Annotated in this window: 56 protein-coding genes and 4 tRNA genes (1 of these 60 running past the window's edge); 23 read left to right on the top strand and 37 right to left on the bottom strand. The window is 65.8% G+C overall.

The features are described from left to right. Window positions 1–2: 2 nt before the first annotated feature. On the bottom strand, window positions 3–458 hold the full coding sequence (locus tag ACQP1G_RS03185) for an Rv0361 family membrane protein (RefSeq protein ID WP_433198160.1): 456 nt from the start codon (window positions 456–458) through the stop codon (window positions 3–5). 471 nt (window positions 459–929) lie between these two features. Here ACQP1G_RS03185 and ACQP1G_RS03180 point away from each other — a divergent pair, with 471 nt between their 5' ends. From ACQP1G_RS03180 to ACQP1G_RS03165, 4 genes are all read left to right on the top strand, one after another. After that, window positions 930–2,282, top strand: a complete 1,353-nt coding sequence (locus ACQP1G_RS03180) for an FAD-dependent oxidoreductase (RefSeq protein ID WP_433208098.1) — start codon at window positions 930–932, stop codon at window positions 2,280–2,282. A gap of 125 nt (window positions 2,283–2,407) precedes the next feature. Further along, window positions 2,408–3,280 carry an amidohydrolase family protein gene (locus ACQP1G_RS03175; protein ID WP_433198158.1) on the top strand — a complete coding sequence of 291 codons (873 nt, stop codon included), beginning with the start codon at window positions 2,408–2,410 and terminating at the stop codon, window positions 3,278–3,280. A gap of 254 nt (window positions 3,281–3,534) precedes the next feature. Continuing rightward, window positions 3,535–4,473: an NADP-dependent oxidoreductase gene (locus ACQP1G_RS03170; protein WP_433208095.1), complete on the top strand. Its 939-nt coding sequence runs from the start codon at window positions 3,535–3,537 to the stop codon at window positions 4,471–4,473. Window positions 4,474–4,850: 377 nt separating this feature from the next. After that, window positions 4,851–5,870: a hypothetical protein gene (locus ACQP1G_RS03165; RefSeq protein ID WP_433198156.1), complete on the top strand. Its 1,020-nt coding sequence runs from the start codon at window positions 4,851–4,853 to the stop codon at window positions 5,868–5,870. A 7-nt stretch (window positions 5,871–5,877) separates the two neighbouring features. On the opposite strand, the gene ACQP1G_RS03160 is transcribed toward ACQP1G_RS03165, so the two are convergent. From ACQP1G_RS03160 to ACQP1G_RS03150, 3 genes are all read right to left on the bottom strand, one after another. Then, a protein-coding gene (locus tag ACQP1G_RS03160; protein WP_433208092.1) for an IS5 family transposase occupies window positions 5,878–6,776 on the bottom strand; the annotation gives its coding sequence in 2 pieces (ribosomal slippage) (window positions 5,878–6,369 and window positions 6,372–6,776; 897 coding nt in all). A 390-nt stretch (window positions 6,777–7,166) separates the two neighbouring features. Then, window positions 7,167–8,474 (bottom strand): IS630 family transposase, encoded by a 1,308-nt coding sequence (locus ACQP1G_RS03155; protein WP_433191736.1) that lies wholly within the window; start codon window positions 8,472–8,474, stop codon window positions 7,167–7,169. 161 nt (window positions 8,475–8,635) lie between these two features. Beyond that, window positions 8,636–9,118 carry a DUF456 domain-containing protein gene (locus tag ACQP1G_RS03150; RefSeq protein ID WP_433198154.1) on the bottom strand — a complete coding sequence of 161 codons (483 nt, stop codon included), beginning with the start codon at window positions 9,116–9,118 and terminating at the stop codon, window positions 8,636–8,638. A gap of 354 nt (window positions 9,119–9,472) precedes the next feature. Here ACQP1G_RS03150 and ACQP1G_RS03145 point away from each other — a divergent pair, with 354 nt between their 5' ends. Beyond that, entirely contained in the window at window positions 9,473–10,528 is a 1,056-nt protein-coding gene (locus ACQP1G_RS03145; RefSeq protein ID WP_433208089.1) for a CaiB/BaiF CoA transferase family protein, read from the top strand. A gap of 23 nt (window positions 10,529–10,551) precedes the next feature. On the opposite strand, the gene ACQP1G_RS03140 is transcribed toward ACQP1G_RS03145, so the two are convergent. Together ACQP1G_RS03140 and ACQP1G_RS03135 are read right to left on the bottom strand one after the other, a co-directional pair. Next, window positions 10,552–11,256: an NUDIX hydrolase gene (locus ACQP1G_RS03140; RefSeq protein WP_433198152.1), complete on the bottom strand. Its 705-nt coding sequence runs from the start codon at window positions 11,254–11,256 to the stop codon at window positions 10,552–10,554. 111 nt (window positions 11,257–11,367) lie between these two features. Then, the gene (locus ACQP1G_RS03135) at window positions 11,368–12,198 is read right to left on the bottom strand and encodes an SDR family NAD(P)-dependent oxidoreductase (protein ID WP_433198150.1); all 831 of its coding nucleotides are present in this window, start codon (window positions 12,196–12,198) and stop codon (window positions 11,368–11,370) included. Window positions 12,199–12,330: 132 nt separating this feature from the next. Here ACQP1G_RS03135 and ACQP1G_RS03130 point away from each other — a divergent pair, with 132 nt between their 5' ends. Further along, the gene (locus tag ACQP1G_RS03130; RefSeq protein ID WP_433198148.1) at window positions 12,331–12,921 is read left to right on the top strand and encodes a TetR/AcrR family transcriptional regulator; all 591 of its coding nucleotides are present in this window, start codon (window positions 12,331–12,333) and stop codon (window positions 12,919–12,921) included. An 84-nt stretch (window positions 12,922–13,005) separates the two neighbouring features. Here ACQP1G_RS03130 and ACQP1G_RS03125 read toward each other — a convergent pair whose 3' ends face one another. Beyond that, on the bottom strand, window positions 13,006–14,508 hold the full coding sequence (locus ACQP1G_RS03125) for a PLP-dependent aminotransferase family protein (RefSeq protein WP_433198146.1): 1,503 nt from the start codon (window positions 14,506–14,508) through the stop codon (window positions 13,006–13,008). A gap of 62 nt (window positions 14,509–14,570) precedes the next feature. Between ACQP1G_RS03125 and ACQP1G_RS03120 the strand changes: the two genes are divergently transcribed. From ACQP1G_RS03120 to ACQP1G_RS03100, 5 genes are all read left to right on the top strand, one after another. Next, the gene (locus tag ACQP1G_RS03120; protein WP_433198144.1) at window positions 14,571–14,885 is read left to right on the top strand and encodes a hypothetical protein; all 315 of its coding nucleotides are present in this window, start codon (window positions 14,571–14,573) and stop codon (window positions 14,883–14,885) included. 53 nt (window positions 14,886–14,938) lie between these two features. Next, the gene (locus tag ACQP1G_RS03115) at window positions 14,939–15,511 is read left to right on the top strand and encodes a methylated-DNA--[protein]-cysteine S-methyltransferase (protein WP_433198142.1); all 573 of its coding nucleotides are present in this window, start codon (window positions 14,939–14,941) and stop codon (window positions 15,509–15,511) included. Window positions 15,512–15,596: 85 nt separating this feature from the next. Beyond that, window positions 15,597–15,812, top strand: a complete 216-nt coding sequence (locus ACQP1G_RS03110; protein WP_433198140.1) for a type II toxin-antitoxin system VapB family antitoxin — start codon at window positions 15,597–15,599, stop codon at window positions 15,810–15,812. Continuing rightward, window positions 15,809–16,240 (top strand): PIN domain nuclease, encoded by a 432-nt coding sequence (locus ACQP1G_RS03105; RefSeq protein WP_433198138.1) that lies wholly within the window; start codon window positions 15,809–15,811, stop codon window positions 16,238–16,240. The genes ACQP1G_RS03110 and ACQP1G_RS03105 overlap by 4 nt, the downstream gene beginning before the upstream one ends. 7 nt (window positions 16,241–16,247) lie before the next feature. Beyond that, window positions 16,248–16,658 (top strand): cupin domain-containing protein, encoded by a 411-nt coding sequence (locus tag ACQP1G_RS03100; protein ID WP_433198136.1) that lies wholly within the window; start codon window positions 16,248–16,250, stop codon window positions 16,656–16,658. Between the two features lie 31 nt (window positions 16,659–16,689). On the opposite strand, the gene ACQP1G_RS03095 is transcribed toward ACQP1G_RS03100, so the two are convergent. Together ACQP1G_RS03095 and ACQP1G_RS03090 are read right to left on the bottom strand one after the other, a co-directional pair. Continuing rightward, window positions 16,690–17,022 (bottom strand): hypothetical protein, encoded by a 333-nt coding sequence (locus ACQP1G_RS03095; RefSeq protein ID WP_433198134.1) that lies wholly within the window; start codon window positions 17,020–17,022, stop codon window positions 16,690–16,692. After that, on the bottom strand, window positions 17,022–18,218 hold the full coding sequence (locus ACQP1G_RS03090; RefSeq protein WP_433198132.1) for a Rieske 2Fe-2S domain-containing protein: 1,197 nt from the start codon (window positions 18,216–18,218) through the stop codon (window positions 17,022–17,024). Before ACQP1G_RS03090 ends, ACQP1G_RS03095 begins: the two co-directional genes overlap by 1 nt. Window positions 18,219–18,416: 198 nt before the next feature. Between ACQP1G_RS03090 and hsaA the strand changes: the two genes are divergently transcribed. Genes hsaA through hsaB form a run of 4 tightly spaced genes read left to right on the top strand, consistent with a single transcriptional unit; the run spans window position 18,417 to window position 21,968 of the window. Further along, window positions 18,417–19,580: a 3-hydroxy-9,10-secoandrosta-1,3,5(10)-triene-9,17-dione monooxygenase oxygenase subunit gene (gene hsaA, locus ACQP1G_RS03085; protein ID WP_433198130.1), complete on the top strand. Its 1,164-nt coding sequence runs from the start codon at window positions 18,417–18,419 to the stop codon at window positions 19,578–19,580. Between the two features lie 2 nt (window positions 19,581–19,582). Further along, window positions 19,583–20,461: a 4,5:9,10-diseco-3-hydroxy-5,9,17-trioxoandrosta-1(10),2-diene-4-oate hydrolase gene (hsaD, locus tag ACQP1G_RS03080; protein WP_433198128.1), complete on the top strand. Its 879-nt coding sequence runs from the start codon at window positions 19,583–19,585 to the stop codon at window positions 20,459–20,461. After that, window positions 20,461–21,363, top strand: coding sequence for an iron-dependent extradiol dioxygenase HsaC (gene hsaC, locus ACQP1G_RS03075; protein ID WP_433198126.1), 903 nt, complete (start codon window positions 20,461–20,463; stop codon window positions 21,361–21,363). Before hsaD ends, hsaC begins: the two co-directional genes overlap by 1 nt. Before the next feature lie 29 nt (window positions 21,364–21,392). Then, the gene (gene hsaB / locus ACQP1G_RS03070; protein WP_433198124.1) at window positions 21,393–21,968 is read left to right on the top strand and encodes a 3-hydroxy-9,10-secoandrosta-1,3,5(10)-triene-9,17-dione monooxygenase reductase subunit; all 576 of its coding nucleotides are present in this window, start codon (window positions 21,393–21,395) and stop codon (window positions 21,966–21,968) included. 76 nt (window positions 21,969–22,044) lie between these two features. Here the strand turns inward: hsaB and ACQP1G_RS03065 are convergent, their stop codons facing one another. After that, window positions 22,045–23,475 carry an MFS transporter gene (locus tag ACQP1G_RS03065; protein ID WP_433198122.1) on the bottom strand — a complete coding sequence of 477 codons (1,431 nt, stop codon included), beginning with the start codon at window positions 23,473–23,475 and terminating at the stop codon, window positions 22,045–22,047. Window positions 23,476–23,601: 126 nt separating this feature from the next. Between ACQP1G_RS03065 and ACQP1G_RS03060 the strand changes: the two genes are divergently transcribed. Further along, window positions 23,602–24,168: a TetR/AcrR family transcriptional regulator gene (locus ACQP1G_RS03060; protein WP_433198120.1), complete on the top strand. Its 567-nt coding sequence runs from the start codon at window positions 23,602–23,604 to the stop codon at window positions 24,166–24,168. Window positions 24,169–24,183: 15 nt separating this feature from the next. On the opposite strand, the gene ACQP1G_RS03055 is transcribed toward ACQP1G_RS03060, so the two are convergent. The 13 genes from ACQP1G_RS03055 to ACQP1G_RS02995 all read right to left on the bottom strand — a co-directional run bounded on the left by ACQP1G_RS03055 (window position 24,184) and on the right by ACQP1G_RS02995 (window position 35,163). Next, a tRNA-Asp gene (locus tag ACQP1G_RS03055) sits at window positions 24,184–24,256 on the bottom strand. An 83-nt stretch (window positions 24,257–24,339) separates the two neighbouring features. Beyond that, window positions 24,340–24,408 (bottom strand) — tRNA-OTHER (locus tag ACQP1G_RS03050). A gap of 1 nt (window position 24,409) precedes the next feature. Continuing rightward, window positions 24,410–24,485: transfer RNA gene (locus ACQP1G_RS03045), tRNA-Glu, on the bottom strand. Between the two features lie 4 nt (window positions 24,486–24,489). Continuing rightward, window positions 24,490–24,565 (bottom strand) — tRNA-OTHER (locus ACQP1G_RS03040). 453 nt (window positions 24,566–25,018) lie between these two features. Further along, complete coding sequence (locus ACQP1G_RS03035; protein WP_433198118.1) at window positions 25,019–25,750, bottom strand: hypothetical protein; 732 nt, start codon at window positions 25,748–25,750, stop codon at window positions 25,019–25,021. A 37-nt stretch (window positions 25,751–25,787) separates the two neighbouring features. Then, entirely contained in the window at window positions 25,788–27,539 is a 1,752-nt protein-coding gene (locus ACQP1G_RS03030) for an asparagine synthetase B family protein (RefSeq protein WP_433198116.1), read from the bottom strand. Window positions 27,540–27,547: 8 nt separating this feature from the next. Then, on the bottom strand, window positions 27,548–28,033 hold the full coding sequence (locus ACQP1G_RS03025) for a hypothetical protein (RefSeq protein ID WP_433198114.1): 486 nt from the start codon (window positions 28,031–28,033) through the stop codon (window positions 27,548–27,550). 429 nt (window positions 28,034–28,462) lie between these two features. After that, a complete protein-coding gene (locus ACQP1G_RS03020) occupies window positions 28,463–29,470 on the bottom strand; it encodes a hypothetical protein (protein WP_433198112.1) in 1,008 nt (335 codons plus the stop codon). Beyond that, window positions 29,455–30,471: a hypothetical protein gene (locus ACQP1G_RS03015; protein ID WP_433198110.1), complete on the bottom strand. Its 1,017-nt coding sequence runs from the start codon at window positions 30,469–30,471 to the stop codon at window positions 29,455–29,457. Before ACQP1G_RS03015 ends, ACQP1G_RS03020 begins: the two co-directional genes overlap by 16 nt. A 292-nt stretch (window positions 30,472–30,763) precedes the next feature. Next, complete coding sequence (dmpG, locus tag ACQP1G_RS03010; protein ID WP_433198108.1) at window positions 30,764–31,798, bottom strand: 4-hydroxy-2-oxovalerate aldolase; 1,035 nt, start codon at window positions 31,796–31,798, stop codon at window positions 30,764–30,766. Window positions 31,799–31,810: 12 nt separating this feature from the next. Further along, window positions 31,811–32,725, bottom strand: a complete 915-nt coding sequence (locus ACQP1G_RS03005; RefSeq protein WP_433198106.1) for an acetaldehyde dehydrogenase (acetylating) — start codon at window positions 32,723–32,725, stop codon at window positions 31,811–31,813. A 10-nt stretch (window positions 32,726–32,735) separates the two neighbouring features. Then, the gene (locus tag ACQP1G_RS03000; protein ID WP_433198104.1) at window positions 32,736–33,521 is read right to left on the bottom strand and encodes a 2-keto-4-pentenoate hydratase; all 786 of its coding nucleotides are present in this window, start codon (window positions 33,519–33,521) and stop codon (window positions 32,736–32,738) included. 1 nt (window position 33,522) lies between these two features. Further along, a complete protein-coding gene (locus ACQP1G_RS02995; protein ID WP_433198102.1) occupies window positions 33,523–35,163 on the bottom strand; it encodes an FAD-binding protein in 1,641 nt (546 codons plus the stop codon). A gap of 105 nt (window positions 35,164–35,268) precedes the next feature. On the opposite strand from ACQP1G_RS02995, the gene kstD reads away from it, so the two are divergent. Together kstD and ACQP1G_RS02985 are read left to right on the top strand one after the other, a co-directional pair. After that, on the top strand, window positions 35,269–36,978 hold the full coding sequence (gene kstD, locus ACQP1G_RS02990) for a 3-oxosteroid 1-dehydrogenase (protein ID WP_433198100.1): 1,710 nt from the start codon (window positions 35,269–35,271) through the stop codon (window positions 36,976–36,978). Between the two features lie 189 nt (window positions 36,979–37,167). Then, window positions 37,168–38,034, top strand: a complete 867-nt coding sequence (locus ACQP1G_RS02985; RefSeq protein WP_433198098.1) for a MaoC/PaaZ C-terminal domain-containing protein — start codon at window positions 37,168–37,170, stop codon at window positions 38,032–38,034. A 9-nt stretch (window positions 38,035–38,043) separates the two neighbouring features. Here the strand turns inward: ACQP1G_RS02985 and ACQP1G_RS02980 are convergent, their stop codons facing one another. The 7 genes from ACQP1G_RS02980 to zapE form a co-directional block, all read right to left on the bottom strand. Then, window positions 38,044–38,277 (bottom strand): DUF433 domain-containing protein, encoded by a 234-nt coding sequence (locus tag ACQP1G_RS02980; RefSeq protein WP_433198096.1) that lies wholly within the window; start codon window positions 38,275–38,277, stop codon window positions 38,044–38,046. Between the two features lie 28 nt (window positions 38,278–38,305). After that, on the bottom strand, window positions 38,306–38,785 hold the full coding sequence (locus ACQP1G_RS02975) for a hypothetical protein (protein WP_433198094.1): 480 nt from the start codon (window positions 38,783–38,785) through the stop codon (window positions 38,306–38,308). Further along, window positions 38,782–40,041 (bottom strand): DUF58 domain-containing protein, encoded by a 1,260-nt coding sequence (locus ACQP1G_RS02970; protein WP_433208086.1) that lies wholly within the window; start codon window positions 40,039–40,041, stop codon window positions 38,782–38,784. The genes ACQP1G_RS02975 and ACQP1G_RS02970 overlap by 4 nt, the downstream gene beginning before the upstream one ends. Before the next feature lie 226 nt (window positions 40,042–40,267). Next, the gene (locus ACQP1G_RS02965) at window positions 40,268–41,230 is read right to left on the bottom strand and encodes an AAA family ATPase (protein WP_433198092.1); all 963 of its coding nucleotides are present in this window, start codon (window positions 41,228–41,230) and stop codon (window positions 40,268–40,270) included. A 104-nt stretch (window positions 41,231–41,334) separates the two neighbouring features. Then, window positions 41,335–41,829 carry a hypothetical protein gene (locus tag ACQP1G_RS02960; protein ID WP_433198090.1) on the bottom strand — a complete coding sequence of 165 codons (495 nt, stop codon included), beginning with the start codon at window positions 41,827–41,829 and terminating at the stop codon, window positions 41,335–41,337. After that, window positions 41,826–42,767 carry a DUF4129 domain-containing protein gene (locus ACQP1G_RS02955; protein ID WP_433198088.1) on the bottom strand — a complete coding sequence of 314 codons (942 nt, stop codon included), beginning with the start codon at window positions 42,765–42,767 and terminating at the stop codon, window positions 41,826–41,828. The genes ACQP1G_RS02960 and ACQP1G_RS02955 overlap by 4 nt, the downstream gene beginning before the upstream one ends. A 119-nt stretch (window positions 42,768–42,886) precedes the next feature. Next, window positions 42,887–43,903: a cell division protein ZapE gene (zapE, locus tag ACQP1G_RS02950; protein ID WP_433198086.1), complete on the bottom strand. Its 1,017-nt coding sequence runs from the start codon at window positions 43,901–43,903 to the stop codon at window positions 42,887–42,889. A 64-nt stretch (window positions 43,904–43,967) separates the two neighbouring features. Between zapE and ACQP1G_RS02945 the strand changes: the two genes are divergently transcribed. Continuing rightward, complete coding sequence (locus ACQP1G_RS02945) at window positions 43,968–44,546, top strand: TetR/AcrR family transcriptional regulator (RefSeq protein ID WP_433198084.1); 579 nt, start codon at window positions 43,968–43,970, stop codon at window positions 44,544–44,546. Here the strand turns inward: ACQP1G_RS02945 and ACQP1G_RS02940 are convergent. Then, window positions 44,543–44,986, bottom strand: coding sequence for an NUDIX hydrolase (locus ACQP1G_RS02940; RefSeq protein WP_433198082.1), 444 nt, complete (start codon window positions 44,984–44,986; stop codon window positions 44,543–44,545). The genes ACQP1G_RS02945 and ACQP1G_RS02940 overlap by 4 nt on opposite strands. 57 nt (window positions 44,987–45,043) lie before the next feature. Here ACQP1G_RS02940 and ACQP1G_RS02935 point away from each other — a divergent pair, with 57 nt between their 5' ends. Together ACQP1G_RS02935 and ACQP1G_RS02930 are read left to right on the top strand one after the other, a co-directional pair. Continuing rightward, window positions 45,044–45,256, top strand: coding sequence for a hypothetical protein (locus ACQP1G_RS02935; RefSeq protein WP_433198080.1), 213 nt, complete (start codon window positions 45,044–45,046; stop codon window positions 45,254–45,256). Next, entirely contained in the window at window positions 45,253–45,690 is a 438-nt protein-coding gene (locus ACQP1G_RS02930; RefSeq protein ID WP_433198078.1) for a PIN domain-containing protein, read from the top strand. Before ACQP1G_RS02935 ends, ACQP1G_RS02930 begins: the two co-directional genes overlap by 4 nt. A gap of 64 nt (window positions 45,691–45,754) precedes the next feature. Here the strand turns inward: ACQP1G_RS02930 and ACQP1G_RS02925 are convergent, their stop codons facing one another. The 6 genes from ACQP1G_RS02925 to ACQP1G_RS02900 all read right to left on the bottom strand — a co-directional run bounded on the left by ACQP1G_RS02925 (window position 45,755) and on the right by ACQP1G_RS02900 (window position 52,755). Continuing rightward, entirely contained in the window at window positions 45,755–46,945 is a 1,191-nt protein-coding gene (locus ACQP1G_RS02925; protein WP_433198076.1) for a lipid-transfer protein, read from the bottom strand. After that, window positions 46,942–47,352: a MaoC family dehydratase gene (locus ACQP1G_RS02920; RefSeq protein ID WP_433198074.1), complete on the bottom strand. Its 411-nt coding sequence runs from the start codon at window positions 47,350–47,352 to the stop codon at window positions 46,942–46,944. The genes ACQP1G_RS02925 and ACQP1G_RS02920 overlap by 4 nt, the downstream gene beginning before the upstream one ends. Next, window positions 47,349–48,311 (bottom strand): bifunctional MaoC family dehydratase N-terminal/OB-fold nucleic acid binding domain-containing protein, encoded by a 963-nt coding sequence (locus ACQP1G_RS02915; protein ID WP_433198072.1) that lies wholly within the window; start codon window positions 48,309–48,311, stop codon window positions 47,349–47,351. Before ACQP1G_RS02915 ends, ACQP1G_RS02920 begins: the two co-directional genes overlap by 4 nt. A gap of 10 nt (window positions 48,312–48,321) precedes the next feature. Then, a complete protein-coding gene (locus ACQP1G_RS02910) occupies window positions 48,322–49,482 on the bottom strand; it encodes an acyl-CoA dehydrogenase family protein (protein WP_433198070.1) in 1,161 nt (386 codons plus the stop codon). Then, complete coding sequence (locus tag ACQP1G_RS02905) at window positions 49,467–50,531, bottom strand: acyl-CoA dehydrogenase family protein (RefSeq protein WP_433198068.1); 1,065 nt, start codon at window positions 50,529–50,531, stop codon at window positions 49,467–49,469. The genes ACQP1G_RS02910 and ACQP1G_RS02905 overlap by 16 nt, the downstream gene beginning before the upstream one ends. Before the next feature lie 73 nt (window positions 50,532–50,604). Next, complete coding sequence (locus ACQP1G_RS02900; RefSeq protein ID WP_433198066.1) at window positions 50,605–52,755, bottom strand: acyl-CoA dehydrogenase; 2,151 nt, start codon at window positions 52,753–52,755, stop codon at window positions 50,605–50,607. Window positions 52,756–52,874: 119 nt separating this feature from the next. On the opposite strand from ACQP1G_RS02900, the gene kstR reads away from it, so the two are divergent. Together kstR and otsB are read left to right on the top strand one after the other, a co-directional pair. Further along, the gene (gene kstR, locus ACQP1G_RS02895; protein ID WP_433198064.1) at window positions 52,875–53,537 is read left to right on the top strand and encodes a cholesterol catabolism transcriptional regulator KstR; all 663 of its coding nucleotides are present in this window, start codon (window positions 52,875–52,877) and stop codon (window positions 53,535–53,537) included. A 248-nt stretch (window positions 53,538–53,785) separates the two neighbouring features. After that, window positions 53,786–55,907, top strand: partial view of a trehalose-phosphatase gene (gene otsB / locus ACQP1G_RS02890; protein ID WP_433198062.1) — the 5' portion only. 449 nt of this gene lie beyond the right edge of the window; the window shows 2,122 of its 2,571 coding nt (coding positions 1–2,122); the start codon lies at window positions 53,786–53,788; its stop codon lies off the right edge, out of view.

Raw genomic sequence — 55,907 nt, 5'->3', positions numbered from 1 at the left:
AATCAGTTGCAGACGATCCAGCGGTCGCCGGAGCGAACCAGATTCCACGTCGCTGGCGTCTCCCGGCCCTCGACCGCGATGGTCACGTTCGCCTTCGCCCTATCGCCGTCGACCATGGCGTTCTCAATCTTGGTGACTTTGATCGACTTTCCGGCCGCGGCACCACCGAACTGGGCGGCCAACGGCGATTTGCTCTCGTCGAATCCGTCGCAGGCCACCGCGGGCGGCGGCGTGTTGTCGGTGGTGCCCCTGGCCTCCGCGTAGCGCTGCACCGCGGCCGCGATCTTGTCCGATTCTGTGACATTTTTCTCAGCGGGCGAGAGCACCGCGCCCAGCACGATGCCGACCAGGACGACCACCGCGAACCCGGCCGCCGCGATGAACGGCACCATGGAGCGGCGATCGGTCTGGTCGACCTCGATAACCGGTTCGTCGTCGGTGCCCTGCTGCTCTGTCATGGGTCGATCATCCCTGGTGGACAGCGTTATCCGACAGCCGCCCCCTGGCCGGGCGCGGCTCGGACCGGCATCGACGGCGCACTGATTTGATAGTCGCCGGGAGAGCGGGTACTCCGGTAAGTGGGGCACGGTGGCAACCATCCGGTTCACACACCGCCCGCAGGGTGCGCCGTGCGCCACCGATAGAATCGCGAGACTGCGGCCTGCTGTCATAGCCATATGGCAGCTCACCGTCGTAGCGACTGTGCAGCCGCGAGCCGCCTGTCCGCATCGTCAGGTGCAACCAAAAGGGTGCGTCAAAGTTAGCCTAAGCTAAGACCGACGCCATTAATTGTTTCGACCATAAGGGTGCGCGTAAAGATGACCGAACAGAGTGCTGAGTCGACTAGCGGTGTGCGCAGGCCCTCCGTCGTTACGCAGGCTGCCGCCGCCGGGCCTGAAGCGCACAGCGCGGGGCCTCGCCCGCTTCGCATCGCGATCGTGGGCGCAGGACCGGCCGGTATCTACGCCGCCGACGCGTTGATGAAGTCCGATGCCGAGGTGAGCATCGACTTGTACGAGCGCATGCCCGCGCCGTTCGGGCTGATCCGCTACGGCGTCGCGCCGGACCATCCGCGCATCAAGGGCATCATCACCGCTCTGCACAAGGTGCTCGACAAGCCGCAGGTCCGCCTGCTCGGCAATATCGACTACGGCACCGACATCACCCTCGACGACCTGCGCACGTTCTATGACGCAGTGATCTTCTCCACCGGCGCCAACGCCGACCGCGCGCTGGACATCCCCGGTATCGGCCTGGACGGTAGCTACGGCGCCGCGGACTTCGTGTCCTGGTACGACGGGCATCCGGACGTGCCGCGCACCTGGCCGCTGGAGGCCGAGAAGGTCGCCGTCCTCGGTGTCGGCAATGTCGCACTCGACGTCGCACGCGTGCTCGCCAAGACCGGTGACGAACTGCTGCCGACCGAGATCCCGCCGAACGTCTACAACGGGCTGAAGGCCAATAAGGCGATCGAGGTGCACGTCTTCGGCCGCCGCGGCCCGGCGCAGGCCAAGTTCACGCCGCTTGAGCTACGCGAACTCGACCACTCCCCGACCATCGAGGTCATCGTCGATCCCGAGGACATCGACTACGACGAGGGCTCCGAGGCCGCCCGTCGGCACTCCAAGCAGGTCGACATGATCTCGAACACGCTGGAGCAGTGGGCCATCCGCGATGTCGGCAATCGCCCGCACAAGCTGTTCCTGCACTTCTTCGAATCCCCCGCCGAAATTCTCGGCGAAGACGGCAGGGTCGTCGGCCTGCGCACCGAGCGGACCCAGCTCGACGGCACCGGCAACGTCAAGGGCACCGGCGTCTTCAAGGACTGGGACGTCCAGGCCATCTACCGCGCCGTTGGCTACCTGTCGCAGAACCTCACCAACCTGCCGTTCGACGATCAGGCCGGTGTCGTCCCGAACGAGGCCGGACGCGTCATTGCCGACGAGGACGCCGACGGTGCGGAGCGCTACCTGCCCGCCACCTACGTCACCGGCTGGATCAAGCGCGGTCCGGTCGGCCTCATCGGCCACACCAAGGGCGATGCCAACGAGACCGTTGCCTGCCTGCTCGACGACAGCGTGAACTTCACCCCGGCCGCCGAGCCGGAGTTGGACGCGGTCACCGAATTCCTGGAGAGCAAGGGCATCCCGTTCACCACCTGGCAGGGCTGGTACCGCCTCGACGCGCACGAGCGTGCCCTCGGCGAGCCGGAGGGTCGCGAGCGCGTCAAGGTCGTCGAGCGCGAGGACATGCTGCGCGCCAGCGAACCGCACAAGGTCTAGCGCGACTGCCACCGGGGTGGCCGTTCCTCCCCTGTGGCAGTCGACAAACCGACACCGCTGCGGCAGCGCGAAAATCTGTCGTGTCTGCGGCAGCGGAAAATCCTTGACTGAGGCATTCTGTACAAGTGTTCGATGCCCATTTCCACATCTTCGACCCGCGGTTCCCGCTGGCCGAGAACGAGGGCTACCTGCCCGACCCGTTCACTATCGCCGACTATCGAAAGCGTATGTCGCGCTTCGATGTCGGTGGCGGAGCCGTGGTCAGCGGATCCTTCCAAGGCGCCGATCAGAGCTACCTGAAGGCGGCACTGACACAGCTCGGCGAGGGATGGGTCGGCGTCACCACGTTGGACCCCGATGCCACCGATACGGAAATCATCGAACTCGACCGGATCGGTGTGCGGGCACTGCGGTTCAACGTCAAGCGCGCGGCCGCCGATATCACCGCGATGACCCTGCTCGCGCTGCGTGCGCATGAGCTCGCCGGTTGGCATGTCGAGGTCTATATCGACGGCACCATGCTCACCTCCCTGCAACCGGTGATCTCGAAGCTGCCCGCGCTCTCCATCGATCACCTCGGCATGTCCGAGGAGGGCCTGCCCTACCTGCTGGATCTGGTCGATCGCGGGGCGCGCGTGAAGGCGACCGGTTTCGGGCGGGTGCAGATGAATGTGGCCGATACGCTGCGCCGTATCCACGCGGTCAATCCCGAGGCGCTCATGTTCGGCACGGATCTGCCGGGCACCAGGGCGGGGCGGCCCTTCGAGGACTCCGACGTCGATCTGATCTGCGATGTGGTCGGCACCGATATGTTCAGGGTGCTCGAGGACAACGCGCGCGCGTTCTATCGACTGCCCGCCCGCGAACGGGAGATTCCGGTCGATCCGGCCCCCACCCTGCCGATCCACCGCACCGAGCAGCCAACGCTGCCGCTGCGCCGCGATGAATTGCCGAAACTCGAAGCGGCGGACACGATCCCATTCCCCGCCATCGAATGAGCCGACCGGCCGGATGGGGCGAATGGTGGCCTCGAGGCCATCCGTCAGGGGCCGGGCCAGCACCAGCGAGAGCGTGTCTCCTATATGCGGGTCCAGGTGATGCCGCGGGCAGGACGACGGCGGCGGACCCCGGAGGAGGGGCGCCCGCATAGCCCTGCCCGAGCGTGGCGCTGAGCCAGAGCCCGGCACGCGAGGCCGGCAGCCTGTCGTACGTGCAGCATCCGCGACACCGTGAGTCGAGATCGGAGCGATTGATGAAGGCAGTCCGTTTCAACCAATTCGGGGGTCCGGAGGTCCTCGAGATCGTGGATCTCCCCGATCCGCATCCGAGTCCCGGCCAGGTCCGGATTGCGGTGCGCGCGGCCGGCGTCAACCCGAGCGACTGGAAGAAGCGCAGGGGTCTGATGGATGGGGAGCTCCCGCAGACCATCGGCTACGAGGCGGCGGGCGTCGTCGACGAGGTCGGCGAGGGCGTTGCGGACGTGGTCGTCGGCGATCGCGTGTTCGGCTTCTCCGCCGAGGGGGCGGCCCAGGCCGAGCTGGCGGTGCTGTCCCACTATGCGCCGATCCCGCCGTCGCTCGACTTCCCCGGCGCTGCCGCGCTGCCGGCCGCGATCGAGACGGCCATGCGCGCGCTCGACCAGCTCGGCGTCGGGAGCGGCGGCACGCTGCTCATCAACGGCGCCTCCGGAAGCGTTGGCAGCGCGGCGGTTCAGCTCGCCGTGGTGCGCGGTGCGCGCGTAATCGGCACCGCCGGTCCGGCAAACCACGAGTACCTTCGCTCGCTGGGTGCCGAACCCGTTGCCTACGGCGAGGGCATCGTCGAGCGGGTTCGCGCGCTTGCTCCCGACGGCGTCGACGTCGCGCTCGACGTCGCCGGGAGCGGCGTCCTGCCCGAGCTCATCGAGCTCGCGGGCGGCCCGGAGCACGTCGTGACGATCGCCGACTTCGGTGGCGCGCAGGAGCACGGGGTGACGTTCAGCAGCGGGGACGCTGGCCGCGCAATCCACGCGCTCGCCGAGATCGGCGAGTTGATCGAGTCCGGACGCTTCTCGCTCCCGGTCGCACAGACCTTCGCGCTCGCCGAGATCGCGGAGGCGCACCGCGTCAGCGAGGACGGTCACGTGCGCGGAAAGCTCGTGCTGGTGGTGGGCTCTCCGCTACGCCCACGAACAATCCGACCACGGGGATAGTTGCGGACAGTCGAACTGGACTGCCGTCGCTCCGTCTTCAGGTAGGCGCGCGGTGGCTCGTCCACGGCCCACCGACAGCGGAGCGCGTGGCCTTGAAGCCCGGTTCGAGGTCCAACGCATCGATCAATGTCGGATCCTCGTCGATGGCATGGCTGAGATGCCCGATCCTGCCCTCGTCGCGGGCAGCGGTTGGCCCGATGAGCTGCCACAGTTCGTCGCTGGGATGAATTCGGCTACGCCACTATCGCGCCGACAACCCAGACCCCCGTCGCCAGCAGCGCCCCGAACAACTCGATCAACATCGAAAGGCCGACACCCTCGAGCGTGTGAACTGTTGCCTGCCAAGCCTGTTGGTTCTCACTGGCAGGATGAACGCTATGCGCTTCACCGTCCCCACCGTGATATTGATGATGGCGGCAGTCCTGCTGACAGGATGTTCTATACCGGCGCAAGGACCCGACCAGGCCGAGCGTGACAGCTGGTCACGCGTGATCGAGTTTGCCATCCGGGCGCTTCCGGGGGTGGTCGATGCGTCACATTGGTTCGATTACGAGGGCAAGTCCCGCACGTACGCATCCCGACTCTTCGTGCGCCTGGAGGATGGCGCCACACCGGACGAGGCCGCGTCCGTGGTGCGTGCCATGGGCGCCCAGCAGCTTCCGCCGCGCTACCAAGGCGACCAGACCGAGGTCAACATCGACCGGATGACGGACTCTTATTCTGCGTATTGGCGGTTCGGTCGGGACGTGAGCAGGGAAGCGAACTCGGCCCACACCTGGGCGAGACTCTGGGCCCCCGGCACACAGGTGGGCTGGAGGTCACGCGGCATCGACGTAGACAAGATGAGCAACGCCATCGGCGTTGCAGCGGGCTCCGAGGCCGAACCCCACCGTGCCACCGCGGCGATGCGCCGAATCATCCAGGACTTCCCCGAACTGGCATCCAACCATTGGACGGTGTCCACCGTTCCTGTGGAGAACGGGCTCAACAATCACTCGAGACTGGAACCCGGGTGGCTCAACACGGACCCCCCCATCCCGCACGGCCGACCCCGCTTCCCGTCCAATGGTGAACTCGAGATGTGGGAGTGGTTCCTGACCGATCAACCCACCCCATTCTTCGTCGAGATATCCGTATACGAACCGCCCGGCAAAGCAGGCCGCACCCTGGACGTCGCGATACACCCTCCTGTCGGAAAGCAACTCACCGCTGCGCAGGCAACACAACTCGCCGAACGGCATCTTCCCTACTTGGCCCAGCCCGGTGCCGTGGTCGACTACACGATCGAAACACGCAACGGCCCCGCTTTTGCGGTCTTCATCGGCGGTTGCCAGCCATCCTGGCGCGATGTTTTACCGGAGTCGAAGGCCTACGCGAGTCAGTACGAACGCTGCTAGGCCGTGTTTAAGAAGTTGAGAGCCAGATGTTGATGGCGGCGATTTCGACGGTTGCTTTGTATCGGACCGCGAGCTTGTCGAATCGTGTTGCGACGGCACGGTTCTGTTTGAGCAGGTTGATGCCGCATTCGACGGCATGGCGCTGTTTGTAGGTGTCCTTGTCGAAGGCCGGCGCTCGCCCACCGGCCGAGCCTTTCTTGCGGCGGTTGGCGGCCTGGTCGACCTTCACCGGGATAGTCGCCTTGATACCGCGCCGCCGCAAGTAGGCCCGGTTGCCACGGGAGCTGTATGCCTTGTCCGCCAAGACCCGGTCGGGGCGGGTCCGCGCCCGCCCCGAGCCGACGCGCGGCACGCTGATCTGCTCGAGCACGACCTCGAACTGTGGACTGTCACCACGCTGACCAGCGGTGATCACCACCGCCAACGGCTTTCGTCCCTGCTCGCACGCCAGATGTGTCTTGGTGGTCCATCCGCCACGCGAGCGGCCCAACCCGTGATCGTCGGGCTCGGGATCATCCCCGGTGCACGGCGGTTCGGTCTGTAGGTCCCCCTTTTCCGCGCACCAGCGGCATGCTGGTGCGCTCGCGCGATCGTGGAATCGACGCTGACATCCCAGGCGATCCGGCCTTCGGAGTCGGCGAGCGCTTGCAACGCCGACAGAATCCGGGTCCACACCCCGGCGCGCTGCCACCGTCGAAACAGCCCGTACACCGATTCCCACGATCCGTAGCACGCCGGCACATCCCGCCATGGCGACCCGACCCGGACTCGCCACCGAATCCCGTCAATGAGCTGCCGTTTCGTCCACTTCGGCGGGCGACCGGACTTCTTCCCGACGGGCAGCAACGGCTCGATCGCCACCCACTGCTCCTCGGTCAAGTCCGCCCGCCTCGTTGCTACGCTGATCACGAGGTCTCCGGTGTTCTGGTTCGTCTTGGTAAACAAACCATTTACCGGAGACCTCGCCCATTCCCAGTAAACGACACACCATGCCCGACAAGCGCTTTCACACCCGCGCGACCAACGCGAACCTACTTCTTAAACACGTCCTAGTGCCGCGTCAGGCAACCTTCGGTAGGTAATCCGGGTGCCGGATCTTGGAGCTCACTCGGCACGAATACCAGTTCCACCCGGGACACTGCTCTGACGAACACATCCGGCTTCCGGGCCACCGGCCATCACCTCCACCGGCAGCATTTCCGGTCACCGGCCCCTGATCAATTCGCCACCCCGATTACCGCAGCAACCTATCTGGACGAGGCACTAGTGTCGTGCGCCAGAAATTCTGCCCTTAAGTTATCGAGTTGATTGTGTTGATGTGGTGGGGTTGATTTTCGCGAGGTAGTCGGCGAGAGATTTGAGGATCTCGTCGGCTGTTTTCGTCCAGGTGAACGGGCGCGGGTTGTCGTTCCAGGTGTCGATCCAGTCTTTGATGTCGTCTTCGAGGGCTTTGACCGAGGTGTGGACGCCGCGGCGGATGAGTTTGTCGGTGAGTAGGCCGAACCAGCGTTCGACCTGGTTGAGCCAGCTGGATCCGGTTGGGGTGAAGTGGATGTGGAAGCGAGGGTGGCGAGCCAGCCATGCCTTGACCTCGGCGGTGTTGTGGGTGGCGTAGTTGTCGCAGACCAAGTGCACGTCGAGTTCGACTGGAACGGCCTTGTCGATGGTGATCAGGAATTTCTTGAACTCTCGCGCGCGGTGGCGGCGGTGCAGTTCGCCGATGACGCTACCGTCGGTGATGTTGAACGCGGCGAACAGGCTGGTGATGCCGTGGCGCAGGTAGTCGTGGGTGCAGCGCTCGGGCGTGCCCGGCATCATCGGCAGCACCGGCTGGGAGCGGTCCAGGGCCTGGATCTGACTCTTCTCGTCGACGCAGAGCACAACAGCCTTCTCGGGCGGATTGTGGTAGAGCCCAACGACATCGACTACTTTCTCCACGAACAGCGGGTCGGTGGACAGCTTGAACGAGTCCTGCAGATGCGGCTTGAGATCGAAGCGTTTCCAGATCCGCCCGATCGTCGACTTCGACAGCCCGCTGCGTTCGGCCATCGACGCCCGTGACCAGTGGGTGTCCTTGCCCGGGGTCGACTCCAAAGTCGTGATGACCACGTCTTCGACCTGGTCGAGCAGGATCGACGGCGGCCGGCCCGGCCGTGGCTCGTCGGACAACCCGTCCAAGCGGTCGGTGATGAAACGAGCCCGCCAGCGGACCACGGTCTTTTCGTCCACACCGAGGTCGGCCGCGACTTGCCTGTTCGTCGCCCCCTCGGCGCAAGCCAGCACGATCTTCGCCCGCATTGCCAGATACTGGGCCGTCTTGGCCCGGCGCGCCCACGAAATCAGTTGCACGCGTTCGGCATCGGTCAACATCAACTCCGCCTTCGGTCGCCCCTCGCGACCCCGGTCCAACAGCCCATCCAACCTCTTGTCGGCGAACTTGCGCCGCCATCTCGCCACCGTCACCACCGCGACACCGATCTGCCGGGCCGCACCAGCATTCGACATGCCATCAGCACACGCCAGCACGATCCGGGCCCGCTCGGCCTCACGCCGATCCGGCGACTCCGACCTGCACACCAACTCGGCACGCTCGTTGGCGGACAAGGTGATCTCAACAGCAGAAGGTCCACGATGCGGCACAAAAACAGGCTACTAACTTAAAGACTGAATTTCAGGCGCGACACACTAGGACGTGCGCGAGGAGTGCCTTTGAGAGCGAATGGATTTCGCCCCGTGTCGCAGCCCTGGCGTCGGGATGAACTCGGCTACGCCACTATCGCACCGATAACCCAAACCCCCGTCGCCAGCAGCGCCCCGAACAACTCGATCAACATCGAAAGCCCGACACCCTTGAGCGCGTGAACTGTTGCCTGCCAAGCCTGTTGGTTTTCACGCAGGCGCTGAAGTTCCGAAAGGTAGACGCCGAGAACGAAACCCACGAACAGGCCGACCACCGGGATCACGAAGAAACCGACGATGCCGAGGACCGCCCCGAGGAAAAGGGCCCGGTTGGAGACACCCGCATCCTTCATCTTTCGGCCGGGCCAGGTGTATTTGATGATGCCCGATAGCACAAGGAACGCGGTACTGACGGCGAAAACGGTCCACGCGGTCGCACCGCCCTCGACGAACGCCCAGACCGCGATCGCACCGAAGATCAGGATGACACCGGGGAGTATCGGGACGATTATCCCCAATAGCCCCACCAGAATTACCAGGCCGACAACGACCTCACCCCAAGCTGACACTGCCGGTCCCTCCGCTTTTCCGCGTCCTGTCACGCTGTTGTGTTCGATCGGCGGCGCCCCCGGGGCCCTCCGTGATTACGGAGGCTACCGCCTCCGTGTCCGTTGCTCTCGCCACCCGGATTCTGGCCTACTTGTCGGTTCGGTGCACGGGGACGGTTCCGGGTGGGGGTTCGGCGTTATTGTCGTACTGTCAATACAGCCTCGGGGACGGCCCCGGGGAGCACCGCAATCCCGGTGCGCTGGATCAACGACGAACCGAGGTAGGGCGTGAGCACACCATCCACCGCCACAGGATTTACCCACCCCGCCGGCTCCGCCGGCGGCCATCCCCCTCGGCAGGGCCCGCTCGCGGGCATCAAGGTCATCGAGCTGGCCGGAATCGGTCCGGGTCCGCATGCGGCACTGCTGCTCGCCGACCTCGGCGCCGATGTGGTGCGGGTGCAGCGGCCGAATATGCTGCCCGGTTTCATGGAGCGGCCGCAGTGGCGCGGACGCACCATCGTCGAGGCGAATCTGAAGGATCCGGCCGATATCGAGAAGGTGCTCGCACTCGCCGAGAAGGCCGACGTGCTGATCGAGGGCTTCCGCCCCGGCGTCACCGAGCGCATAGGCCTCGGCCCGGACGCCGTACTCGCGCGCAACCCACGTCTGGTCTACGGCCGGATGACCGGCTGGGGTCAGGACGGGCCGCTGGCCGATCGCGCCGGACACGACATCAACTACATCTCGCTGACCGGTGTGCTGCACGCGATCGGACGCAAGGGTGAGCGGCCGGTGCCGCCGCTGAATATGGTCGGCGACTTCGGCGGCGGCTCGATGTTCCTGGTGTTCGGCATCCTCGCCGCACTGGTCGAGCGGCAGAGCTCCGGTAAGGGGCAGGTCATCGATTCGGCGATGATCGATGGCGCGCTTGCCCTTTCGCACATGATCTGGGGCATGCGCGGTATGGGCCTGTGGTCCGATGAGCGCGGCACCAACCTGCTCGACACCGGTATGGCGTTCTACGACACCTACGAAACCTCCGACGGCAAGTACATGGCGGTCGGCGCGATCGAACCCCAGTTCTACGCGGAACTGTTGCAGGGCTTGGAGATCGACCCCGAGGGTCTGCCGATGCAGCTCGACCCCAACGGTCAGGATCAGCTGAAGAAATTGTTTTCGGAGAAGTTCAAGACCAAGACCCGCGACGAGTGGGCCGCGATCTTCGACGGCACCGACGCCTGCACGACGCCGGTACTGACTTTCACCGAGGCCGAACAGAATCCACACATTGTCGCCCGCACCGGGCTGATCGAGATCGACGGCGTCGTCCAGCACGCGCCGGCGCCCCGCTTCTCGCGTACCCCAACCGGCACCCCGACCCCGCCGCCCAATGCGGCGACGCCGATCGAATCCGTTTGGGCGGATTGATATTTCGCCGCCAGCATCGCCCACTAGTGGCGGGTCCACTCCGGTTGGGCGAAGTGGGCGATGCGGGCGGCGGCGGGGTCTCGGTCGAGAAGGACGACTTCGCGGAACTGCCAGAGCATTGCGCCGGTCGGGGCATGGATCGTCATATTTTCCGCCAGGCGCATTTGGAGTAGGCCGGGGCCGTCGGGGGTCGGCGATGCCGGGTTGTCGTGGAGATCGCGCTGGCGGACGGCCTCTTTCGGGTGCACCCAGTGCGGCACATCGTCGGCGGCCAGCCTGTCGAGGTCGACGAAGTGCACGGAGTGGACCTCGTCCGGGCTGGGGTGCAGGGCCGAGGCGTCCGGCAGGGCGGCAACGATGGGCGTGATGGCGAATCCGGAGGTGGCCGGGAAGTCGTCCAGGCGGCCGAGCAGGTCGTCCGGGGTCGCGGTGAGGCCGAGCTCCTCGTGTAGTTCCCGGATCGCGGCCTGTTCGACGGTTTCACCTGCGTCGACGCCGCCGCCCGGCAGGCCCCACTGCCCCGCGTTGCGGCCGCGGTAGGCGCGTTTGATGACGATCACCGATAGTGGGCCGTCGAGCTGATCGACCACGCAGAGCAGAACCGCGGCGCGGCGCAGACCGGGCGCATCCGGGACCTCGATATGCGGGAACCGGCGCAGCCGGGAACTCGCCAGGTCACGGAAGTCATTGATGCTCGCGGGGACACGCGGTCCCGTAGTGGGGCCCATCCTTCGATCTTGCCCCCACCTCCGGCGTCGGGCGAACCTCGCGATCACCCAGCTGAATCGTCCGAGACCGCGAGATGCGCGAACCTGTGCACTCTCGCGGCGGTTCGACGATCACCTCGTGGCACGTACCGAACCTTCCGTTGCCGGGCTGGCGGCATCGGCGACACCGCGGGTGACCAGTTTGGCGATGCGAGCGATCAGGGTGCGCGGTCGGCGGGGCATCAGGTGAGCCGAGGCGAAGTTTCCGACGCCGGGGACGACGTAGCCCCTATTGCGTTCGAGAGCGCGCAGGGCCGAGCGGACCACCTGTTCGCTGCTGCCCATGGGTGCACCGATGGCGGCCTTACGGGTGCCGACCACATCGAAGAACTGGGTCTCGGTCGGGCCCGGGCAGACTGCGAGAACTTTGATGCCGCGGTCGCTGTATTCACTCCACAGGGACAGGCTGAAGTTGAGCACGAAGGTCTTGCCCGAGGCGTAGGTGGCGAAGTATGGCGCGGGCTGGAAGGCAGCGGTCGAGGCGACGTTGACGATTTCGCCGCGGCCGCGCTCGAGCATGGCGGGGATCAGTCGGCGTGTAAGACCGGCCAGGGCAACGACATTGACCATCAGTTGGTCCTGTTCCCGGTCGGCGTCGAGCTCCTCGAAGCGGCCCGCGCTGCCGAAGCCGGCGTTGTTGACCAGGATGTCGACCGAAAGTCCTCGGGTGAGGAGTTCATTCGCGATCCGGGCGGCCGCGTCGGTGGCGGTGAGGTCTTGTCCAATGACGTCCACCCGGACGCCGTGACGGTTACGCAGTTCGGCGGCAAGGGATTCCAAGCGGTCCAGTGAGCGGGCGACGAGCACCAGGTTGTCACCGCGGGCGGCGAGCTGAGCGGCGAATTCGGCGCCGATACCGAACGAGGCGCCGGTGATGAGGGCGGTCTTTCCAGAGTGGGTCATGGCTGGCTCCTTCGATTGTGTGCAACACAAGAGTAGCCATATTTCCATGAACTGCAACATCAATGTTGCAGATAATAGAGAAACGGCTGCTCAGGTGTATTATCTTGAGAAGATCTGAGCGAAGAGGAGCCCATGCCGCCCACATCAACGCGACCACTGCGCGCCGACGCCGAACGCACCGTGCGCGCCATCCTCGATGCCGCTGAGCGGGTACTGAGCGAAAACCCCAACGCGACGCTGGAACAGATCGCCGAGGCCGCGGGAGTCGCGCGAACCACCGTGCACCGGCGCTTCGCCAACCGCGAAGAACTGGTACGCACGATGGCGGTCAACGCCTGGCGGCGAATCGACGCGGCCGTCGACGCCGCCCGACCGCAGACCGCGCCGCCGATGGTCGCCTTGCACCAGGCCACCGCCAATGTCATCGAGATCAAATACGGCACCGCGTACGCGCTCGATCGCGTCGATGAGACCGACCCCGAGATCGCCGAATTAGAGGCGAACGTCCTCGCGAAATGCGATGCGGCCCTTGCCCGCGCACAGGCGGACGGCATCATCGCCGCGGACGCGAACCTGGTCTGGGTGCGCCGCGTCTATATCGCGCTGATCACTGAAACCGTGCACGGGAATACCGAATTGGACGGCACATCCGACCCGGACACTCTCGCGAGCCGCGTCATCGACACCCTCCTCGGCGGCGTCGGGCCGGTGCGAGGTCGATAGCGGCCGAGTCACCGCGATCGGCAATCCACAGACGGCTCGGAATCAGCTCGGGCGCAATAGATCTCGACAGCAGTCGGGCCGACGTCAGTAGCAGGTGAGAGGCTGGAGTGGGTCGGCGGCACGGGGCGTCAGTGCCTCGTAGGCGGCGGCGATCGATTTGACCGCCAGCTGCAATTCGGGCTCCGGGTGGGTGAAGGGCAAGCGGATGAAACGTTCGAAGGCGCCCTGGACGCCGAATCTCGGTCCGGCGGCGAGCAATACGCCGTGATTGGGGGCGGTGGCGGCGAGTGCGGTCGAGACCGGGGCCGGCAGTTGGGCCCAGACGGACATGCCGCCGTCGCCGATGATCACGCGCCAGTCCGGGAGTTCCTCAGCGAGGGTGGTGAGCAGGGCCGCACGCTGGGAGCGGAGCTGGTCGCGGCGGCGGGTGAGGATGGTGTCGGCGTTCTCCAGCAGGTGGATGGTGGCCAGCTGGTCCATGACCGGGGTACCCAGGTCGACGGTGGAGCGGATGCCGAGGAGTTTGGTTATCAATGTTTGGTTCGTGCGTATCCAGCCGACGCGCAGACCACCCCAGAACGACTTCGACGCCGAGCCGATGGTGATGATCTCGCTGCCCTTGGCGAAGGCCGCGACCGGCGGCGGGGCCGTCCGGTCGGTCAAGCTCAAGTCCACCATCGACTCGTCGATGACCACGGTCATCCGGGTTTCGCGGGCGATGGCGGCCAGTTCGGCGCGGCTGTCGGCATCGAGCAGCAGGCCGGTCGGGTTGTTGAAATCCGGCACCAGGTAGGCCAGGGTGGCCGCGGTTTGCCTTGCGGCGCTACGGATTCCGTCGAGATCCCAGCCGGACGCCGGGGTTTCCGGACGCAGCGGCACCGGCACCGGGCGGGCACCGACGTCCCGGATCGCCTCGATGGCATTGGGATAGGTCGGGTGGTCGATGAGCACCCGGGCCGCGGGTGCGGTGAGCACATTGAGCAGCAGGCGCAGGCCGTGCTGGGCGCCGAGAGTGACCAGGATCTGGTCCGGTTGGGTGGGCAGACCACGCTCGGTGTAGCGGCGGGCCAGTGCCTCACGCAGTGCGAGCACGCCGACCGGATCCATGCCGTGCGTGCCGAGGTAGGCCGGAATGCCCTGCAGTGCAACGGAGTACGCCTCCTGCATCTCCATGGGCGCGGCCATCGCGGCGTAGGTCATATCGACGGTCGGCAGTTCCGGTTGCGCCATCAGGGCCAGAATGCTGCGGGCGGGTTTGGTACCGTCGTGCTGCACATCGCGCGGGAGGGCGACGGTGCTGCGCGAGCCCTGGCGACTGATCAGATAGCCGTGTTCGCGCAGCAGGCTGTAGGTCGAGGTGATCGTGGTGCGACTGACGCTGAGGGTTGCGGCGAGGTCGCGCTCACTGGGCAGGGCGACGCCGAGCGGCGCGCGACCGTCGTGAATGAGCAACCGGATGCCTTCGGCGAGGGCCAGATACGCCGGGCGCGTCGAGCGGCGCTCGCCCGGTTCGCCATTCTCGTCCGCACTGCGCCAGGACCCCAGATCGCGGGCAAGGCTGGCGGCACCGATCACTCTTGTCGACATAAAGTCCAGTATTAGCCAAGTGGATATTTAATGGCAAGGCCAGTGCGCGCACGCTTGCTGGTATGACCGCCGTCGCCACGCTGCTCGTGATCACCTTCTTCGCATATCTCGTCCACCGCTACGCACCGAAACACCCCGACGAGATATTCCACCTCAACCGGTTCCGCTCGCCCGACCCGCTGACCGACTGGTCGCCGTCTTACTACGAAAACCAGCGCCAATACACGGATCTCGCCGCGATCTACGGCCGCAACGACGTGCCGGATCCGGATGCGGCGGCCCTCACTCGGCCCGAACGGACCGCGCGGCGGCCGATCTCGAACCCCAGTTGCGGAGCCGTAAAGCCGACGGTCGGTGGATTCCAGGCCAGTTTTTGAGAACTGGACTGGCCTGCTCGAAGATGTCGGACCCGGCGTGCACACTGACCCGTATGAGTGCTTCCGCTCGCCCGGTCACCGGGTCGGCGCTGTTCGACACCGCGATCGGCACCTGCGCGATCGCCTGGACCGACGGCGCCGTATTCCGGTTCCGGTTGCCGGAGGCGAGCCCCGCCGCGACGCGGACCAGGATCATGCGGCCGAGCAGCCGCATTCCGGACGCCGACGAAATCCCCGAGGCCGCGCCCACCGGTCCGATCGCCGACGCCATCACTCGCATCCGGGCACACCTCGCCGGAGAACTCGACGATCTGCGCTGGATCCCGGTGACCACCAAGGGAATTCCGGAATTCCACCGCGCCGTCTATAAGGTGACCCGCGCCATCGATCCGGGCCACACCCTCAGCTACGGTCAGGTCGCCGACCGCATCGGCGCCCCCGGCGCGGCCCAAGCCGTCGGACAAGCCTTGGGCCGCAACCCGATCCCGCTGATCATCCCCTGTCACCGAGTCCTCGCCGCCGACCACACCCTCACCGGCTTCTCCGCCCCCGGCGGCATCACCACCAAACAACGCCTACTGGAAATCGAACGCACCCCAGGCTTCGGCGAACCCACCCTGTTCTGACCGCGCTCCGGCGAGCTACACCCTCGACCGCCGTATATCTCTGCCGGTATCATTGATATACGACTAGATATCAAGGGGTTTGCACATGACTCGGACTGTGATCGATCTCGATGATCAACTGGTGGCCGACGTGTCGAAAACGCTGGGTACCAGTACGAAAAAGGACACGGTGAACGCGGCGCTTCGTGAAGTGGTGGAGAACCGGCGGCGTGCTCTTGCGCTGATACGTCTACAGGATGCCGTCGCCGACGGCGCCTTCGATATGGATCTACTCGAGGACAAGCGGAACTACCGTCGGTGAGCGCCGCCCAATTCCTGCTCGACACCAGCGCGTTGGTGCCGATCATGAAACAGGATCCGGATGCCTTCGCTTGGCAACGGGCAGCAGCGGCCGGGCTGATCGCGGTGTGCCCGATCGTCGAGCTCGAGTTCTTCTACTGTGCACGTTCCGCGGCCGACCGGAACCAGACCGTTGAGGACATGCGGATGCTGTTCGGCTGGGAACCCATCGACGATCGGGCCTACGACCGCGCCTGGGAGGTTCAAGCGGAGCTCACCGAGCGGGGACAGCATCGCAGTGCGGGTCCGGTCGACCTCGTCCTCGCAGCCACTGCGGAGTTACGCGGACTGACCTTGCTGCATCGGGATCACGATTTCGACTGCATCGCCGCGGTGACCGGTCAACCGCACCAGTGGCTGGGCTCCCAGAAGACCATCGATCGGGCATAGTCGGGGTATGACCGATAACCGACCGGCGCTTGCTGTCGCACTCGATCTGGAGCCGCATCCCGAGGGTGGGTGGTATCGGCAAACCTGGCGCAGCGCTGTGGAATTCACGCCGGAGGGCTACCCGGGGCCGCGGGCCAGTGCGACCGCGATCTACTTTCTGCTGCTGCCGGGCGAGCAGTCGGCGGCGCACACAGTGCTCTCGGATGAGTTGTGGCTGTGGCATCGGGGTGGGCCGCTGGTGCTCGACATCGGGGGCGAGGAGGTTGTCCTCGGGCCCGATGTCGAGCACGGGCAGGTATTGCAAGCCGTGGTACCGGGCGGGGTCAGTCAGGCCGCGCGTCCGGCCGACGATCACTATGTGCTGGTCAGCTGCATAGTCGCGCCAGGATTCGACTTCGAGGATTTCCGGCTGGACTGATTCGGCCGGTTAGCGCCGCGCAACTCGCGGCCTACTCGGCGACCTCGAGAACGCCCTCGTCGACAGCCCACTTGATCGTCTTCTCCAGTTGCGCACAGGTTTCCGGCCGCCCCGGGCCATAGCCCTGCGCACTGAGCTGGGCGAAGACCGGGCAGCGCGCGGCCGGATTCTCCGTCCACTGCACCGAGGTCTGGTGCGAAGAACTCTTGCGCACCAGCACCTCACTCTGGCAGGACTGACACCGCAACGGCGTCAGTCCCTCCTCCAGATAGCGCTGCTTGTCGACCACGGTCTGGGCCCGCACCGCATCCCGCCGCGCCGGTTGGTCGGCGAAGTCGGGTGCTTTCGCCCAGGTTGCCGCCATCAGACTCCCGCTTCCGCTTCCGTTTCCCGCTTGCGCCGCAGGTTTTCGGCGACCTCGGCCTCCCAGGCCTCATTCGCCTTGGTGGTATCCACCTCGAACTCGAAGCGCTGAGTCATCTTCTCGGTCACGTCGGCCAGGTCGACATAGAACTGGTCGTACCAGCGACGCAGCTGATAGACCGGCCCGTCCTCCTCACAGAGCAACGGATTATCGACCTTGGACTTGTGCTTCCAGATCTCCACATCCTGCAGGAAGCCGACGCTGATGCCCTCGGTCATCTTCGCGGCCAGCTTGTCGGCCATCTCGCCGTCGACACCCTTCGGCTTCTCCAGCGAGACACCCCATTGCAGGACGAAGGAATCCTGGGTCACCGGATAGTGGCAGTTGATCAGGACGCTCTTGACCTCGTATCCGCTGTAGATATTGACCAGCGGATTGATCATGTACGACGGCCCGAAGTAGGACGCCTCGGACTTCAGCAGGGTGTCGCCGCCGTACTTGGAAGCCATGCCGATATCGGGGCGGCCCTTGGTCTCCAGGAACTGGGTGGCGATATGCCCCTCGAAAACGTTCTTGAAGTACGTCGGGAAGGCGAAGTGGATGTAGAAGAAGTGGGCCATATCCACCACGTTGTCGATGATCTCGCGACAGTTCGCGCCCTCGATCAACAGGGAGTTCCAGGTCCAGTCGGTCCACCCGCTGTCCAGCTGTTCGCTCGGGTTGCCATCCGCATCGGTGTACGGTCCGACAATGTGCGGAATGGTCACCTCGGGCGGCGGCTGACTGCCCTCGACATCGTGCCAGACGAACAGCTGTCCGTTGCGCTCCAGCGTGGTCCACTTGCGGGTCCGCGCCAGCGGGGGCACGCGCCGCGCATAGGGAATCGCCGTGCACTTACCGTTGGTGCCCGACCAGCGCCAGTCATGGAACGGGCAGGCGATATCGCCGTTCTTGACCTCGCCCATGCTCAGGTCGCCGCCCATATGCCTGCAGTAGGCGTCCAGCACCCGCAGTTCGTCATTGCTGTCGACCCAGACGACGAGCTTGGTGCCGAACACCTCGACCGCGTGTGGCTTGCCATCGCGGAACGTCTTCGTCACACCGAGGCAATGCCATCCCCGCGCATAGCGGGTGGGCGCGGAGCCCACATCGAGCTCGCGGACCTTCGCACCGCTCCCCTGTGGGGTAACTGCCATCGCGATTCCTCCTCCTTCTGTACTAGAACACGTTACAAAAATGTCGCGTTCCACGCCAGCGATTCGGCCGACCACCTGCGAATCGGTGACGTACGCCCCTTATGGTCACCCGTTCTCGACATAAATAAGAACCTGTTCTAGTCTCAGAGGCAAATGAGTACCGGTTACCAATCCGACCAGGCAGGAGCGGGTCCCGCGATGACGCAAGAAGTGACCGAACGGGTCGAAGCACTGTTGCCGACGCTGCGTGAGCGAGCGCAGGAGGCCGAGGACCTGCGGCGTATCCCCGACGAATCGATGAAGGCACTGCAGGAGACCGGATTCTTCCGCCTGCTCCAGCCCAAGCAGTGGGGCGGACATGCGGCCGACCCGGTCGTCTTCTACGACACCGTCCGCAAGCTCGCCAGCGCATGCGGCTCCACCGGCTGGGTGGCCGGCATCGTCGGCGTGCACAACTGGCACCTCGCACTGTTCTCGCAGCAGGCGCAGCAGGATGTGTGGGGCGAGGACGACGAGGTGCGCATCTCCTCGTCGTACGCTCCGATGGGTGCGGGCACCGTCGTCGACGGCGGCTACATCGTGAAGGGTGCGTGGGCTTGGTCCTCGGGCTCCGATCACGCGACCTGGGCGGTGCTCGGCGGTCCGGTGATCAAGGACGGCAAGCCGGTGGACTTCGGCAGCTTTCTGATCCCGCGCACCGACTATCGCATCGATGACGTGTGGAACGTGGTCGGCCTGCGCGGCACCGGCTCCAATACCGTTGTTGTGGAAGACGTTTTCGTGCCGTCGCACCGGTTTCTCAGCTTCCGCGCGATGAGCGAGCTGAAATCCCCCGGCCTGGACCAGAACACCGATCCGGTCTACAAGATGCCGTGGGGCACTATCCATCCCACGACCATCTCCACGCCGATCGTCGGCATGGCCTACGGCGCGTACGCCGCCCATGTCGAGCACCAGGGCAAGCGGGTGCGCGCGGCCTTCGCGGGCGAGAAGGCCAAGGACGATCCGTTCACCAAGGTGCGCGTGGCCGAGGCCTCCAGCGATATCGATGCGGCCTGGCGTCAGCTGTCGGGCAATGTCGCCGACGAATACGCGCTGCTGGTCGCGGGCCAGGAGATTCCATTCGACCTGCGGGTCCGGGCCCGCCGCGACCAGGTGCGCGCGACCGGCCGCGCGATCGCATCGATCGATAAGCTCTTCGAGGCCTCCGGTGCCACCGCACTCGCGAACGGCACTCCGCTGCAACGCTTCTGGCGTGACGCGCACGCCGGTCGGGTACACGCGGCCAACGATCCCGAGCGCGCCTATGTCATGTACGGCACGCACGAATTCGGGCTCCCGGTTACCGACGGCATGGTCTAGTCGTGACAGCGACAGCCGAGCTCACCTACGAATCGACCTCGCGGTACGCGCAGGTGCGGCCCGATCTGCGCCTGCACTACCACGAGGCCGGAGTCGGCAACGGCCCGACGATCGTGCTGCTGCACGGCGGCGGGCCCGGTGCCTCCTCGTGGTCGAACTTCGCTCGCAATATCCCGGTGCTCGCACGGAACTTTCATGTACTCGCCGTTGACCAGCCCGGATTCGGACGCTCGGATAAGCCGGTCGACCATCCGCAGTACTTCGTGCACAGCGCCTCGGCGCTGCAGGATCTGCTCGATGCGCTGGATATCACCGGACGCGTGCACCTGCTCGGCAATTCGCTCGGCGGCGGTGCGGCGGTGCGGTTCGCGCTGGACTACCCGGATCGGGCGGGCAAACTGGTGCTGATGGGCCCGGGCGGGTTGAGTGCCAATCTGTTCGCGCCGGACCCGACCGAGGGCGTGAAACACCTCGCGAAGTTCAACTACGAGCCGACCAGGGAAAACCTGGAGGCATTCCTGCGGATCATGGTCTTCGATCAGTCGCTGATCACCGATGAGCTGATCGATGAGCGCTTCGCCTCGGCGCGTACGCCCGAGGCGCTGGCCGCGACCAGGGCGATGGGAAAGTCGTTCGCCGGGGCCGATTTCGAGCAGGGCATGATCTGGCGCGATGCCTATAAGCTGCGCCAGCCGGTGCTGCTCATCTGGGGCCGGGAGGATCGGGTGAATCCGCTCGATGGCGCGCTGATCGCGACGAAGATGATTCCACGGGTGCAGCTGCACGTATTCGGTGGTTGCGGGCACTGGGCCCAGCTGGAAAAGTTCGACGAATTCAACCGGCTGGCAATGGATTTCCTTGCCGATGCGAAGGAGAAGTGATGGGCATTCGATCGCTGGCGTATCTGCGCATCGAGGCCACCGATATGGCGGCCTGGCGCGAATACGGTCTCAAGGTACTCGGCATGGTCGAGGGCAAGGGTATCGATCCGGAGGCGCTCTACCTGCGCATGGACGACTTCCCGGCACGCCTGGTCATCGTGCCCGGCGAAAAGGACCGGCTGCAGGTCTCCGGCTGGGAGACCGCCAATGCCGCTGAGCTGCAGGATATTCGGGACCGGCTGGATGCGGCCGGGGTGCCGTTCAAGGAGGGCACCGCGCAGGAGAAGGCCGATCGCCGGGTCTACGACCTGATCTCGTTCGAGGATCCTTCCGGGAACACCCTGGAGGCGTTTCACGGTGCGGCACTGGAACATCGGCGTGTGGTCAGCCCGTACGGGCACCGATTCGTCACGGGCGAACAGGGACTCGGCCATGTGGTGCTCAGCACCAAGGACGACGCGGCCGCGCTGACCTTCTATCGCGATGTGCTCGGCTTCCGATTGCGTGACTCGATGCGGCTGCCACCGCAAATGGTCGGACGCCCCGCCGACGGCGAACCGGCCTGGCTGCGCTTCTTCGGCTGCAACCCGCGCCACCATTCGCTGGCCTTCCTGCCCATGCCGACCCCGAGCGGCATCGTGCACCTGATGCTCGAGGTGGAGGGATCCGACGATGTCGGGCTCTGCCTGGATCGCGCGCTGCGCAAGAAGGTGAAGATGTCGGCGACGCTCGGCAGGCACGTCAACGACAAGATGCTGTCCTTCTATATGAAGACACCGGGCGGATTCGACGTCGAGTTCGGTTGTGAAGGCTTGGAAGTCGATGACACCGACTGGATCGCCAGGGAATCCACTGCGGTCAGCCTGTGGGGTCACGACTTCACGGTCGGACAACGGCAGTAGCAGTGAGCGATCACACGGGCGGGAAGACAATGACAATCGAGGAATACCCCGCGATCGACGGGCGGCAGTTCCGCAATGTATTGGGGCAGTTCTGCACTGGCATCACGGTGATCACCACCTTCGATGCCGACAGCGCCCCGATCGGCTTCGCCTGCCAATCGTTCGCCGCCCTGTCACTCGAACCACCCCTCGTCCTGTTCTGCCCGACCAAGACCTCCCGATCCTGGGCGGCCATCGAACAGTCCGGACACTTCTGCGTGAACGTCCTGGCCGAAGAACAGCAGCAACTGTGTGCCCGCTTCGGTTCCCGCGAACCCGATAAATTCGCCGAAACCAATTGGCACACCTCGGAACTGGAGCTCCCGCTCCTGGACGACGCCCTGGCCACCATCCAGTGCAAGGTGGACAGCGTCGTCGACGGCGGCGATCACTACATCGTGATCGGCCGAGTCCTGGCCCTGTCGGAGTCGACCAGCTCCGGCAGGCCGCTGTTGTTCTACCGCGGCCAATACACCGCCATCGAACCGGAGAAGACCGTGCCCGCACCATGGCGGCACGATCTGGAGCATTTCCTCACCACGACGACGCTGGACACCTGGCTCTAGCGCCGCCGCGCTCACCCACCTGCGGCCCCACCCGAAATAGCTTGGGTGGGGCCGCAGGTGCATTGTGACGCCGCGGTCAGTCCGCGGTGCGGGTGCTGCGGAAGGTGAGGGCGACCGCGAAGGTCAGGACGGCAATGCCGACCGCCGCGGCGAACGCGGTGGTGATGCCGCTGACCAGGGCATGCTCTGCCGATCCTCCGGCATTGCGGGAGGCGGTGCCGAAGACCGTGACCAGGATGGCCAGGCCGAGTGAGGCGCCGGTCTGCTGCAGGGTTTGCAGTGCGCCGCCAGCGGCACCGGCTTCGGCCGGCGGCACACTCGACATGATGATCACGTTGAGCGGCGAGAAGGCAAGGCCGATACCGCATCCCATCAGGATCATGGCGATGAACAGCAGCGGGAAGTAGCCGCTGTCGACAGTCAGTCGCGTCAGCAGCAGCAAACCGGTCGCCATCAACACCGTGCCGATCACCGTCACCGGTTTCGGACCGAAGCGCGGCAGTAACCGCGGGATCAGCCGGATCATGGTGAACATCAGCAATGCGGTCGGCATGAAGGCGAAACCCGTTGTCAGCGCGGTCAATCCGCGTACTTCCTGCAGGTATTGGGTGAGGAAGAAGAACATCGACATGCCGGCCATCGGACCGAGGAACATATTGGCGTAGGCCGCGGCGCGATTGCGATCGACGAACAGCCGCAATGGCAGCAGGGGTTGGGCCGTTCGCGCCTCTATGGCCAGGAAGGCGGCGATCAATGCGGCGCCGACCGCCAGCCAGATATCGGTCCCCGCATCGCCCCAGCCGTGTGATGCGGCGCTGATGAAGCCGTAGACGAGTGCGGCGACGCCGCCGGTCGCGGTGACGGCACCCGGCAGGTCGAGGCGGGCGGGCTGACGCACACCGTCTGGCAGATAGCGCAGTGCGAGCACGACGACAGCCAAGCCGAAGGGCACATTGATGAACAGTGCGGAGCGCCAGCTCAGCCATTCGGTCAGCAGTCCGCCGACAATGAGGCCGATCGCGAAGCCCGCACTGGACATGCCGGAGAACAATGCGAGCACCCGCATCCGGGCTTTGGGTTCGCTGAATGTCGTGGTCAGCAGCGCGAGGGTGCTCGGCCCGGCCATGGCACCGCCGATGCCCTGGACGACACGGGCGATGAGCAGCCAGGTCGCCGATGGAGCCAGCCCGCCCGCCAGCGAGGCCAGGGTGAACAGTGCGGTACCGGCGATAAACAAGTTGCGCCGGCCGAACAGGTCACCGGCACGGCCGCCGAGCAGCAGCAGACCGCCGAAGACCAGGGTGTAGGCGTTCATCACCCAGGACAGATTCGTCGCGCTGAAGTGCAGGTCGGTGCGGATGCGCGGCAGCGCGACATTCATCACCGTGATGTCGAGGATGATCATCAATTGGCAGGTCAGCAGGGTGACCAGCACGATGCCGGATCGGAGCCGACCGGCGTTGGAGGTTGCGGACACACGAGTGTCCGCGGAGATGGTGGTGGACAAAGAACGCTCCATCGCATGAGATTCAAACGGAGGGAGCCTCCGTTTCCGATAGAGCTATCATATGGAGGGTTCCTCCAGTTATGCAACTCTAACTGGAGGGTCCTTCCGTTTTCCACTGGAGGGAATATGGCAGCACCGTCGACGGGACGGCCGATGCGCGCGGACGCCCGGCGCAACTACGAGCGGATCGTGGCATCCGCTCAGGAGGCGTTCGCCGAACAAGGGCCCGAGGCTCCACTGGAAGAGATCGCGCGGCGCACCGGCGTCGGCATCGGCACGCTCTACCGGCACTTTCCGAGCCGCGAGGTGCTGATCGAAGCCGTATACCGTTCCAGTATCGAACAGTTGAGCGCCCGCGCCCACGAACTGCTCGAAACCCATTCGGCCGCTGACGCCTTCGAGCAGTGGCTGCGCGAACAGGTGCAGTGGGTGATGGACAATCGCAGCCTCGCGACCACCCTGAAGGCCGGAATGGACAAGGGCTCACCGACCTTCCAGCTGTGCCGGACGATGATCACCGACGCGGCGGCCGCACTCCTACAGGCGGCACAGGATGCCGGCGAGATCCGTAACGACATCGAACCGCGCGATCTGCTCAGATTCGGCCATGGCATCGGGGTCGCATGCGAAACGGTGCCCGAAGCCGCCGACCGGATGATCGCCGTGACACTCGACGGCCTGCGCACCAACTGAGCTACAGGCGCATCGCGACCTCGACGGGAATCGAACCCGCGTCGCTCTGATCGACAATCAGAGTGCTCGACCAACAGAGCACGAGGCCATGAAATCGAACTTCTTCCCGGACTCGAACCGAGCACTCCTGGTCGGCGGCCAGACGCTTTGCCGGATGAGCAGAAGAAGCGATACCCGTTGAGAGAGTTGAACTTCTCCTCCGTATCAGAGAGGCGCTCTCCACCATTGAGTTGAACGGGCGTGACGCAGATCGGAATCGAACCGACGTGGTCCCTGAATGAAAGTCAGGTTGCCCATACCAACAGAGCAACTGCGCCGCAGTGGGGACGGTAGGGATCGAACCTACCTGCCGAAGCACCTGATTTACAGTCAGGGTGAGCCACCAGGCCCCGTCCCCATATTCACACTGCTGTGTGAAATACGCTATCGCTGTTCAGTTTTCAAAGACTGCATGCGCGCAGTCTCGCGGTATGCGGATAGGTGCGGCGAGGTGCCGCGAAATGAAGAAGGGCCGCAACCCGGCATTTGCCTGATGCGACCCTTTGCGACACAAGTAAAGCTATGTCACGGACCGCCCATGGCGCTACTATCCGAAATGCCATATGACGAAATATCCTGCGAGGACCGACCTTTCGAGGCAGCATCGAACAAGCGCTCACGCCGTTCGAATTTCGCCTTCGTGGTCATTGCCGGATCCTTCCCTGAACTCGTTGTCTCCACGGTATGCACGCCACTCGGTGATCGCAACCGAATTAATCCGGCGACTCCCAGCTGTCGCACATTGTGTGGCGCCCTCGCATATGTTGCGCCCTGCGAGCCGACCATTGGATGTGCGCGAGCACTGAGTCCGCTACGTCAGTGACGTGCAGGAGGCGGCATCCGGCAATTCTTCAGCCAGGAAGACGGTTTGGGCCATCATCTTCAGGCCGGACATCTGTTCGCGGAAGACCTCGATGGACTCTTCGGGGTGGACCGAGTCGATGACCGCATGCGGGCCGATCGCGTTGAACTGGTGGCTGACGCCGCGCGGAATCTGCATATCGACGAAGGAGCAGGCCGGGACGATCAGGTTGTATCTGGTGCGGTGCAGGCCGGGCGGCGTATCCGGTAGTTCGTCCTCGAATTCGCTCGGCGCGAAGGGCGTAACGCCGACGACGTCGGTCACCCGGAATGGCGAGAGGCTGCCCACCCGAATGTGGGTATCGGGGCCGGTCATCATCCGGACGAAGCGCAGGCCGGTGTGCAGATGCATCCGCGAACAGATGCCGCGTTCCTCGGCATTGTAGAAGTCCATGATGTAGCGGTCAGCGAAGAAGCCGTCGAAGGGCGTCTCGATCAGGTAGACGTCGCCCTCTTCGAAGGTCTGGGATCGGATGACGCCATCCGCGTCGGGGACGGTCGCGGCGCGACTTGCCTTGGCGTTGCGGACGATCTGGGCGAATGCCCGGACGATCACCTCGGCGACGGCTGGCGGGAATTGCGCGACGGGGGTGACGACATTGCGTCCGGCATCCACGAAGTCGGCCAGGTCGTGGATCTCGTTCTCATCGTCGGCGCGGTGTTTGATTCGGGGATCGGACATGCGGCTCCTCGGTACTACTGCAACGTACGGATACGGGTCATGGCCCCACGTCGAAGGACCGCAACCACAGCTCCAACGACAGCACGAGCCACAATTTGCCGCCCTGCCGCGGCAGCAGCGCGCCATCGCCGCGCAACCAGGAGCGGATGGTGTCCTCCCGGAACAGGCCGCGCGCCCGCGCGGAGGACCCGAGCAGTAGGTCGTGACCGAGTTCGCGCAGCGGCCCGGTGAGCCACTGCTGCACGGGAACTCGCATCCCACTCTTCGGTCGGTCCACAATGGTCTCCGGAAGTAGGTCTCGCACAGCCTGTTTGAGAATCCACTTCTCGCTGGTCCCGGCCAGCTTGAATCGACCGGGCACGCGAAATGCGTGGTCGATCACGGCGCGGTCGAACAGCGGCGCGCGCCCCTCCAAACCGCTTGCGGCGGTGAGTCGTTCGACCTTGGTGAGAATGTGGTGCGCGCCCTTGGTGCGCAGATTCGTATGCAACAACTGGTTGAGCAGGCTGGTCATCCGGCCCTGGCGCAGATACGGCGCGACCAGATCGGTCAGCGGTGGTGCGTCGGTCAGTGCGGTCAGCACGTCGGGACTCAATAGCATGGGCAGGTCGCCGTAGCACTTGCGGTAGCTGTCCAGATAGGCCGATGCCCTGGCATCCGAAGCCGGATCATCGCGGGACAGTTCGAAGATCAGCATCGGCAGATTCTTGGGGCCACCGAAGACCGGGTCGCCACCCTCGCCATTGAGGACCACCCGAATACCGTCCGCGGCAACGGCTTCGGCGAGCATCAGATTCGGCACGGTGAGCGGGTCGCCGACCGGGCAGTCCAGTAGTGACACCGTCTCCGCGAGTCGCGACGCGACGGTCTCACCGGGCACGGTGAGTACCCGATGTTCGGTATGGCAGTGCGTGGCAACGAGTCCGGAGTATGCGAGTTCGTTCGGCGTGGTGCCACCGAAGCTGATGGAATACGACCGCACCCGCTGATCGTGCAGCTTAGCGGCCAGGGCGGTGACCAGGCTGCTGTCGATGCCGCCGGAGAGCAGCACCCCGACTGGTTCGCCCGCGGGCAGTCGCCTGGCGACCGCGTCCTCGAGTAGTTCGCGCAGTTCCAGCGCGTGCTCAGCGGCCGAACGCGCATCCTCGACTTCGGTCGGCTCCCAGTAGATTTCCTCGGTCATCGATCCGTCGTCGTGCAGGCGAACGCAACGGCCGGGCAGCACCTCGTCGACGCCGCGCAGCAGCGTCTCGCGTCCCGGCAGATAGGCGAAGGTGAGGAACGACCGAACCGCGGGCAGATGCAGTCCGGTGCGCAGTGCGGGCCACCGATGCAATGCCCGTAGCGATGTGGACGCGGCCCAGCCATCACCGGCGCGCGCATGGAAGAGCGTGCGGGTGCCGACGTGGTCGCGGATCAACACCAGATCGTCGCCGTCGGCAATGGCCAAGGCGAACATGCCGTCCGCCGCCGCGATCCCATCGAGGCCGAACCGTGCGTAGCAGTGCAACAACAGTTCAGCATCGGCGCAGCCGGGCGGCGGAGCGTCCGAACCGAGTCGCGCGCGCAGTTGGACCGCGTTGAACAGCGTGACCTCACCAACCGCCGTCAGCACACGGCCCGACGGCCGACCCGCACCGCCCGACGTACTGAAAGGACCGGCCGCGATGCCGGGCCCGTCGAGCAAACCGAATGCGTGACAACCGGTCACCGACACCGGGTGACCGCCGACTGCCCGCACCTGACCGGTCGGGTCGTCGGGCGTCAGGAAAGCACACCAACGAGACATCGTTCCCCTCAGCCGAAATCGCCGCCGTCGTCGGCGGCGTCATCATCCCAACCGCCGTAATCGCCACCCCCGTCGCCGGATCCGGACGACTGCGCGACCGCCTGTCGGCGCAACTCCTCCTCTTCCACAGCGGTCAGCGAACTCGGCGGCATGACCAGCGCGCCGAGCAGTGCGCCGCCCGCCACCGCGGCCAGAATGCCACCGAGCCGACCACCGAACGAGGACCGATTAACGGTCAGCACACCGTCACCCCAGAGCGTGCGCCCGAACCCCGCTTCCCGGCCGTACACCACAGATCCGTTGTGATACCGGCGTTTCACGACCTTCGGACCGAGCGCCTCATCGCTCCCGGAGTTACCCCGATCGTCGCGCCAGGCCACAACCCCGTGCGCACCCCGGGTCCGCCACTCCTGACGCCCGTCGGCGTACCGCCGGTGCACAGACCCGTCAGCAAGCAATTCATCGGTATAAGTGATCTGCCGATGCTCCGGCACAACGGTTCCCTTTCATGCGGCGAGCCAAGTCGAAAGCCCCGTAGTCCGGGCGGTGCGTAGTTCGATCAAGTGTGTCCCCGGCACGCACACCTCGCGAACCAGACGATGCAGCAGCGCCGCCGAACGAACGGCATCCACCTCGCCCCAGAGGCCGCGCCGCAGCCTCCCAGCGATCGACCGCTACCGCCCCCGGCTGGCACACAGTGCCCATAAACGTCATACGGCGAGCCAGGTCAGAAGACCCGCGTTCCAGACACCGCGCAGTGCGGTCGAGTATGTTCCCGCCACGCACACCCCGCGAACCAGACGATGCAGCAGCGCCGCCGAACGAACGGCATCCACCTCGCCCCAGCGACCGCGCCACAGCCACCCACTCCCAGCGATCGACCGGTGCCGTCGGCGGGCCGGGCCGTACGGTGCTCTGGAAACTCATGCGGCCGGCCAGGTCAGGAAGCCCGCGTTTCGCGCGCGGCGTAGTTCGGTCAGGGTGGTGCGGGGTGGGTGGACCTCACGAACCAAGCGGTGCACGGTGCGCAGCAACGAGGCCGGGCGTACCGCTTCGACCTCGACGAAGCGGCCGCGACGCAGCCACGCGCGTTCCCACGAATCCACCTGCGCCACCAACGTGCGCGAGGCATGGGTACCGGACAACTCTGCACGCTCGCACGAATCCACCCGCGCCGCCCCGGCACTCGATGCCAGCTCGTCGGACAACTTCTCACGCTCGCACGAATCCACCCGCGCCGCCTCGACACTCGGCGCCGAGCTGCGGCGCAACGGTATAGTTCCCGACGAATCCACCTGCGCCGCAACCATATTCGCCCCACGGTCACGGACATGCGGTAGGTGCAGAGTGCCTGCTTGGCGGGGGCGCAAGCCCAAGGGGACGATTCGCACACCGTCCGGAATATCGGTCAGTTGCGCCAACCGCGCGGGGAAGGTGAGTCCGTCCGCGCTCGCATCGTGCAGGAGGTAGATGGTGCCTTCGACCTGGGCGAGCATGCCCGCGATACCGGGATCGAGGGGCAGTTCGGCGGCGCTGAACACCGGACATGCCGATTCCATCGGTAATCCGTTGGCGCGCAACATCTGTGCGATTGCATCCGACTCGCAGACGAGCAGCCGGGGCAGGCCGTAGTCGAATAGATCCGGTTCCGGCGTATGCCGCCCGGCACGGGTGACCTTCGGCGGCGTGATCGTCAACAGGCCCGGTAGCTCGGCGTGGCGGTCGAGCGCGGTGCGAAACGACGCGTAGGTCAACGGTGCGGGGACCGTGAACGCGAAGTGCCGTGGGATCGGTCGCATCGGCGTGAGTATGCGGCATACCTCGTAGTAGAGCTGGCGCTCGGTGAACCGGAGGCCGCTCGGCGCGGCAGCTCGCTCGGCGGCGATGCGCAGCAACCGATCGAGCACATGCTGTTTCACCCGGTCGGCCACGTGAGGAAACCTACCTCGCGGGCGCGCCGCCGCTCCGGATCAGCCGCATCCTCGACCCGCTCGACCGCCCGTTCCAGCACCGCGAGCAGTTTGGCCGGCGGAATCGCGGCGATCGGCGACCACCATCCTTCGGCGAGCCATTCGATCTCCGCCACCGATAACGGTTCTCGACTCAGGAATGCGGTATCGGCTTGCGGCGGCCGCGGCTCACGCAGCCGCAGCGCCGACGCATTGGCCGATACCGCGCGCGGCGACAGGCCGACCACCACGGCCCGGCCGCCGAGCACGACGCGGGCCTGCCCCGCCAGCGCAACACCGGGCAGGCTGGCATCGTGCAATACGATCACCGGCACATCCGGCGGCAGCCGATCGATGCGATCCGAGAGCGCCATGGCCCAGGTCTGCGACACATTGTTCGCGGCAAGGCAGGCGAGCACGCTCGCATCCGGGCACAGCACCGCGAATCGAGGCTGGTCAACGACTGGTGGTCGGACCTGAGCTTCGTCGATCGATCCGGGCGGCCGGCCACCGTGAACGGACGTCCAACGGTCGATCACATCGCGCCGGAAGACGTTGTACGGCACCGGCATTCGGACCGTTGCGCGCTGCTGGAACCACGGTCGTGCGACGTGCAGACCGACAATGGTCAGCGCCAGAACCGGCACGCCGAGCAGAATCACTGCCCCCGCCGGTGCCGCGCGAGTCACCATCAAGAGGAAGGCGACCACCACGATGGTCACCGAAACCCCGATGCGCACCCGCTTGTACACCCGCTCCGCATCCGGAACCTTCTTGCGCCCGGCCGCATACCAGAGCTGCACCAAGGTGAACCGCAGCCCCCGCCCGGCACCGAGCCGCTCGGCCAGCGTGCGCACCCGAATATCGTGCAGCCCGAACGGACTTTCCTTCGGCTCGAGCGCGAACTCCCGCTTACACGTCGAACAGCGCCGACCGCCACGCTCCTTGCGCAGCAGGTTCGCATTGCAATGCGGACAGATCACGGTTCATAGTCTCCGATTCTCCGACCGTCCGCGACCCCGAATTCGAATGTTCACCTGCCGTCACATATCCAGTGAGCTCCGCGCACACGTGACGGACGGCCTGTGCGAGGCAGTTACTGGATATGCGACAGCGGGATGCTCGCGTTGGCCGCCATTCTGAACATTCGGTCGACGTGCTGCGGGTCGAGGAGTCGCGCCCGTTCGCCGTGATCGTCGGCACCGAACGGGTCGCTGCCGAACCACCCCCATGGCAAAGGCCGCGACCGAACGGTCGCGGCCTTTGCGGTGGTGATCAGGCGGAGACGGACGCCTCACGCTGGAGTTCGAGCGCAATATCGATCAGCTGGTCCTCCTGACCGCCGACCAACTTGCGCTTGCCCGCGCGCACCAGCATCTCGGCCGCGGAGACCCCATAGCGTTCCGCCTGACGCTCGGCATGCTTGAGGAAGCTCGAGTACACACCCGCATAGCCCATCATCAGCGCCTGACGATCCAGCAGACATTCCTGCGGCATAACGGGCCGGACCACATCCTCGGCCGCATCGGCGATCGCGAAGAAGTCGATACCGGTCTTGATGCCGAGCTTGTCGCAGACGCCGACGAACGCCTCGACCGGAGTGTTACCCGCGCCCGCGCCGAATCGCCGTGCGCTGCCGTCGATTTGCTTCGCGCCCGCGCGAACAGCGTAGACGGAGTTGGCCACCGCCAGATCCAGGTTTTCGTGGCCGTGGAATCCGACCTGAGCGTCATCGCCGAGTTCGGCGACCAGCGCGGCGACCCGGTCCGAAACCTGTTCGAGCACAAGCGCGCCCGCAGAGTCCACTACGTAGACACACTGGCAACCCGCATCGGCCATGATGCGAGCCTGCTTGGCCAGCGCCTCCGGCGGCTGGGTATGCGACATCATCAGGAAGCCAACGGTTTCCAGACCCAGCTCGCGCGCGAGGCCGAAGTGCTGGATCGACACGTCCGCCTCGGTGCAGTGCGTGGCGATGCGGCAGATCGAGGCACCGTTGTCCTGGGAGATCTTGATGTCCTCCTTGACGCCGACGCCGGGCAGCATGAGCACCGCGATCTTGGCCTGCTGGGCCGTCTCCGCCGCGATCTTGACCAGCTCCTGCTCGGGGGTATGCGAGAAGCCGTAGTTGAACGATGAGCCGCCGAGTCCGTCGCCGTGGGTCACCTCGATGACCGGCACACCGGCACCGTCCAACGCCGCGACGATATTGCGCACATCGTCGGCGGTGAACTGGTGGCGCTTGTGGTGCGAGCCGTCACGCAGTGAGGTATCGGTGACGCGGATGTCGAGTTCTGCTGAATAGACCATGTTGAAGGCTCCTTACACCCGGGCCGACAGAATCTGCTGTGCCATGACCTCGCCCACCTGGGTGGCGGCGGCGGTCATGATGTCGAGGTTGCCGGCGTACGGCGGCAGGAAGTCGCCCGCGCCCTCGACCTCGACGAAGACCGAAACCTTCGCCATACCACCGGAAACCACCGATGGCGGGTCGAACTGCGGCTCGTTCAGCAGCCGGTAACCCGGCACGTACTTCTGGATATCGGCGACCATCCGGTGGATGGAATCCGCGATCGCGTCGGTATCGGTGTCCTCGGGAATCGCGCAGAAGATGGTGTCGCGCATGATCATCGGCGGTTCGGCCGGGTTCAGGATGATGATCGCCTTGCCGCGCTGTGCTCCGCCGATGGTCTCGACACCACGCGATGTGGTCTTGGTGAACTCATCGATATTGGCGCGGGTGCCAGGTCCGGCGGAGACCGAGGACACCGAGGCCACGATTTCGGCGTAGGGCACCGGCACCACGCGCGAGACCGCCGCGACGATCGGAATGGTGGCCTGACCACCGCAGGTGATCATATTGACGTTCGGCGCATCGAGATTCGCGCCGACCAGATTCACCGGTGGCACGACCGCGGGCCCGACGGCGGCGGGCGTGAGATCGACCGCGCGGATTCCGGCTTCGGCATATTTGGGTGCGGCGGCCCGATGTACATACGCCGAGGTTGCCTCGAAGACGAGATCCGGCAGTTCCGACTGCGCGAGCAACCAGTCGACGCCCTCGTGCGAGGTCTCCAGCCCGAGCCCGCGGGCGCGCTTCAACCCCTCGCTCTCGGGGTCGATTCCGATCATCCACTTCGGTTCCACTGTGGTGGAGCGCAGCAGTTTGTACAGCAGATCGGTGCTGATATTGCCGGATCCGACGATCGCGGCGGTGACGGTCCCCGTTTCGGACACGGCCAGCCTCCTAGTTGAATTGCAAACGGACAGAACCGAGTCCGGCGAACTCGGCGTGGAACGAATCGCCCACACGGGCGTCGATGGCGCGGGTGCAGGAGCCGGGCAACACGATGTCGCCCGCCTTCAATCGCACCCCGAAGCTGGCTACCTTGCGGGCCAGCCAGGCCACCGCGATCACCGGATCGCCCAGTACGGCATCGCTGCGGCCCTCGGCGATCACCTCACCGTTGCGGGTGAGCACCGCGTCAATGGCCTTGATATCGAGGTCTTCCGGCGCGACCCGCGCCGCACCGAGTACGAAGCCGGCCGACGACGCGTTATCGGAAATGGTGTCGGCCAGCCCGATCTTCCAGTCCTTGATCCGCGAATCGATCAGCTCGATGGACGGCGCGTAAGCGACCGTCGCCGCGAGCACATCGGCCTCGGTGCAATCCGCACCGGGCAGATCCGCGCCGAGGATGAAGCCGACCTCGACCTCGACCCGGGGGATCAGATAGCGCGAGGTCTCGACCGGAACATCCTCGAAAACCTCCATATCCGCGAGCAGGTGACCGTAGTCGGGTTCGTCGACACCCATCATCTGCTGCATGGCGAGCGAGGACAGACCGACCTTGTGCCCCACCACCTTTGCGCCAGCGTGGAGCTTGCGCCGGATATTGATCAGCTGGATCTCGTAGGCGTCGACGACATCAATATCGGGATGCCTGGCGATGAGGGGATCGATGCCGACCCGGTCGCGCTCGGCGCCCTGGAGTTCATCGGCCAATTCGATTCGTACCACGTCGGACAGCACGCTAATTTCCTTCCACTGTTGTCGCTTCGGGCACGACTGCCCGCGAAAGCGTGTCGGCACCCGCCGCGAACCTGCCCGCACGCCGACCGGAGAAGATGCAGTCGGCCAGGGACAATCCGCTGACATAGGAGTCCGAGCAGATGCCCACCGCCGTGCGCCCGGCCGCGTACAGGCCGGGGATATCGGTTCCGGCGGACGATTGCACGGCTCCGGTGCTCTCGTCGACGACCACGCCGCCGAGGGTGAGCATCGGGCACGGGTTGACAACGCTCGGCTTGATACCCACATCCAGCAGCCAGAACGGCCCGGCCCCCACCGTCTTGGTGAATTCGGCGGGCTTGCCGACCGGATCGGGCGAACCGTTCTCGATGGCGGCATTGTGCTCGGCGACGGTGGCGCGCAACCCGTCCGCATTGATACCGGCCTTCGCCGCAACGGCATCCAGAGTCGCGCCGCGCACCGCGGTCCGGCGCATCGCCTCGAACTGCCCGCGCTGGAACCAGGCCGCCTGACTCCGAATCTGCGAAATCGCGGTGCGCATGAGCTCGTTGTCGGCGAGCAGCCATCCCTTACCGTCGTGCTCGGTGATCAACGCATGGCCGACCGCGGCACCGTAGCGGGTCTCATCGATGACCCGGCGGCCGGCGGCGTCGACCAAGACCGAACCGGTAAAGGCACTGGGCGGCAGGATGAATCGCCACGCCGAGATATTGCGCATCCGATCCGTGGCCGCACCGACCTGCTGGGCCATCTGGATCCCGCTGCCGTCATCACCGGTCGTGCCGAGTGCGAGTCCGCCGCGATATCGCGGCCCGTGTTCGCGCAGCATCTCCCGATTCGCGATGAAACCGCCCGCGCTGAGCACCACGCCGCGGCGGGCTTGAATCCGAATCGTGGTGCGGTAGCGGCGATCCAGCTTTGCCAGCCGACGCTCCAGCGCCTTGCGCAGCGGCGGGTAGTAGATGCCGGGTTTGGCGGCGATTTTCGCCATCCGGGTGTAGCGGTCCCTGACCTGGCCGGGGGCGTCGCGCAGCGTTTCGCATTCGACGCCGATCACCGTGCCGTTGTCGTCGAGGATCAATCGTGTTGCCTGCGTGAGGGTTTCCACCCGAATCCCGCGCCGCGCGGCCGAGGCCGCCAGTGGGCCGGTGAGCTGCTTACCCGAGGTCCCCTTGCCCTTGACCCGGTGTCCGCGCTGCGCGGGCGTCGCGACCTCACGGCCGTAACCGGAGACCTCACTACCCGAGTAGTAGAGGTAGTAGCTGTCATTCGGATACGACGTCTTGTACGGACACAGCGATGCCTCGAACGGCACCCCGTGTCCCTTCAGCCATTCGATCATCGCGGGGCTCTCGGCAACGAATCGCCGCAGCGTCTCGGGCGTGACGGCGGTGCCGACTTCGCGCCGCAGATAGGCCAGCATCTGCTCGGGCGTATCGCGCACACCCGCCTCTAGCTGCACCGATGTGCCGCCGCCCGCGTAGATGATGCCGCCGGATAGCGCCGACGCGCCGCCACCGGCGAAACGCTCCAGCACCAGCACCTGCGCACCCGTATCCGTCGCTTCCAGCGCGGCCGCCGCACCGGCGGCGCCGTATCCGACGACGACTACGTCGGCGGCCAGGTCCCATTCGAGGCCCATGTACATCACTCCGGTCAGAAACTGAAACAAGTTTTCTCGACGAATGGAACGCCGAGCAAGTCTTCTGCCACTCAACATAGACCAAATGCGCCCCCATTCTATAACGTGTTCTACATGACTGATCGGGAATACGATGTGGTGGTGGTAGGCAGCGGCGCTGCCGGGATGACCGCCGCCCTCGCCGCAGCCCACCATGGACTGAGTGCGGTGATCATTGAGAAGGCCGCGCACTACGGCGGGTCGACCGCACGCTCGGGCGGTGGTGTGTGGATCCCCGGCAACAAGGCGCTCCGGGCGGCCGGCCGTCCCGATGACCGCGAGGACGCCCGCACCTACCTGCACAGCATCATCGGCGACGTGGTGCCCGAGGACCGGATCGACACCTACATCGACCGGGGCGCGGAAGCCTTCGATTTCGTCCTCGACCACACGCCGCTGAAGATGAAGTGGGTGCCCGGCTACTCCGACTACTACCCGGAGGCCCCCGGCGGCCTCGGCCAAGGACGCTCGTGCGAACCCGCGCCGTTCAACGCCAAGGTGCTCGGCGACGAGCGGTTCAACCTGGAGCCGCCCTACGCCAAGGCTCCGCTGAACGTCGTCGTCATGCAGGCCGACTTCGTCCGGCTCAACCTGATCCGCCGTCACCCCAAGGGCATCATGCGCGCCATCCGGGTCGGCGCGCGCACCTACTTCGCCAAGTGGACCGGTAAGCACATCCTCGGCATGGGACAGGCCATCATCGCCGCCATGCGCAAGGGGCTCATGGACGCGAATGTGCCGCTGCTGCTGAACACTCCGCTGACCAAGCTCATTGTGGACAACGGCGTGGTCACCGGCGTCGAGGCCGAACACAACGGCGAGACGGTGCGGTTCACCGCCAAGTACGGCGTTGTGCTCGGCAGCGGCGGTTTCGAGCACAATGCCGAAATGCGCACCAAGTACCAGCGTGCGCCCATCACCACCGAGTGGACCACCGGCGCGGCAGCCAACACCGGCGACGGCATCAACGCGGGCATGGATGTGGGCGGCGCGGTCGGCTTCATGGAGGATTCCTGGTGGGGGCCGACCATCTTCAAGGGCGGCAAGCCGTGGTTCGCGCTGGCCGAGCGGAATCTGCCCGGCACCATCATGGTCAACGCCGACGGCAAGCGATTCGGAAATGAGTCCGCTCCTTACGTCGAGGCTGTGCACACCATGTACGGCGGCGAATATGGGCAGGGTGAAGGTCCGGGCGCGAATATCCCCGCGTGGCTGGTTTTCGACCAGCGCTACCGGAGCCGCTACATCTTCGCCGGATTGCAGCCTGGTCAGCGGTTTCCGTCCCGCTGGATGGAAAACGACCGCATCGTCAAGGCCGATACCCTCGAGGAATTGGCCGGCAAGATCGGCGTACCGGCGGCGAATCTGGCCGCGACCGTCGAGCGGTTCAACACCTTCGCCGAGACCGGTAAGGACGAGGACTTCGGCCGCGGCAACAGCCACTACGACCGGTACTACGGCGATCCGACCGTAAAGCCCAACCCCTGCCTCGCCGGGCTGGTGCAGGGCCCGTTCTACGCGGCCGAGATCGTGCCCGGCGACCTGGGCACCAAGGGTGGTCTGGTCGCCGATACCGCCGGTCGCGTGCTGCGCGAGGACGGCAACGTGATCGAGGGTCTGTACGCCTCCGGCAATAGCGCCACCCCGGTGATGGGCCACACCTACGCGGGCCCCGGCGCCACCATCGGCCCCGCGATAACCTTCGGCTATCTCGCGGTGCTGGATATCGCCGAACGCAAGAAGCGACTGTCGGCCGAGGCCACCGCCGAGGCGTAAGCGATCCAAGGGGGCGTCTCACCGAGTGGACGCCCCCTTGCCCAGGCGGATGTGGTCGCCGCAGGATCGATTCGAGGCAACCGTCCCCGTGAGCGACGAACCGCAGGCCACCTCGCCGGACCGCATCCGACCACGGCCCGCCCGCAGCGGCAGATGAATCTGTCCACAAGCATTCACAAGGAGAACTCGATGCCCATCGATCCGAAAATCGCGCTCGGCGCGGAACTCCCGAGCCGGGAGTTCGCCTGGTCACCGTCGGACGTGCAGCTGTATCAGCTGGGACTCGGGGCGGGCACGCGCTGGACCGATGCGGCCGAACTGCGCTACCTCGACGACCGCGCGCCGCAAGTGCTGCCGACCTTCGCCACCGTCGCGGCCACCTTCCACGACACCGAACCGCCGAAGGTCAAGTTCCCCGGCATCGATATCGATCTGGCGAAGGTGGTGCACGGCCACCAGGAGGTCGAGGTGCATCGCCCGATTCCGGCCGCCGGAAAGGCCACCAGCACCGGGCGCATTACCGAACTGTGGGATAAAGGCTCGGCCGCTGTTGTGGTGCAGGAGCATACGGTCACCGGTTCCGACGGCGAACCGCTGTGGACCGCCCGCTCATCCATCTTCGCCAAGGGCGAGGGCGGCTTCGGCGGCGAACGCGGCCCGAGCACCAAGACCGAACTCCCCGACCGCGCACCGGATTTCGACGTCACCACGCCGACCCTCCCGCAGCAGGCCCTGCTGTACCGCATGTGCGGCGACCGCAACCCGCTGCATTCCGATCCCGAATTCGCCCATGCCGCAGGCTTCCCCAATCCGATCCTGCACGGCCTGTGCACCTACGGCATCGTCTGCAAGACGGCCACCGACACGGTGCTGGATTCGGATGCCGGCCGCGTCACCGGCTTCCGCGCCCGCTTCGCAGGCGTGCTCTACCCGGGCGAAACCATCCGCACCCGAATCTGGCGCGGTGCGGGCGAGTTGACCATTGCCGCAACAGTTGTCGAACGTGCCGACGCCCCGGTCCTCGGCGACGTCACCCTGCGATTCCTGCCCGCCTGAGCCCGAACTTCACGCCGCGTTGAAGGGAATCGTTGTCCGCTGGGCGGTCACGATCGCGGCGTACTCGAGCGCCGCCAGCACGTCGTCACCTTCGAGATCGGAATAGTCCGCGAGGATGTCGTCGATGCTCATGCCTGCCGCCAGCAGTTCGAGGAGCATCTCCACGGGATACCGGAGGCCACGTACCACCGGCTTGCCGTGGTAGACGGCAGAGTCGGAGGTGATGCGTTCCAGTCGGGACATCCGAACCACTCAACCTGTACGGGTGCCATCACAGCTTGCCCATCGAGGCAGGCTGACCGGCTGTTGCGGTTTCTCCCCCGTCGCGTCCTCGCTTGATCGTTACGCCCTGGATCACCAGGAAGTACAGCAGGATCACCAGGATCGGGGCGGCGATCGGGACCCAGGCCAGGCGGAGCGGGAGCAGGGCCGCGCCGACGGCCGTGGCGGCGAAGGCTACCGCGCCGATTACGGAGGGCACCGTGGTCGGGACGACGCCGACGGGGGCGGAGACGGTGGCGGTGTTCAGGAGGTAGGCGGTGGCCACCAATCCTGCTGCGGCGGCGGCAAGTACGCCGGTATCAGCGGCGGCGAGCACGCCGACGGCGAGCAGGACCGCGGCGACCGCCGGTAGGCGGAACCACCAGCCCGCCACCACCAGGACCACGGCGGGGATACCGGCCCATGGGGTCATCAACGTCACCGAGGTCACCAGCAGGACCCCGGAAAGTACGGCGAGGAATCGGATCATCGGTGCACCCGCACACTTCGGCGATGATCCGGGATCAACCGCATGACCTGGTCCAGTCGCGCATCTTCGGTCCAGGCCACGATGTCGACACCGACGGTACCCATATCCCGATACATCGAGGCACGCTCCAGACTCCACATTCTGGCCAGCGTCGGATCGAGCTGTTCCTGGAAGGGCGTGCCGCGCAACACATCGACGACCACGACCACATGCCCGCGCTTGCGCAGATCGATCAGCGCCAGCGCGAACTGAGTGTCCAGCAACGTGGAGAAGGCGACAATGATCGCGCCGAGCGGGACGGCGGCGTGCGGCGCCAGCGTGCCGGTGGTCGGAATATGCTCATCGCCGACATCGAGCACGGTGTCCACGATCCGATAGAACTGCCGCCGCCCGATATCCGGGCGCAGCCAGCGCGGGGACTGGCCGAGGCACACCACCGCGGTGCGATCCCCCGCCTGCAGCGTCGACTGCACCACCTGCGCCGCGCCGCGTACCGATAGTTCGAGGGAGTCGGTGGCCGGACCCGGCGCCTGCTGCGAAGTGTCAACGAGCACAACCACATCCGCCGATCGGTTGGTCAGCCGTTCGGTGACGTACAGTCGCCCGCGCCGCGCACTCACCGGCCAGTTCACGATCCGCAGCTGATCACCGGGCGCGTAGGCGCGGATATCGGCGTACTCGACGCCCGGGCCGTGTTTGCGGGTCAGGTGGATGCCGAGCCGTTCGGGAAGTTCGGTGCGCGGCAGCTTCATTCGCTGCGGATCGGTGATCGGATAGACGAACAGCTGGCCGGCCGGCAGTACCGCGGTCGCGACGGACAGTCCCGCCGGGCTGAGCGCGGAGACCCGCACCGACAGTGGATAGCGACCCCACCGGTCCGCGGTCAGTGCCAGCCGCAGCCCGGCGGGCGCCGTTCCGGAATCAATCGCCTCCTCGATCTCGATTCCGAGGCCCGCGGACTTCTCCGGAGTCAGCCGCAGCAGCGCGTGGCCCGATTCGACGAAGGCGGCGACCGTCGTCACGATCTCCTCGGTCTCGAAGCAGCGCAGTGTGCCGCCGCCGTCGATCTGGATCCGGGTCGAGGACTGCTGCCACGGCGCGGTGGCGAGCACACCGAGCAGCGGGGCCGCGAAAACGACCAACTGCCAGCGCCCGAGTATCACTGCGAGTACCAGCGCTACCGCCGCGCCCACCGCCAGCATGAATACCAAGGGGGCTGGCCGCCAACGCAATTCGGCCTCGATGGCGGTACTCATATCCCGGTGCCGTGCACCGCCCGCCATCGGCTCGTCGCGGCCCGGCCGTCGCGCGTCGTAGGCCCGGGCCGCCGCGATCCCCTGGATAACGGCGCCCGGCTCGATCCCGCCGGACTGCGGCGCCTGCGGCTGCATCCCACCCGACTCCGTCGCGTCCGGCTGCATCCCACCCGACTGCGTCGCGTCCGGCTGGGAAACACCTGGCTGGGTCATCTCCTGCCCCGCATCAGGTCACCGATGCGCGCGGAACCGGCAGACGGCGCAGCAATTCGGTGATCACGTCCTCGCCGCGGATCCGACGCACCCACATCTCGGGACGCAGCGTGATCCGGTGCGCCATCGCCGGAACCGCCAGCGCCTTGACATCCTCCGGGATCACGTAGTCGCGCCCGAGCAGCAACGCACGGGCCCGCGACATCTGCACCAGATCGAGTTCGGCGCGTGGGCTCGCACCCACCTCGACCTGCGGATGCCCACGCGTGGCAGTCGCGAGCGCGACCACATAGCTGACCACATCCGGATGCACCGTGACGAACTCGACCGACTGCCGCATCTCCATCAGCCCGTTGGCGTCCACGACCTGCACCACCTGCGGTGTCGCCGAACCGCGCTCGAGGCGGCGGCGGATCATCTGCCGTTCGTCGTTCTCCGACAGATATCCCAGCCGCAACTGCATCGCGAACCGGTCCAACTGCGCTTCGGGCAGCGGATAGGTGCCCTCGTACTCGATCGGGTTATCGGTGGCCAGCACGACGAAGGGCTGTGGCAGCGGGAAGGTTTCGCCGTCGATGCTGACCTGTCCCTCGGCCATCGCCTCCAGCAGCGCGGCCTGCGTCTTCGGCGGTGTCCGGTTGATCTCGTCGGCGAGCAGCACATTGGTGAACACCGGGCCGCGCCGGAAATTGAACCGGCCCGAGGCCATGTCGTAGATGGTGGAGCCCAGCAGGTCGGCGGGCAACAGGTCGGGCGTGAACTGCACGCGGGTGAAGTCCAGGCCGAGCGCGGCGGCGAAGGACCTGGCGATGAGCGTCTTGCCGAGGCCGGGCAGGTCCTCGATCAGGACGTGACCGCCGGAGAGCACGGCGATCATGATCAGCTGCAACTCATCCCGCTTGCCGACGATCACCCGGGACAGTTCCCGGAGCACCGCCTCGCTGCGCTGGATGGTCGCGTCCATCGGCATCGTCATTTGTTTACTCGCACTTGCCTCAACCCATTCTCTGTCGGCCTTATTCAATTGGGAATGATCGGGGCCCTACGTGGTTACGCACGCCGGCTCGCCGGGACCGGTACTCACATTCGCTGCAGGCGGCGCAGGATCTCGTCCAGCGCTGCCCGCCCCGGTGCGGGCGTCGACTGATCGCGTAGTGCCGAGTTGGCCGGATCGACCCAGCGCCACAATTCCGGGCCGAACTGCAGTTTCCCGGCGGCCTCGGTCGCCTTGCGGTTCTTGGCGACCCGCAGCCCGGTGGACAACTCGAACTCCTTGGCCAGCAGCGGACGCAGATGCCGATCCCAGTCGGCCCTGGTACCGTCCGCGCGGTCGGCGAGCATCTCCGCTCTGGCATGCCAGTGCCGCAGCATTTCCGCGGGACCGTTCTCGATGTAGTCCTGCTCCGCATCGGAGTTCCAGCCGGACCGGCCCGACAGCGACCAGATCAGCTGAATCATGGCCAGCGCCACCGGAATTCCGGCGGCGACGAGTAGTGCGCCACGCGCCCTGCCGAGGGTGATGAGTTCGATCAGCACGATGACGATCAGCGCACCGAGCACGATCGCACGGTTCATACCATCTCCCCCTGAAGATCTGCCAAAACGATACGCAGCAGTTGTTCGGCCCGCATCCGCTGCCACTCCAGCATCGAATGCGGACTGAACCTGGCCTCCTCGAACAGCGCGACCAGTTCCCTGGCGGACGCGTCGTGCAGGGCGCCGCGTTCGAAGGCGCGGGCCAGCACCTCCATCGGGGTATCGGAGGCCAATGGCGCGGCCGCGCGATCGAAGGACAGGCCGCGTTCCATCGCGACATAACAGGCGATGATGGCCTCGCGCGGATCCTGGCCGGGCACATTCATGGCGGCCAGGCCCATCTCGGCCGCGCGGGCCAGCGAACCCGCCACCGTCGGCGCGGCCGCAGGCACCGGGACCGGCGCGGTACGCGGCTTGCGCTGGCCTGCCATCGCGACCGCGATCAGCCCGGCCAGCGCCATACCAACCAGCGCGAATGCGGCGATGGTGGCCACCAGCAGCGCCGTGCCACCGAGATGAGTCGGCGCGGTATCGGGGGTCGGCGCAGTGGTGACGACCTCCTCCGGAGTGCGGCCGGATCCCTCCCGTGGCGCCGATGACGGCGGCTCGCCCTCGCGACCGAAACCGACGAAGAAGACCGCCGACGCGGCCGCGACGATCAGTGAAACCACCGCCAGCGCGGCCAGCACCAGCAGGCCCACTCGGCCGAGACGTCCGTGCCTGCGCTCGGAATCGCGATCCACCTCCGGCATGGCCAACGGCAGGCGGTGCTGGCTGGCGATCACCCCGGCGATCAGGATCACCACCGATACGGTGAGCAGCACCGGCATCAGCACCACCGAGAGCGCCGATGGCACCGCGCGGTGGTCACCAGAAGCATGCGCCCCGGGAATGTGGCCGCGCAGCGCGATCGCGGCACACGCCAGCAGCGTGATCAGCACGATCACGCGCGATATCGGCGCTCCCGCCCTAACCACCTGCTACCACCACATCTGAGTACAGCTCCGAACAGGCACATAGTTACATGCCGAGTGGTCGGCTCGGGATGGAATCGAATACTTCGGATTACCTCCTCTCAATCCATGCTAGGGGCTTTTCAACCGACATATGCGCCGGTACGGTGCGCGCCGATCGCGACGGATTCGGGCTGGTGGAGTTCACCAAGGCGGCTTGCGGTCCGGGCGATATCGGGGATGGCGGGGACGTCGGCCACCAGGTCCGATAGCGGCACGTGGGCCATGAGGGTGAGCTCGCGATCCGCGTCGTAGAGCACGTCGATCAGGTTGACCAAGCGCATGGCCCAGTCGGGTGGGACCTCGCGCAGGGGTGCGACGTCACGCAGGGTCCAGTGGTGAAAGCGTCGGGCCAGTTCGACGTAGTCCGAGGCGGCGGTGGCGGTGCCGCACAAGGCGGTGAAATCGATGACGAGTGCGTCATCGTCGACGGCGCGGGCGCGGATCGTGCGGGTGCCCACCGGAATATCGACACCCACGTCCGGCGCTGCCGCCCGGCGGCCGGGAGCCGCCGGGTTTTCTGCGTCGGTCGTGTCACAGACCAGGTAACGCCCGGCCGCGAAGGCCGTGTCCGCGCCACCGCGCGTGCGGTAGTCGAGTGGACCATCGACCGAGACGACGTCCAGGTGCGCGACGATGCGCGCGATGGTCGGCAGGAAACGGTCGTGGAACAGCGGATTGGGCAGCAGTTGTTCCGGTGGGTAATTCGAGGTCACCACCAGCATGATGTGGCGGGCGAAGAGCGCGTCGAGCATCCGGGCGATCAGCATCGCGTCACCGATATCGTGCACATGGAATTCGTCGAAGCAAACCAGTTCGGCATTGCCCAGCAAGGTGTCGATGGCCTTGTCGATGGAGCCCGATTCATGGGCCGCGGTATGCAATTCGGCGAAGAAGTTGTGGAAGTGGAAGCGGCGCTTGCGATTCGATGCGACGCCCGCGAAGAAGTGGTCCATCAGCATGGTTTTGCCGCGGCCCGGTCGGCCGTACAGGTAGCTGCCGCGATGACGTTTCACCGGATGGCCGCGCCGATCGAGCAGTGCCAGCAGTCGCGCCCGCGCCCGGAGCTGATCGGCATCCAATGTGACGTTGTCTTCCACGGCATCCTCCTGATCCTCTACAGTTGTAGAGGATCACTGCAGACGGCCGCCACAGAAGGTGACGATGTCCACAACCGACCGACACACATTGATCGCCGATGCCGCTATCGACCTCATTGCCACCCGAGGCATTCGAGCGCTCACCCACCGCGCCCTCGATACCGCGCTCGACCTGCCCGCCGGATCGACTTCTTACTACTTCCGCACCAAACGGGCACTCATCGAGGCGATTGCGGACCGAATCACCACCCGCTCCCGCGACGACTTCAGCGCCGCCCAGCTCGCGTCATCCGAAGCCGCCGACGCGACCCACATCGCCCGCTCCATCGCGATATGGCTCGATCGACTGCTCGTCGAACGACGCAATCACCTGATCGTCCGGCACGCGCTCATCATCGACCAACTGGCCGATCCCGAACTGCACGATCGACTCGCGCACAGCCTGTTCTCGACCATCCGAGCCCGAGACCTGTTCCGTGCCTTGCACTTCCCCGATCCCAGCAATGCCGCCGCCGACTTCATCGCGGTCATCGAGGGAACCATCTTCGACCGCTTCGCCGGCGCTCGCGCCAACCTCCCCGCGGGCACCGCCGAGAGCGTTGATCAACTCACCGGGCTGCTGGCCCGCCACCTCGACGGCTAGCGTTGCGACCAGCCGCGCTCACTGTAGGTGGCCCCACCGAGGTAGCCACGCAGCCCCGCGGCGGGGTACTCGATGATCGAGTCATCGGGCAGCGCGTCCAGCGGAAACCATTGCAGCTCATAGCTTTTGTCCGGCTCCCGGTTGACCGGCTCGCCACGCCAGCGCAGCGCCTCGAAGAACACCCCGAGCCGAGCCTCGCGGACGGAGCCGACCACATGGGCGGTATGCACATGCCGCAGATCAGCCGGGTCGATAACCACCCCGACCTCCTCATAGGCTTCCCGCACCGCACCGGCCGTCGCCGATTCCCCCACTTCCAGCTTTCCGGCAGGCAAATGCCACAACCCATCGAACTCGTCCGCACTGCGCCGCCTGCTGAGCAGCACTTCCCGGCCACGAACGAGCAGAATGTGGACGTCGACAATATGCCGATCGGTCATGTGAATCCCCTCTCGACGGCCTGCCGCGCCAACCAGACAATCGGTATACTCTGCGGTATGACTGCTACAACCATCAAGGTGCCGAAGGCAACGCGTGACCGGCTGCACCGCTTGGCAGCAGCACACGGATTGACGTTAGCCCAGCAAATCGACCGACTCATCGACGAGGGTGCAGCGAAACCACGCCCAACGACCGGTGGATACCGCAGCGACCGACCGCTCAACGCCGAGGAAATCGATGAGCAGTTGGCTCGGGGCTTCGGCGAGTGACGGTACTCATCGTCGATACCAGTGCCATCCTCGCTGCCTTCGACGAGGCGTATCCGGAGCAGCCAGCCATCGCACGCATCCTCGAGGAGGCCGACGATCTGCTTGTTGTCTCCCCCCTGATCGTCGCCGAAGCTGACTACATGCTGTCGTCCCGACTAGGGGCGGACGCCGCGCGCGCCTTTGGTCACGATGTCGTGACAGGCGCGTATGAGCTGGCCGAGTGGACTGCCGAAGACCATGCCGTTGCGCTTGCTATTACCCGCAGATTCGACGGACCCAAGGACTACATTGGAATCGCGGACGCGTCGAATGTCGTGCTAGCAGACCGTTACCGCACGACCTCGATGGTGACCTTGGACCAGCGTCACTTCCGCCGACTTCGTCCGCTCTGGGGCTCAGACCATTTCACTCTGCTGCCTTACGACAGTGACTGATCATGCTCTGCTTATCGCGGATGGCGGCGCTGGGGACCATCCGGCCTGGGCGTGACGGACGAAATCAGTTGGCGCTCAACACCAGCCCCGACGTCGGAACACCGGTACCCGCGGTGACCAGGATGTTCTCCAAGCCCGCAACAGGATTCACCGAAGTACCGCGAATCTGGCGCACGGCCTCGGCTATTCCGTTCATACCGTGGATATACGCCTCGCCGAGCTGTCCGCCATGGGTGTTCAACGGCAGACGACCGCCGATTTCGATGGCGCCGTCGGCGATGAAATCCTTGGCCTCACCGCGTCCGCAGAAGCCGAGCTCCTCCAATTGCATGAGCACGAACGGGGTGAAGTGGTCGTAGAGGATGGCGGCCTGCATATCCTCGGGCCGCAAACCGCTCTGGGCCCAGAGCTGCTCGCCGACCAGCCCCATTTCCGGTAGGCCGGTGAGGGCGTCGCGGTAGTAGCTCGTCATCACGTACTGGTCGGCACCGGAACCCTGTGCGGCGGCGGTGATCACGGCCGGGCGCTGCGGGAGATCGCGGGCGCGCTCGACGCTGGTGACCACGATCGCGACACCGCCGTCGGATTCCTGGCAGCAGTCGAGCAGATGGAGCGGTTCGGCGATCCAGCGGGAACTCTGGTGATCCTCGAGGGTGATCGGCTTGCCATAGAAGAAGGCGGCCGGATTCACCGCGGCATGTTTGCGATCGGCAACGGCGACGCGGCCGAAGTCCGCGCTGGTGGCGCCGTAGACGTGCATATAGCGCCTGGCGACCATCGCCACCTGGGCCGCCGGAGTCCCCAAACCCTGTGGATAGGACCAGCCCGCATCGATACCCGAGGAGGTCGGCGCGGTGGCCAGCGCGGTGGAGAACTGGCCGAAGCGCGATACCGACCGCTCGTTGAATGCGCGGTAAGCGACAACCACATCGGCGACACCGGTGGCGACCGCCATCGCCGCCTGCTGGATGGTGGCACACGCCGCGCCGCCGCCATATCCGATGTGGCTGAAGAACTTCAGCTGCGGGATGCCAACGGCGCGCGCGACCGCCGCCTGGGTGTTGGTATCCATGGTGAAGGTGGTCAGGCCGTCGACATCGGCGGGTGTCAGGCCCGCATCGGCGAGCGCCGCGGTGACCGCCTCGGCGGCCAACCGCAATTCGCTGCGGCCGGAGTCCTTGGAAAAGTCGGTGGCGCCGATGCCGACAACGGCAGCGCGGCCGGAGATTCCGGTGGTGTTGTCAGCGGTCATCATGGCCTCCGCAGGGCGATAACGGCTTTCGCCGTGATGTGGTCACCGAGGCTGTCGCGTCCGACGACGTCGATGTGGATGTCATCGCCGTCGATGGCGGAGACGGTGCCCGAGAGCGTCAGGGTGTCACCGGCATACAGCGGAACACCCAAGCGCAGCGCGACCGATTTGACGATGGCACGCGGTCCGGCCCAGTCGGTGACGAAACGCTGCACCAGCCCGGTATCGGTGAGGATATTGACGAAGATGTCCTTGGAACCGCGGGCGAGGGCCTTGTCCCTGTCGTGGTGCACATCCTGAAAGTCCCTGGTGGCCAATGCCGTACTGATCACGAAGGTGGGATCGGCGGTGATGACCAGCTCGGGCAGCGCGGTCCCCACTTCTACGGCGGCGGGTTCGACGTAGGTCATGCGATCACCCGCCATACCGGCAGTACGGCCTCGTCGTCGAGTTTCTCGAACTCCACCTGCACCGGCAGGCCGACCTTCACATCGGCCGGATCGATGCCGCGCAATTCACCGAGCATGCGCACACCCTCCTCCAATTCGACAAGCGCGACGACGAACGGTAGTTGGCGCCCTGGCACCTTCGGCGCGTGATGCACGACATAGCTGAACACTTCACCGCGCCCCGAGGCGACGACGTAGTCGGTCGGCTCGGATTTGTCCTGCCAGATCGCCGGGATCGGCGGATGCCGCAGCGTGCCGTCCGGCAGCCGCTGAATCCGCAGTTCACCGGCTTTCGTACCCTCCCAGAAGAATTCGGTATCCCAGGAGACCAGCGGCTTGACCCGTTCACCCGCGGGCGCTTTCGCCGCGGTACCGGTCCCCGGCGCGAATTTCAGCAGCCGCCAGAGCATTTCGGCGACCACCTCGTCGCCCACCCGCCAACTGATCTGGAAGGTGACGAACCACCCTTCGCCGAGCGCGGTCCGCTTCGGGCCGCGGATCTCGCACAGCCTGCTGGTAACCGCGACTTGCTCACCGACGTTCAGGTACCGGTGGTAGGTCTGCTGGCAGTCGGTCGCGACCACCGAGGTGAAGCCCGCGCTGTCCAGCAGCTCGATGACCTGGTTCGTGGGATCGTCCGTCGCACGAGATCCCTTGAGTCCGAGCATGGTCCAGACCTGGATCATGGCGGGCGGCGCCACGGTGCCGGGATGTCCGGCGGCGCGGGCGGCGGCTTCGTCGACGTAGATCGGGTTGTCGTCCCCGAGCGCCTCCACCCAGTTGTTGATCATCGGCTGGTTCACCGGGTCACGCCCGAGGCGTGGCGCGCAATCCCCCGCCGCGATGATCTTCTCTGCGGCGGCGGTAATCGCTTCCGGAGTCAGGGTTTCCGGCACGCGCGGCTCCTTGCTGTAGTCCATCTCGCGGGGTTCATCGAGGTACCCGGGGCAGTTTCAGACCGGACGAGGCGACCAGTTCACGCATCACCTCATTGACGCCGCCACCGAAGGTCACTACCAAGTTCTGTTTGGTCCTGCGGTCCAGCCACGTCAGCAATTCGGCGGTCGGCGGATCGGCCGGATCGCCGTAGTGCCCGACGATCTCCTCGGCGAGCCGACCGGCCTCCTGCAGCGATTCGGTGGAGTACACCTTGGTGGCCGAGGCATCGGCGATCACCGTGGCCTGGTCGCCGTCGACGGTCGCGGCAACCTGCCAGTTCAGCAGTTCGTTGAGCCGGACCATGGCGTGGATGCGGCCGAGCGAGCGGCGTACATCGCTTTCGGCGAGCACACCGCGCGGCTGCGCCCACTCGCGCACGCGGTCGTAGAGCTGTTCGATCTTGCCCGACGGACCGAGGCTCACGCGCTCGTGGTTGAGCTGGGTGGTGATCAGCTTCCAACCCCGGTTCTCCTCGCCCACGAGCATATTGGCCCGAACCCGGACATTGTCGAAGTAGGTGGCGTTGGTGTGGTGCGCCCCATCGCAGGTGATGATCGGGGTCCAGGAGTAGCCGGGATCGGTGGTGTCCACGATCAGGATCGTGATGCCGCGGTGCCGCGATTCGACCGATCCGGTGCGGCAGGCCAACCAGATGTAGTCGGCCTCGTGCGCGCCGGTGGTGAAAATCTTCTGTCCGTTGACGATCCAGTCGCCGGAATCGTCGCGCACCGCGCTCGTGCGCAGTGATGCCAGGTCGGTGCCCGCCTCCGGTTCGGAGTAGCCGATCGCGAAATGGATATCGCCGGACAGGATTCCGGGCAGAAACTTGGCCTTCTGCTCATCGGTGCCGAAGCTCTGCAGCGTCGGCCCCACCGTCAGCAGGGTGACCAGCGGCAGCGGAACATCCGCGCGCACCGCCTCATTGAAGAAGATCTGCTGTTCCATCGGGCCGAAGCCCTGGCCGCCGTACTCCTTCGGCCAGCCGACGCCGAGCCAACCGTCCGCGCCCATCCGGCGTACCACTGCACGGTAGGCGTCACCATGACGGTTGACCGCCATCTCGGCCTCCTCCGCGGGAGTGACGAGATCGGCGAAGTACGAACGCAAATCGTCGCGTAGCTTGCGCTGCTCCGCGGTCAGATCGATGAACATCTGGCCCCCAATCGGTCGAGGCGCAACGATTCGCCGCCGAGCCAGCGGGCGATGTCCTTGGCCTGTGAGTAGTAGCGGTGCATCGGATGGGTCACATCGACCCCGAGGCCACCGTGTAGGTGATGGCACTTCTGCATGGCGGCGGGCAGTTCCGAGGCCACGGTGTAGGCGAGCACATCGAGGTCGTCGTCGATGCGCTCCTGATGCAATGGCGTCGGATCATCCTGTGCCAGTGCCCAGTTCGCCGATACGGCGGCGGCGTGCAGGGTCCGCGAGACGACGTAGACGTCGGCGATCTGCTGGGCGACAGCTTGGAATTCGGCGAGCGGCCGATTGAACTGGCGGCGGGTCCGCAGATGTTCGGCGGTGAGCACGAGCGCACCTTTGAGCAGTCCGTCCGCGGTCGCACCGATCGAGGCCACGGCCAACCGGTGCAGTTCGCCGATGCCGCCGGGCAGCAGTTGTTCGGCCGGAATCTCGACCTGGTCGAGTCGCACGGTGCATTCGGGGATCCCGCCGGATACCGGTGACGGCGTCAGGGTCAGCCCGGACGCATCCGAATCCACCAGTGCGATACCGGAATTCGTCGGGATCAGCAGCCAGCGCGCCTGCTCCGCATACGGCACCGCCACCTTGTGGCCGGTGATGCGCACGGTGTCGCCATCGGAGACGGCCGCGGTCTCGGGTTTGACGACGAAGGGATTCGCGGGCTCGCTCAGGGCGGCGGTGAGCACCGCACCCTTGGCGACCTCCGGATAGATCCGTTCGGCGACGCTATCCGGCAGCATCGCCAGCAGCGGCAGCAGCCCGAAGCCGAGGGTCGGTAGGGCTGGCACCGCCACCGCATCGGTGGCCAGTTCGGTCAGCAGGACCGAGACCTCCGCCAGACCCATGCCGTCACCGCCGAACCGCTCCGGCAACGCGAGCGAGAGCAGTCCGGTCTCGATCAGACTCGGCCACAGCTCGATATCGCGTGCCGGTTCACGCTCCAGCAAACTCACAACAACCTCGGCCACGGCATCTTGGCCCTCGTCCCGGGTGAAGTCCACGCTTACTCCAATTAAGTTCAGTATCGCTCCGCTATTCGATGAGGAGCGATATTCGGGCAACCGGCCTCGTCGACTAGCTGTCCGCTTCGCGGGGCAGTCCGAGAATTCGCTCACCAGCCACGGTCAGCAAAATCTGCTCGGTTCCCCCAGCAATCGATAAACAGCGGGTGAGCAGGAACTCTTTCAGCACCTCAGAGTCCTGCGCACCGGTTGCGCCCGCCGTCTCCACCGCGAATTCGGCAACCGCCTGGCGATGCCGGACACCGACGAGCTTGCGCACACTGCTCTGCGCTCCCGGATCACCGCCCGCCAGCATCCGAACCGCGGCACGCTGCTCCAGCAATAGTCCAGCGATCGCATCGGCGACGAAGCCGCCGAGCCGATCGTTCACTAGTTCCGCACCAGGCCCGGTGGCGGGCAGTTTGGCGATGAGCTCCTCGAGCACCGGCCCGATCCCATTGCCGCCCATGGCGACACGTTCGGTCGACAAGGTGGATCGGGCGATCTTCCAGCCGTTGTTCAGCGCGCCGACCACACAGTCGTCCGGCACGAAGACATCGTCGAGGAAGACCTCACTGAACCGCGCCTCCCCGGTGATCTGCACCAGCGGGCGCACTTCGAGTCCCGCACTGCGCATATCGACGAGGAAGTAGCTGATGCCGCGATGTTTCGGGGCATCGGGATCGGTGCGAGCCAGGCAGATCGCCCAGTTCGCCCGGTCACCCAGTGACGTCCACACCTTCTGTCCGCGCAGCACCCAGCCGCCGTCGACCTTCTTGGCGGTGGTTCGCAGCGCCGCCAGATCGGAACCGGCCTCCGGCTCGCTGAACAGCTGACACCAGATCACCTCGCCGCGCAGCGTCGGAAAGGCGAACTGATCAATGTGTTGCCGAGTGCCGTACTGCAACAGGGTCGGAATCGCCCAGCCGCCGATCGCCAGATCCGGCGACTCCACGCCCGCGCGGCGCAGTTCCTCCGAAATCACCAGGCCCGTCATGGGATTCGCGCCACGGCCGTACGGCGCTGGCCAATGCGGCATGACGAGTCCGGCCTCGACCAACGCATTGCGCTGCTGATCGACGGGCAGTGCCGCGATCGCGGCCACCTCGGCAGCCAGTTCATCGGCGCTGCTGTCATCGACCTCGACACCGTCGGCGGCGAAGACCCGGTCCGCACCGGTGGTCCGGCGCTGCCCGGCGCGGGTCAGCTCGGTGACCCTGGCCCGCCAGTGCGCCGATCCGCCGAGCAGTTGCCGCAGTGCGGTGGCCCGGCGCAGGTAGAAGTGCGCGTCGTGCTCCCAGGTGAAGCCGATACCGCCGAGCACCTGAATGCAGTCCTTGGCGGTCTCGACCGCGGCGTCCAACGAAATCGCGGCAGCGATCGCGGCAGCGATCGGCAGCTCCGTACCGCCCTCGTCGACGGCGGCTGCGGCATCGGCCGCGACGGAGCGGATCAGCTCGGCGCGGCAGAGCATCCAGGCGCAAATATGTTTGAGCGCTTGGAAAGAGCCGATCTTGCGCCCGAATTGCTCACGCACCTTGGCATATTCGACCGCGGTCTGCAGGCACCAACCGGCCACACCGGCGAGTTCGGCGGAAACCAGTACCGCGAGTAGGTCTTCCACGGCATGCGGCGACTCGAACACCCGCTCCGCCGGCACCCGCACCTCGGCGCAGTGCACACGCGCCAGTGGCGTACTCGGGTCAGCGGGGGCCAGCGCTTCGACGCGCAGACCATCGGTATCGGGTCCGATCACACACCAGCGCAACCCTTCTGGCGTCCGCACCGGCAACAGCACCGAGGTTCCCGGCGCGGCGCCGAGCACCGAATCCCAGGTACCCGTGAGCAACAACTCGCCGGATGCGGCCGGTACGCTCACAACCGCTCCGACAATGACGTCGAGCGCGACACCGCACGGCATATTCTCGGCGAGGGCGCCGGCCGTGACCAGGTTCGCCAATGCGGTGGTCAGCACCGGCCCGCCGACCAGGTCGTGCGCCGCCTGCTCGAGCAATACCGCGAGGTCGGCGACCGATCCGCCGTGGCCACCGGCCTCCTCGGCAATGGCGACCCGGAAAATCCCGAAGTCGGCCAATGCGGGCCAATAGGAACGCCAGAAGTCCGCCGGGTCGTCTCGCATTGTTGCAATTGGACGCACCGATCCGGCCCATCCGCGCATCGACTCCTGACCGGCTTTATGCTCGTCAGTGGTGGCGATGGTCACAGTCCGTACCGCCTTTCCGGCGTGACTCCCACACCTAGAACATGTTCTAATATCCTAGCTGGGCGGAAGTCAAGAGACGACCCAGGCCCGTTGCCGGAATGCGAAAGGACTCTCAATCCATGGCCAGTCCCTCCCGATCGCAGCCAGCCGATTCGAATGCGGCGGGGCGCGCGTCGGCCAACGCGACGGTCACGACGCTCAGCGAGGACGAGCTGAGCTCGGCCGCACAGCGGGAACGGCGTAAGCGAATTCTGGACGCAACCCTCGCACTGGCCTCCAAAGGCGGTTACGACGCGGTACAGATGCGGGCGGTGGCCGAACGCGCCGATGTCGCCGTCGGGACGCTCTACCGGTATTTCCCGTCCAAGGTGCATCTGCTCGTCTCCGCGCTGTCGCGGGAATTCGAGCAGATCGAGGGCAAACGCAAGCCACTTGCCGGGCAGACGCCGAATGAGCGCATGCACCTGCTGCTGACCCAGATCACCCGAATGATGCAGCGTGATCCATTGCTCACCGAGGCGATGACCCGCGCATTCATGTTCGCCGACGCTTCGGCGGCCGCCGAGGTCGATCGGGTCGGCAAGGTGATGGATCGAGTCTTCGCCCGCGCCATGAACGACGGCGAACCCACCGAACGTCAGCTGGCCATCGCACGCGTCATCAGTGACGTCTGGCTGTCGAATCTGGTGGCCTGGCTGACCAGGCGGGCATCGGCCACCGACGTCACCGAACGCCTCGAGCTGACCGTCGATCTACTGCTCGGCGAAAACGGCGGCAGGTAGCAATCAACCAGCTCGACAACCAGCGCATACCAGGCAAATTCGGTATCGCAGGTTGGTGCGCGCGTCGTAATTTCGGTCACATCCACAGCTCACCGCGCCGTACGCATGGCGGCGCGCGGGCGAGGTGGGCGACCATTGCGTTAACGCAATACTGCGCACGCATGACGGCGCGCTTCGGTGCGGCAAATTCAACACAGTATTGTCACGCGTGCCCCTGAAAAAACTCCTCCGATCACTAGGTTGGATGCGTGAGCGCACAGGATCTGCCACTCGAACTTCGCCGTGCATTGTCGACGGTCGCGCGCGTGCCACGGCTTTTGGTCGCATCGGACTACGACGGGACGATCGCACCCATCGTGTCCGACCCGGCGAAAGCTTTTCCGCACCGAGAATCGGTTAGCGCGCTACGAGCGCTCGCCGGCCTTACCGGAACGACCGCCGCCGTCATCTCCGGCCGCGCACTGCGGGATCTCGCCGCATTATCGCGCCTGCCAGTCGAGGTGCAACTGATCGGTAGTCATGGCTCGGAATTCGATGTGGGTTTCGTACACGCCATAGACAACGACGCCAAACAACTGCTGGTGGAAGTGCAGACGAGTCTGTCGCAGATAGCCGCGGAGAATCCCGGCGCCAGTGTCGAGATCAAACCGGCCAGCGTCGCGCTGCATGTGCGCAATGCGAGTCCGGAAATCGGGTTGCGCGCGCTGAAGGCGGTCCGGCAGGGCCCGTCCTGCTGGGTCGGCGTGCAGGTGACCGAGGGCAAAGCTGTTATCGAACTCGCGGTGATCCAGACGGATAAGGGCGTTGCGCTCGATACCGTCCGGCATCAGGAGGGCGCGTCGGCCGCGGTGTTCTTCGGCGATGACGTCACCGATGAAAAGGCCTTCCGCATGCTCTCGGGCCCCGATGTCGGCATCAAGGTCGGCGACGGCGAGAGCCTGGCCAAGTACCGGGTGGACAGCACCGAAGCCGTCTCCTGGGCACTGGCCTTCCTGCTCGAGGAGCGGCGCACCTGGCTGGCCGGTGCGAGCGCGCCGCGCATCGAGCGGCTGAGCATGCTGGCCAGTCCGCGCTCGGTGGCGCTGCTGACCCCCGACGCGACCGTCACCTGGTTCTGCCATCCGGAACCGGATTCGGCCGCGGTCTTCGCGCATCTGCTCGGCGGGCCGCAGGCAGGCCACTTCACCATCGAACCGGAACGACCGGGCCTGCCACTCTCACAGCGCTACCTCGACGGCACCATGACCGTCGAAACCCGTTGGGCCAAACTGCAAGTGGTGGACTACCTGCCGCACGACGTGGCGCCGACCCGAACCGATCTGACCCGGGTGATCACCGGCGATGCCAAGGCCGTCGTCACCTTCGCGCCCCGACCGGAATTCGGCCAGGTGCCGGTGAGCATCGAATGCGAGCCGACCGGCCTGCGCGTGCTCGGCACCAATGATCCGATGGTGCTGCGCTCCCCCGGCGTGCACTGGGAGATCCAGTCCGACGGCATGTACAGCTCGGCCCGCGCCGTCGTCGATCCGTCTCACGGTCCGATCGTGCTGGAAATGCGCTGCGGTACACAGGATCTCGCGCCCGCCATGAGTAGCGAGGCAGAGCGGCGCAAGGATGCCGAGGACTACTGGTCCAAGTGGGCGGCGAAGCTGCAACTGCCGCCGCTGAAGCCGGATCTGATGAAACGTTCGGCGCTGACCCTGCGCGGACTCGTGCACGCGCCCTCGGGTTCGATCCTGGCCGCCGCCACCACCTCACTGCCGGAAGATATCGGCGGCGTCCGCAACTGGGACTACCGCTACTGCTGGCTGCGCGACGCCTCACTGACCGCGCAGGCATTGGTTTCGCTCGGCTCGCTGACCGAGGCCGAGGAATTCCTCGGCTGGGTGCACCGGGTGCTGGAGACGCTGCCCGGTCCGGAGCGCCTGCACCCGCTGTACACGCTCTACGGCGAAACACTGCCGCCCGAGGCATCGATCGATCAGCTGCCCGGCTATGCGGGTTCCCGCCCGGTCCGCGTCGGCAACGCCGCGAATATGCAGGTGCAGCTGGATGTATTCGGCCCGATCGTCGATCTCATCGCATCGCTGGCGCACGGCCGCGAGGCGAAGGGGCTGACCGATCCGGCCAAGGCGCTGCCGGATGCCGACTGGGAACTGGTGCACGCCATGGTCTCGGCGGTGCAGCGGCGCTGGCAGGAACCCGACCACGGCATCTGGGAGATCCGCGGCAACCCGCGCCACCATGTGTACTCGAAGGTGATGGGCTGGCTGACCGTGCAGCGGGCGCTCACACTGGCGCAGCGCTTCGAGCGTCAGATCGATCCGGCCTGGATCACGTTGCGCGACACCATCGCCGACGAGGTGAAGA

The sequence above is a fragment of the Nocardia sp. CA-107356 genome, from assembly GCF_050946365.1.
Lineage (GTDB): Bacteria > Actinomycetota > Actinomycetes > Mycobacteriales > Mycobacteriaceae > Nocardia.
The sequence above is the reverse complement of the archived record's forward strand: the minus strand, read 5'-3'. Positions and strand labels throughout refer to the sequence as shown.

Excerpts from the sequence above, each read along its gene's own strand:
- ACQP1G_RS03185 (WP_433198160.1), bottom strand. The coding sequence starts at position 458 with ATGACAGAGCAGCAGGGCACCGACGACGAACCGGTTATCGAGGTCGAC.
- ACQP1G_RS03170 (WP_433208095.1), top strand. The coding sequence starts at position 3,535 with ATGAAGGCAGTCCGTTTCAACCAATTCGGGGGTCCGGAGGTCCTCGAG.
- ACQP1G_RS03165 (WP_433198156.1), top strand. The coding sequence starts at position 4,851 with ATGCGCTTCACCGTCCCCACCGTGATATTGATGATGGCGGCAGTCCTG.
- ACQP1G_RS03140 (WP_433198152.1), bottom strand. The coding sequence starts at position 11,256 with ATGGGCCCCACTACGGGACCGCGTGTCCCCGCGAGCATCAATGACTTC.
- ACQP1G_RS03135 (WP_433198150.1), bottom strand. The coding sequence starts at position 12,198 with ATGACCCACTCTGGAAAGACCGCCCTCATCACCGGCGCCTCGTTCGGT.
- ACQP1G_RS03130 (WP_433198148.1), top strand. The coding sequence starts at position 12,331 with ATGCCGCCCACATCAACGCGACCACTGCGCGCCGACGCCGAACGCACC.
- ACQP1G_RS03125 (WP_433198146.1), bottom strand. The coding sequence starts at position 14,508 with ATGTCGACAAGAGTGATCGGTGCCGCCAGCCTTGCCCGCGATCTGGGG.
- ACQP1G_RS03120 (WP_433198144.1), top strand. The coding sequence starts at position 14,571 with ATGACCGCCGTCGCCACGCTGCTCGTGATCACCTTCTTCGCATATCTC.
- ACQP1G_RS03115 (WP_433198142.1), top strand. The coding sequence starts at position 14,939 with ATGAGTGCTTCCGCTCGCCCGGTCACCGGGTCGGCGCTGTTCGACACC.
- ACQP1G_RS03110 (WP_433198140.1), top strand. The coding sequence starts at position 15,597 with ATGACTCGGACTGTGATCGATCTCGATGATCAACTGGTGGCCGACGTG.
- ACQP1G_RS03100 (WP_433198136.1), top strand. The coding sequence starts at position 16,248 with ATGACCGATAACCGACCGGCGCTTGCTGTCGCACTCGATCTGGAGCCG.
- ACQP1G_RS03095 (WP_433198134.1), bottom strand. The coding sequence starts at position 17,022 with ATGGCGGCAACCTGGGCGAAAGCACCCGACTTCGCCGACCAACCGGCG.
- ACQP1G_RS03090 (WP_433198132.1), bottom strand. The coding sequence starts at position 18,218 with ATGGCAGTTACCCCACAGGGGAGCGGTGCGAAGGTCCGCGAGCTCGAT.
- hsaA (WP_433198130.1), top strand. The coding sequence starts at position 18,417 with ATGACGCAAGAAGTGACCGAACGGGTCGAAGCACTGTTGCCGACGCTG.
- hsaC (WP_433198126.1), top strand. The coding sequence starts at position 20,461 with ATGGGCATTCGATCGCTGGCGTATCTGCGCATCGAGGCCACCGATATG.
- hsaB (WP_433198124.1), top strand. The coding sequence starts at position 21,393 with ATGACAATCGAGGAATACCCCGCGATCGACGGGCGGCAGTTCCGCAAT.
- ACQP1G_RS03060 (WP_433198120.1), top strand. The coding sequence starts at position 23,602 with ATGGCAGCACCGTCGACGGGACGGCCGATGCGCGCGGACGCCCGGCGC.
- ACQP1G_RS03035 (WP_433198118.1), bottom strand. The coding sequence starts at position 25,750 with ATGTCCGATCCCCGAATCAAACACCGCGCCGACGATGAGAACGAGATC.
- ACQP1G_RS03030 (WP_433198116.1), bottom strand. The coding sequence starts at position 27,539 with ATGTCTCGTTGGTGTGCTTTCCTGACGCCCGACGACCCGACCGGTCAG.
- dmpG (WP_433198108.1), bottom strand. The coding sequence starts at position 31,798 with ATGGTCTATTCAGCAGAACTCGACATCCGCGTCACCGATACCTCACTG.
- ACQP1G_RS02995 (WP_433198102.1), bottom strand. The coding sequence starts at position 35,163 with ATGGGCCTCGAATGGGACCTGGCCGCCGACGTAGTCGTCGTCGGATAC.
- ACQP1G_RS02985 (WP_433198098.1), top strand. The coding sequence starts at position 37,168 with ATGCCCATCGATCCGAAAATCGCGCTCGGCGCGGAACTCCCGAGCCGG.
- ACQP1G_RS02980 (WP_433198096.1), bottom strand. The coding sequence starts at position 38,277 with ATGTCCCGACTGGAACGCATCACCTCCGACTCTGCCGTCTACCACGGC.
- ACQP1G_RS02975 (WP_433198094.1), bottom strand. The coding sequence starts at position 38,785 with ATGATCCGATTCCTCGCCGTACTTTCCGGGGTCCTGCTGGTGACCTCG.
- ACQP1G_RS02970 (WP_433208086.1), bottom strand. The coding sequence starts at position 40,041 with ATGAGTACCGCCATCGAGGCCGAATTGCGTTGGCGGCCAGCCCCCTTG.
- ACQP1G_RS02965 (WP_433198092.1), bottom strand. The coding sequence starts at position 41,230 with ATGACGATGCCGATGGACGCGACCATCCAGCGCAGCGAGGCGGTGCTC.
- ACQP1G_RS02960 (WP_433198090.1), bottom strand. The coding sequence starts at position 41,829 with ATGAACCGTGCGATCGTGCTCGGTGCGCTGATCGTCATCGTGCTGATC.
- ACQP1G_RS02945 (WP_433198084.1), top strand. The coding sequence starts at position 43,968 with ATGTCCACAACCGACCGACACACATTGATCGCCGATGCCGCTATCGAC.
- ACQP1G_RS02940 (WP_433198082.1), bottom strand. The coding sequence starts at position 44,986 with ATGACCGATCGGCATATTGTCGACGTCCACATTCTGCTCGTTCGTGGC.
- ACQP1G_RS02935 (WP_433198080.1), top strand. The coding sequence starts at position 45,044 with ATGACTGCTACAACCATCAAGGTGCCGAAGGCAACGCGTGACCGGCTG.
- ACQP1G_RS02925 (WP_433198076.1), bottom strand. The coding sequence starts at position 46,945 with ATGATGACCGCTGACAACACCACCGGAATCTCCGGCCGCGCTGCCGTT.
- ACQP1G_RS02920 (WP_433198074.1), bottom strand. The coding sequence starts at position 47,352 with ATGACCTACGTCGAACCCGCCGCCGTAGAAGTGGGGACCGCGCTGCCC.
- ACQP1G_RS02915 (WP_433198072.1), bottom strand. The coding sequence starts at position 48,311 with ATGGACTACAGCAAGGAGCCGCGCGTGCCGGAAACCCTGACTCCGGAA.
- ACQP1G_RS02910 (WP_433198070.1), bottom strand. The coding sequence starts at position 49,482 with ATGTTCATCGATCTGACCGCGGAGCAGCGCAAGCTACGCGACGATTTG.
- kstR (WP_433198064.1), top strand. The coding sequence starts at position 52,875 with ATGGCCAGTCCCTCCCGATCGCAGCCAGCCGATTCGAATGCGGCGGGG.